Below are 57,671 nucleotides of genomic sequence, written 5' to 3' on the forward strand. Positions count from 1 at the left end.
TGTAGCGAGTACATTAATGTCAATGGGTATGATGATGTTGCCACCGGTAATGATTTCTTTACCGTTTAAAATTTTACTATTTGTATTAGTTGATGGTTGGTATTTAGTGATGAAGTCAATATTACAAAGTTTTTAGGGGATGAAGTGTTATGACTGGAGAAATGGTAATATCGGTTGCAGAACGTGCAATTACAGTCGTACTTATTACGAGTGGGCCGTTATTGATGATTGCATTAATTACAGGGTTAGCTGTAAGTATATTTCAGGCTACGACTTCAATTCAAGAGCAAACGTTAGCCTTCGTACCTAAAATTGTAGCGGTATTAGTAGGTATGGTGTTTTTTGGACCTTGGATGCTCTCACAAGTGACGGAGTACGCTAAAGATATATTTGAAAACTTAGTGCGCTATATCGGGTGAGTAAATGAATGAGTTGCTACCTAACTTCACTGTTCTTTTACTTATGATGGTTCGTGTTACCGCTTTTTTTGTTACCGTTCCATTTCTATCCTACCGTACAATACCTCAACAAGTAAGAATAGCATTAGCGGTCGTCTTGGCTTTTCTTATGTATTTTACGATGACCGATGTTGCACCTTTTGTAGTAGATGGTACATATATTTTATTAATTCTTAAAGAAGCTGTAGTAGGCTTATTTATTGGCTTACTGGGCTTCATCATTATGTCGGCTATACAAATTGCAGGTAGCTTTATTGATTTCCAAATGGGTTTTGCGATTGCTAATATTATTGACCCTCAAACAGGGGCACAAAGTCCTTTAGTAGGGCAATTTTTTAATTCATTAGCTTTATTATTATTGCTAGCGGTCAATGGACACCATTTAATTATGGACGGTATTTTTTATAGTTATCAATTTTTACCTATGGATCAGCTATGGCCTACCTTCGGGGACGAACGTTTAATAAGCTTTATCATTACGACATTTACCGCCGTATTTGCTATAGCGTTTCAAATGGCAGCGCCCGTTGTAGCCACATTATTTTTAGTGGACTTAGCGTTAGGGATTACTGCTAGAACTGTGCCGCAACTCAATATTTTCGTGGTAGGTTTCCCTATTAAAATTACCGTGAGCTTTATTGTTCTCGTGATTATGATACCTGTAATGATGGAAGTTATATCAAAGTTAATTTCGATTATGATTGTAGCGATGCGTGATTTAATGACTATTTTAGGTGGTGGCTAATATTTTACTACGTTTAGATTTGCAATTCTTCGCCGGTGAAAAAACAGAAAAAGCAACCCCTAAAAAACGTCAAGATGCCCGTAAGAAAGGTCAAGTTGTAAAGAGTCAAGATATTACGAGTGCTATTGTAATGCTAGCTGTCTTTATTTTTTTAGTCGCCTTTGCCGGATCATTTGTGTCAAACATCCAATCTTTTTTTAAACAGACATTTATTAGTAATATGCATATTCAAGCTTTGACAATAGAAGAAACGATGCAACTATTTAAAAGTATGCTACTTGAGTTAGCGATTATTATATTACCGATTATGGGTGTAGCGATGGTTGCTGCACTACTAGGTAACTACATACAATTTGGGTTTTTATTTACGACGGAGTCAATGAAGTTTGATTTGAAAAAAATGGACCCTATTAAAGGACTTAAGCGTATTTTTTCTGTAAAAGCGATTATTGAGTTACTGAAATCAGTACTGAAAATCGCGTTTATCGGCAGTGTAACGACTATCATTGTTTGGACGAACATTAAAGCTGTGCTTGCCTTATCTTTCAAAAGTCCAGAAGAGACACTCGTCACAGTAGCTACTTTAGTAGGTACGATGGGTATCGCTGCTTCACTCGTATTATTATGCTTGTCAGTACTTGACTGGTCATACCAAAAGTATGATTATGAAAAGAATTTAAAGATGTCAAAGCAAGATATTAAAGACGAGTATAAAAATAGTGAAGGTGACCCATTAATTAAATCAAAAATAAAGCAAAGACAACGTGAAATGGCGATGCGCCGAATGATGTCAGAAATACCAACAGCTGACGTAGTTATCACTAACCCGACGCACTACGCACTCGTTTTAAAATACGATGAAGATAATATGGATGCGCCTAAAGTTGTAGCAAAAGGTACCGATTTCGTTGCACAAAAAATAAAGTTAATTGCTAAAGAGCATGATGTGGTAATGGTTGAAAATCGGCCTTTAGCTAGAGCTATGTATGATCAAGTGGAAATAGGCGACACTGTACCAGATGAGTTTTTTAAAGCAGTAGCAGAAATATTAGCTTATGTTTATCGTATTAAGCGCAAAATTTAGAGGATTAAGCAGGAGGGGAAAAAATGAAGGTTCGTGATATAGGGGTATTAGCTGCGGTTATTATGATTATAGCAATGCTCATTATTCCTCTACCTCCTTGGATGTTAAGTTTTCTTATTGTAATTAACATATCTTTAGGTTTGATGGTTTTATTAACAGCTATGAATATGAAAGAAGCGCTAGATTTTTCTATTTTTCCATCTGTAATTTTATTGTTAACCTTATTTCGCTTAGGGCTTAGTGTATCAACTACACGAGCTATTTTAGCGGATGGTGATGCCGGTCAAGTTGTCGATACGTTTGGTGACTTCGTAGTAGGCGGTAATATTTTAGTTGGTCTAGTCGTATTCTTAATTTTAGTGTTAATTCAATTTATTGTAATCACTAAAGGTTCGGAACGTGTAGCAGAGGTAGCAGCACGTTTTACATTAGATGCGATGCCAGGTAAGCAGATGAGTATTGATGCGGATTTAAATGCTGGTGTGATTTCAGAGCGCGAAGCACGCGAACGCCGCGAAAAAGTTTCAGGAGAAGCGGATTTTTACGGTGCGATGGATGGTGCCACAAAATTCGTAAAAGGTGATGCTATCGCCTCAATGGTAATGGTTATTATCAACTTATTATTCGGTTTAATTATCGGTGTTGTGCAAATGGATTTGGAGTTTGCAGAAGCGGCTACAAAATTTTCTAAATTAACTGTAGGTGATGGTATTGTAGCCCAAATTCCGGCCCTTTTAATTTCTACAGCGACAGGTATTGTTGTAACGCGTGCATCTTCTAAAGGTAGCCTTGGCGGCGATATTATGGATCAGTTATTCGCGCAAGCTAAATTGATGTATATCGCAGGGGGGACGATTATTTTACTAGGTGTTTTCACCCCAATTCCAATGCTAATTACTATTCCTGTTGGCGGCTCATTAATTTTGGGTGCTTATATGATGAATCGTAAAAAGCCAGAAGATGAGGAAGAGCTGCTTGAAATTGAAGAAGAAGAAGCTACAGACGTTATGAAGAGTCCAGAGAATGTCGTTAACTTACTAACAGTAGATCCGATTGAATTTGAATTTGGTTATGGGCTTATCCCATTAGTGGACGCTTCTCAAGGTGGCGACTTACTTGACCGTGTAGTTATGATTCGTAGACAATTAGCGTTAGAGTTAGGCATTGTTATTCCAGTAGTGCGCATTCGAGATAATATTCAATTACAGCCGAATGAGTATCGCATTAAAATAAAAGGTAATGAAATGGCTAAAGGCGAGTTATTACTCGATCACTATTTAGCGATGAGCCCTGGTGATGACGATACAATTGAAGGTATTGATACCGTTGAGCCTTCCTTTGGTTTGCCAGCTAAGTGGATTACCGAACAAGAAAAAGAAAATGCCGAGATGTTTGGCTACACTGTAGTCGATCCACCGAGTGTTGTCTCTACACATTTAACAGAAGTCATACGTGCAAATGCACACGAATTATTAGGTCGACAAGAAACGAAACAACTTGTAGATCATTTACATGAAACATATCCAATATTAGTGGACGAGCTTACGCCAACACCGCTATCTATTGGCGAAATACAAAAAGTGTTGCAGCGATTATTACGCGAAAACGTGTCTGTACGTAACTTACCGATTATCTTTGAAACATTAGCAGACTATGCTAAATTAACGAGTGATACGGACGTATTAACAGAGTATGTGCGACAGGCATTGGCGAGACAAATTACGGCCCAATATGTTGGAGAACAAGAGGCATTAAAAGTTATTACGGTATCAGGCACAGTGGAGAAAAAATTAGCCGATAGCATTCAGCAGACAGAGCATGGTAATTATTTAGCGATGGACCCTACAGACTCTCAAAATATATTAGAAGCTGTAGCTGCAGAAGTAGAGCGTGTATCCTTTATGGAACAAAACGCCATTATTATTTGTTCGCCAGCGATACGTATGTATATGCGACAATTAACAGAGCGATATTTCCCACAAGTACCTATTTTATCTTATAATGAATTAGATGCAGCGATTGAAATCCAAAGTGTTGGAGTGGTGAATGTAAATTGAAGATGAAAAAATACATTGTATCTTCTATGCCAGAGGCGATGAAAAAAATTCGCGAAGATTTGGGAGAAGACGCAGTAATTTTAAATACAAAAGTTATTACTAAACGCAAATTATTCGGTTTAGTTAAACAAAAAAGTTTTGAAGTAGTAGCAGGTATTGATGAGTTAACCCAACCAGCAATACACAAAGTAACACCTCCTGCAGCCGTTTCAGCCCCTGTGCAGGAACGCGTACAAGAGGATATTTCACAACAATTACAACGAGAAATTGAAGATTTAAAGCGTTTAATGCAAACGGTTCAACAACAAACGAAGCAACCGGACATAACACCTGAAGCGTTACAACCTTTTTTGAGCTATTTACACCGTCAAGAGCTAGGAGAAGAGCTCATCACAGCAATACGTGATGAGCTTTTTGTGCATCTTGAAAATGAAGGTAGTATTACGGTTAAAGATTTTGAGGAAATCAGTGGCACTGTAATTAAAAAAGCGTTGCAACATTTGCCAATGGGTGGAATTTCCTTTACGAAAAAACAAGTGCATGTTTTAGGACCTACAGGTGTAGGTAAAACAACGACCATTGCAAAGATGGCAGCAAGAGCAGTGTTACAGGAGAAAAAGAAGATTGGCTTCATTACGACCGATACATATCGGATTGCGGCTATCGAACAATTAAAAACGTATGCAGGCTTATTACAAGCACCAGTCGAAATTGCCTATAATCTTGAAGATTATAACAATGCGCTCACAAAATTGTCACATCTTGATGTAATATTCGTAGATACAGCAGGAAGAAATTATAAAGAGAGTAAATATGTTGAGGATTTACGAGCATTAATTGATTTTAATGAAGATGCAGAGTCATTTTTAGTATTGACAACAACAGCAAAAGAAAGCGATATGGTAGCAGTAATTGATCAATTTATTGACATTCCTGTGGAAAAATTTATCTTTACAAAAGTAGATGAAACAAATTCTATTGGCACGATTATTAATTTAATGCTTAAATATAATAAAGGTCTTGCTTACTATACAGATGGGCAAGAAGTCCCTGAAGATATTGAAGAAGCAACGATAGATAATTTATTACATTTACTTTTTAAAGGTGAGCCATTATGAGAGATCAAGCTGAGTCACTTCGTATGAAGTTGTTGGAAGAGCAAGGTGGTTTAGGGAAGGCAATTGCCATCGTAAGTGGTAAGGGCGGGGTTGGTAAAAGTAATTTTTGTATGAACTTTGCGCTACAGCTTACTAAGCAAGATAAAAAAGTTGTGATTTTAGATATGGATATAGGTATGGGTAATATCCATATCTTGATAGGTGAAAGTGCGACTTATAATCTAGGTGATTATTTATCAGGTGAGCAACCGTTACAAAATGTAATTTTTGAAGCACCGTATGGTATGGATTATATTTCAGGTGGTTCTGGCATGACGTCGGTATTGCAATGGGATGAAAGCATGTTTTCTCGTCTAATTGAAGCATTTGATGAATTGTTAAAAAACTATGACTATATTTTATTTGACATGGGCGCTGGTGCAACAAATTGGTCTTTAGACTTATTAATGTCGATTGATGATGTTATAGTAATAACAACAGCAGAACCAACGGCTATTACTGATGCTTATTCCATGATGAAATATATCCATTTAAAAGATAGTAGTAAATCGTATTACCTAATTTGTAACCGTGCATTGTCTAAACAAGAAGGTGAAGAAACAACGGCTCGATTAAAATTAGCCATGACACGTTTTTTGGAAAAAGATATACAAATATTAGGTACGTTGCCTGAAGATTTAGCTGTAAGACAAGCCGTTCGTGAACAAGTACCCTTTGTTATTAGTCATCCGAATGCGCCTGTTACGAAGGCGTTGCGCTTGCTCGTTTTACGCTTTTTAGAACAACCTGTAGAAGAGCAGCAAATACGTCAACAGCCAACTACTTTTTTAAGTAAATTACGCAGTATTTTTTCGAAAGGACGTGATTAGCTTTGAGTTTCTCAAAGAAAAAAGTGCTAATTGTTGATGATTCAGCATTTATGAGGAAATTAATTAGTGATTTTTTTGCAGGACACCCGACAATCGAAGTAATCGGTACAGCTAGAAATGGTAAAGATGCTATAAAAAAAGTGCAACAGCTAAAACCAGACGTTGTGACCTTAGACGTAGAGATGCCTGAAATGAACGGGCTAGAAGCTTTGAAAGAAATCATGACTACAAATCCGATGCCCGTTGTGATGTTATCGAGTAAAACAAGAGAAGGCACAGAGAGCACGTTGCTCGCAATGGAGTACGGAGCTTTTGATTTTGTAGCTAAACCTAGCGGTACGATTTCACTTGATTTGCATAAAATAAAAGATCAATTAATAGAAACAGTTGAAGAGGCCTTAAAGGTGCCAAAAAGTAAATTTAACTCATCTGTTAAAGTTACGCGTAGCGTTCAGCCTGGCCAGGTTGTGGAAACACCAAAGCGCCCGCAAAATAAGAGGCCTACTTTTTCGGCAGCAAGTAAAAAAATCGTGTTAATCGGTACATCTACTGGTGGACCAAGAGCACTTCAACAAGTTATTACAAAGTTGCCCGCTGACATAAAAGCACCGGTATTAATTGTTCAGCATATGCCAGCAGGTTTTACTAAGTCACTTGCAGAGCGTCTTAATCAATTAAGTAAAATAACAGTAAAAGAAGCTGAACATGGTGATATTTTACAAAATGGACATGCCTACGTAGCACCAGGAGGCTATCATTTGCGTGTCAATAAAGTAGGCACCACTTATGCTATTGCTTTAGATAATAAAGCACCAGCACGTTCAGGGCATCGCCCAGCGGTAGATGTGATGTATGAAGATGTTAGTCGATTTAAAGAGCTCGATAAAGTAGCGGTAATTATGACAGGTATGGGCTCTGACGGTTCAAAAGGTTTAATTGAACTTAAACAAACAGGTAACACGGTGGCGATAGCCGAATCAGCAGAAACTTGTATCGTATATGGTATGCCTAAAGCTGCCGTGGAGACGCAGCTTATAGATGAAGTAGTTTTTGTTGAAGATATTGCACAAACGATAATGAAATATTTGCCTTAAAAGGGGTGCTTAAATATGGATGTCAATCAATATTTAGAGATGTTTATTGAGGAAAGTAAAGAACATTTACAATCGTGTAGTGAGCAATTATTAGCGCTGGAAAAAAACCCTGAAGATTTGACGATTGTAGGAGAAATTTTCCGTTCAGCACATACGTTAAAAGGTATGTCTGCAACGATGGGGTTTGAAGACTTAGCAAATTTAACACATAAGATGGAAAACGTTTTAGATGCGATTCGTAATGAAAAAATTGGGGTAACACCAGAGATTTTAGACGTTGTTTTTGAGTCTGTAGATCATTTAGAAGAAATGGTTATGGATATTGCAGCAGGTGGTGACGGCAAGCGAGATGTGGAATCTACAGTAGCGCTATTAAAGCAAATTGAATCTGGTGAGGAAGCGGTAGTAGCACCAGTTGTCAGTGAGGCACCGGCTGAAACGGGAGCGCCTGCAGATACGACGTTAGCCTATGATGATTACGAAAAAACAATTATTATGCAATCGTTTGAACAAGCGTTTAAAGCTTATGAAATTAGCGTGACATTACGTGATGACTGCCTATTAAAAGCTGCGCGTGTCATTATGGTATTCCAAGTGCTAGAAAAAGAAGGTGAAATCGTTAAAACTTCTCCAACGATTGAAGAGCTAGAGGAAGAAAAGTTTGACAGCACTTTCCACGTTGCATTTTTAACACAGGAAAATGTTGAAGATTTACAAGCGAAAATTATGAAAGTGTCTGAAGTAGCGACCGCAGATATTACGGAGCTTACAGAAGCTTCTTTTGCAACAAAAGAACCAGCACCGCCTGTAGAAGAAAAAGTAGAGCCAGCTAAGGCACAAGCGCCTGCTAAGCAAGAGAGTAAACCTGCGAAAAAAGCACAAAAAGCTTCGGCTATGGTAGGTAGTAAAACAATTCGTGTTAACATTGAACGCTTAGATATTTTAATGAACTTATTTGAAGAGTTAGTCATTGACCGTGGTCGTTTACAATCTATCTCAACAGAGGTTAACCACAATGAGTTAAATGAAACGGTAGAGCGCATGAGCCGTGTAATGGGAGATTTACAAAATATTATTTTAACGATGCGCATGGTTCCTGTAGAAACCGTATTTAATCGTTTCCCTAAAATGATTCGCCAGCTGTCACGAGAGTTAAATAAAAAAATTAACCTTGAAATTATTGGAGCGGAAACAGAGTTAGATCGTACCGTTATTGATGAAATTGGGGATCCGCTAGTCCACTTAATTCGAAATTCAGTCGACCATGGTATTGAAAGTCCGGAAGCGCGTATAGCAAAAGGCAAACCTGCAGAAGGTACAGTCGTATTACGTGCTTATCATAGCGGTAACCATGTGTTTATCGAAATTGAAGACGATGGAGCAGGGATTAATAAAGAAAAAGTACTAGCAAAAGCACTAGCAAAAGGTGTAGTTAGTCAAGAAACAGCAGATGCTATGACTGATAAACAAATTAACGAATTAATTTTAGCATCAGGTTTCTCAACTGCTGATCAAATTTCAGATGTTTCAGGTCGCGGTGTCGGCTTAGACGTAGTGAAAACGACAATTGAATCATTAGGTGGAAATATCTCCATTGATTCGATTCAAGATTCAGGTTCTATCTTCTCGATTCAGTTGCCTTTAACATTATCTATTATTTCTGTAATGTTAGTGGAAATCGAACAAGAAATTTATGCCATCCCACTATCGTCAATTATTGAAACGTCCATTATTAAAAAAGAAGAAATTTTAAGTGCGCACAATCAAAAGGTAATTAATTACCGTGGTACAGTAGTGCCGCTTGTGTTCTTAGAAGAAATCTTTGAAGTACCACGTACAGCACCTGCAAGCGATGAGTTCCATTCAGTTGTAGTCGTGCGCAAAGGTGAGAAGTTAGCTGGTTTAGTCGTTGATTCATTTATTGGTCAACAAGAAATCGTCTTAAAATCACTCGGTGATTATTTAACAAATATCTTTGCGATTTCAGGAGCTACCATTTTAGGCAACGGTAAAGTAGCGTTAATTGTAGATTGCAACGCATTAATTAAATAAGGGAATGAGAGGTGTTATACGATGTCAACAGTTACAGAACAAGAAAGTATGAAAGTAATTGTATTCCAGCTCGAGGATAAGGAATACGCAATTCCGGTATCGCGCGTACAAGGTATTGAGCGTTTAATGCATATTACGCGTGTGCCAAAGACACCGAATTATGTAAAAGGTGTTATCAATTTACGCGGTGTAGTAACGCCAATTATTGATTTACGAGAGCGTTTCTCACTACCTGCTTCAGATAATCAAGATTCAACGCGTATTATTATTGTCTCAATTAAAGATACAGAAGTTGGTTTTATCGTAGATTCAGCAAATGATGTAGTTGATATTAATATGAAATCGATTGAGCCTCAACCTGAAGTGGTAGGGACTGTAGAAGAAGAATTTATTTCAGGCGTAGCTCGTTTGAACAATCGATTATTAATTTTATTACAACTTGAGAAAGTACTCGTTACGTTACAACAATAGGAGGCAGTGGCAGCAACTATGGATAACCAAATTACATCGCTCCATTTAGATGTACTTAAAGAAATCGGTAATATTGGCGCGGCCCATGCTGCCACCTCGTTATCGATGTTGTTAAATAAAAAGATTGATATGCATGTACCAAAAGTCGAGATGGTGTCGTTTAATGATATGATGGAATTAGTCGGTGGACCTGAGAAGGTAGTCGTAGGCATCTATTTACGTATTGAAGGCGATGCTTTAGGCAGTATGTTCTTCATTTTACCTGTAGAACAAGCGAATCGCTTCATTCGACGCTTAATACAAGATGAACAGTTTGATTTTGGTAAAGTGCCTGTAGCTGAAATTGGTATGTCAGCTATGCAAGAAATGGGTAATATTTTATCTGGTTCTTATTTATCAGCGTTTTCAGATTTTACAGGATTAAAAATTTACCCTACTGTACCAGGGTTGAGCGTAGATATGTTTGGTGCGATAATTAGTACAGGATTAATTGAAATATCACATGTTAGCGACCATGTTATTGTTATTAATACATCCATTTTAGAAGAAGGTTTAGAACCGAGTGAATCTGTGAAAGGGCATTTCTTCTTGCTACCTGAACCGTCTTCCTTTTCTGCGATATTTAATGCGCTAGGAGTATCGTAAGCGTGTTTAGCACGAACAAGGTAGTGAAAGTAGGAATTGCACAAATGGATGTGGCAAAAGCGCCCGAAACGATTAGAACGTCAGGGCTTGGGTCGTGTGTGGGCGTCGTATTATATGACGAGCGTAAAAAAATTGCAGGTTTAATTCATATTATGTTACCCGACTCGAAGTTAGGAAAAGTATTACCGGGAAACGTAGCTAAATTTGCTGATACGGGCATTGATGCGATGATTGATACATTAAGCAAGCAAGGGGTACAGAAATTTAGCTTAAAAGCAAAAATCGCAGGTGGTGCACAAATGTTCAAATTTTCTTCCGATCAAGATTCTATGCGAATCGGACCGCGCAATGTAGAGGCAGTGAAACAAGCATTGCGAAAAAATGGTGTGCGTATCGTAGCAGAGGATACTGGTGGAAGCAGTGGTAGAACGATTGAATTCAACCCGGAGACGGCTATGCTGATGGTACGAACGGTGAATCAAGGAGTGAGCGAAATCTAATGTTGTATGGTTCGATTTTATATAATTTTTGGGGAGCTCTTTTGGCCTTCTCTACTTATTTTTTTCTGAATTTTATGGGACCTGGCGCACCACTTGCGATTATTATTAAATCGTTTGTAGCTGCTGTAATCGGTTTTATCGTTACATATGTCATTCGCTTTTTAATCTCTTATGTACTTTATACACCTGAGAAAGAGGAGGAAGTAGAGGAAGAGATAGAAGAAGCTGCAATTCCGTCTTCTGCAACGGCTGAAGAATTTGCAGAAGAAAATCCTGAAGAAGTAGCGAAAGCAGTTAAAACAATGATGAATGACGATCAAATGGCTTCGTAGCAAAAGAGATTGTTTTTGTTTCGCTTGATACAAAAACAGTCTTTTTTTTTCGGAAAAGTTGGTACAGACATGAACTTTAAAAGGAAATTTGCTACAATGAGAAATAAAATGAATTTTTAGAAAGGCGGGGATTACATGACGCAAAAAAATCGCGAAGAGCAAATCCTTTGGCAGCGTTGGACGAAAAGTCGTGATCCTAAAGCAGGTGATTTACTCGTAAAAAAATACATGCCGCTCGTAACGTATCATGTACAGCGCATAAGTGTAGGGCTTCCAAAGAGCGTATCACGCGATGATTTAACAAGCTTAGCGATGCTAGGTTTATTTGATGCGTTAAATAAATTCGATACTGCACGGGATTTAAAATTTGATACGTACGCTTCATTTCGTGTAAGAGGTGCAATCATTGATGGCTTACGTAAAGAAGACTGGCTACCTCGTTCTGCTCGCGATAAAGCAAAAAAACTTGATGCAAGCATTGAACAATTAGAACAACGCTTACAACGTCATGCTACGCCTGAAGAAATCGCTAGAGAAATGAATATGCCAGTAGAAGAAGTATATAAAACCGTACAAGAACACTATTTTGCCAATGTGTTATCTATTAATGAGCAACAAGAGTTAGATGATTTTGAAGGCAAAGCTTTCGTTATTCGTGACGATCATACAAGAACACCAGAACAGCAAATTGTGCATACCGAGTTGTTAGGGGAGCTAGTACGTCATATCGAAAAGCTTAATAAGAATGAGCAATTGGTCGTTAGTTTATTTTACTCTGATGAAATGACATTAACTGAAATCGGTGAAGTACTTGGGTTATCGACTTCACGTATTTCACAAATTCATTCAAAAGCATTGTTTAAACTAAGAGAGTTATTAACGAAGGATGCTATGAAATCATAAGGAGTGATGGCGATGAGTTTAAAGGGTGTAGAACTTCAAATCGCGATACCTAAAACGTTTGATGCGGGTAAGATGTTAGACCAAGCACAGCAACAAAACCAAGTGAACCAAATGAATGCCAACGAGGCATTAAAAAAAGAAATCGAGCGTCAACAAAAAATTGTCAATACGTCTGAGGAGATGGACGGTATTAATGATGAAGAAGGTAAGCAACAACAATACGAGGCAGAGCAACGCAAAAAAGAGCAACAAAAAGAAGCGAAAAAAAACACCCACCATCCTTTTAAAGGAAACTTTGTGGATTTTAGTGGATAGGAGTTTTACGTAATGATTGTTAGTATTGTCGTTCTCTTTATACTACAAATTTTAGCCTTCTTCTTTATCGTACTTTTACAAGTGAAAATAGCGCGCTTCAATCAACTTGAGGAGAAGCAAAACCGCTTAATGCGCGATATGGATACGACAATTAGTGCGTATTTATTGCAAATGCGTGAGGAAAATGACCGCTTTATTGCGCAGCTGACTGCAACGAAGCCGAGTGGACCTGTAGTAGTTAAAGCGGAGAGCAGTGTGGATTTTGTAGAGGCAACTGAAGTACCACTACCTAAAGTAGAAGTAAAGAAGCCGCGTGTAGTAATGCCTAAAAAAACTGTCGCAAAGGCATATCAACAGCAAGAAACACATACGACACCTAAAGTAGAGGAAGCGGTAGTACAAAAAGAACAGGAGAGCTCTTCAGCACCAACGCTTGTACAGCAAGCCATATCATTACAAGAACAAGGGCTAACCATAGAGGAAATTGCAAAGCGTTTGCAAAAAGGCAAAACTGAAATCGAGCTGTTATTAAAGTTTAGAGCGTAAAATAGTTGCCTAAGCTATAGCAACTATGGTATATTATCAAATGGTGTTATCACTACACACGCATTTTGATGTAGTAAGTGGTGCCCTTTGCGGGGTAGCTTGTTGCAATTGATAAATGCGGAGGAAATTAACCAAAACTAGGAGGAAACAAACATGTCAGTAATTTCTATGAAACAATTACTTGAGGCTGGTGTACACTTCGGTCACCAAACTCGCCGTTGGAACCCAAAAATGAAGAAATATATCTTCGTTGAGCGTAACGGTATCTACATCATCGATTTACAAAAAACAGTTAAAAAATTAGAGGAAGCTTATGACTTCATGCGCCAAGTTGGTGCTGATGGTGGTAAAGTTCTTTTCGTTGGTACGAAAAAACAAGCACAAGAAGCTATCAAAGAAGAAGCAGAGCGTTCTGGTAACTACTACATTAACCAACGTTGGTTAGGTGGTACTTTAACTAACTTCGAAACTATCCAAAAACGTGTTGCTCGTATGAAAGCAATCGAAAAAATGGAAGAGGACGGTACATTTGATGTACTACCTAAAAAAGAAGTAGTTCAACTTAAAAAAGAACACGAACGTCTAGTTAAATTCTTAGGCGGTATCCGTGATATGAAAGGTTTACCGGATGTAATGTTCGTAGTAGACCCACGTAAAGAGCGTATTGCAGTAGCAGAAGCTCGCAAATTAAACATTCCATTAGTAGGTATTGTTGATACAAACTGTGACCCAGATGAAATCGACTACGTAATCCCTGCTAACGACGATGCTATCCGCGCAGTTAAATTATTAACTGGTAAAATGGCTGACGCATTAATCGAGTCTAAACAAGGTGAAGAAGAAGCGCCAGCTGAAGAATCAGCTGAGTAATTCTCACGTTTATGTGAAGGTGATAGGTGGCTCAAAACCCTTATCACCTTTTTTTAAAACATAATAGATGCAACACAACTTTGAGGAGGAAATTAACATGGCAATCACTGCACAATTAGTAAAAGAACTACGTGAAAAAACAGGCGCAGGTATGATGGACTGTAAAAAAGCTTTAGTAGAAACTGATGGTAACATCGAAGCTGCTATCGACTTTTTACGTGAAAAAGGTTTATCTTCAGCTTCTAAAAAAGCTGACCGTGTAGCTGCAGAAGGTACAAGCTACATTTTAGTACAAGGTAATGAAGCAATTATTTTAGAAGTAAATGCTGAAACTGACTTTGTTGCGAAAAATGACAAGTTCCAAGCTTTAGTATCAGGTCTTGCTGAGCAAATTCTTGCTGCTAAACCAGCTTCAGTAGAAGAAGCTTTAGAATTAACAAACGCAGAAGGCGTAAAAATTGTTGATCAAATCTCTACAGCTGTTGCAACAATTGGTGAGAAAATCACATTACGTCGTTTCGAAATTAAAACAAAAACAGATGCAGATGCATTCGGTCCTTACTTACACATGGGCGGTAAAATTGGTGTGTTAACAGTAGTTGAAGGCACAACTGACGAGTCAGTAGCTAAAGACGTTGCAATGCACATCGCTGCATTAGATCCAAAATACATCTCACGTGATGAAGTTTCTGCTGACGAAGTAGAGCGCGAGCGCAAAGTATTAACAGAGCAAGCGTTAAACGAAGGCAAACCAGAAAACATCGTTGCAAAAATGGTAGAAGGTCGTCTTGGCAAATACTTTGAAGAAGTATGTGTATTAGACCAATCTTTCGTTAAAAACCCAGATCAAAAAGTTCGTGATTTCGTTAAAGCAGCAGGTGGCGAATTAGTATCATTCGTACGTTACGCTGTTGGTGAAGGTATTGAAAAACGCGAAGATAACTTTGCTGAAGAAGTAATGAGCCAAGTTAAAGGTAACTAATTTAGACTGAAACGATATTTGCGTATCAGTTGAATATCGTTTAGCTAATTTAATACCAACTCATAAAGGGAACACAGTTACTTTCGTGTTCCCTGTTTTTTGGAAAAAAACGAAAGTATGTGCATACATACACGAAATAAAAGTCTGATGGAGGGTTTAAGTAAATGAGTGTGCCACAATATAAACGAGTAGTCATTAAACTAAGCGGTGAGGCGTTAGCAGGTGACGCAGGTTTTGGTTTACTACCAGAAGTAATCAAGTCTGTAGCAAAAGAAGTGAAAGAAGTAGTAGATTTAGGTGTAGAAGTTGCAGTCGTTGTAGGTGGCGGTAATATTTGGCGTGGTAAAATTGGTAGTGAGATGGGCATGGATCGTGCGGCAGCAGACTATATGGGTATGCTAGCTACAGTAATGAACTCACTTGCGCTTCAAGACGCTTTAGAGAAGCTAGGTATCGAAACACGCGTGCAATCGTCAATCGTTATGACGCAAGTAGCGGAACCTTATATTCGTCGTAAAGCGGTGCGTCATTTAGAGAAAAAACGCGTCGTTATTTTCGCGGCAGGTACAGGTAACCCATTCTTCTCAACAGATACTACAGCCGCTTTACGTGCAGCAGAAATTGATGCAGATGCCATTTTAATGGCCAAAAACAATGTTGACGGTGTTTATTCTGCAGATCCTAAAGTAGATACAGCAGCAGTTAAATACGACACACTCTCGTACTTAGACGTAATCCAACAAGGATTGCAAGTAATGGATTCAACAGCATCTACACTATGTATGGACAATGATATCCCACTTATTGTATTCTCTATTACAGAGAGCGGTAATATTAAACGCGCCGTACAAGGTGAAAAAATTGGAACAGTTGTTAGGAGGAATGCATAATGGCAAACGCAATTTTAACAGAAGCGAAAGACAAAATGGAAAAATCAATTAGCTCTTATACACGTGAATTAGCATCAATTCGTGCTGGTCGTGCTAATGCTTCTTTACTAGATCGTATTGAAGTAGAATACTACGGAGCACCAACACCATTAAACCAAATGGCAGGAATTTCGGTACCAGAAGCACGTTTACTAGTAATTCAGCCGTATGATAAAACAGTTTTAGGTGAAATTGAAAAAGCAATTTTACGTTCTGATTTAGGAATTACACCAACGAATGATGGTTCAGTAATTCGTATTATGATTCCAGCTTTAACAGAAGAACGTCGTAAAGAATTAGTAAAACTTGTTGGCAAAGAAGCTGAAAATGCTAAAATTGCTGTGCGTAATGTACGACGTGACGCGAATGATGATTTGAAAAAATCAGAAAAAGCAAGTGACATTACAGAAGATGAGCTACACAGCTTAACGGAAGATGTACAAAAGTTAACAGACTCATATATTGCTAAAATCGATGATATCGCAAAAGAAAAAGAAAAAGAAATTTTAGAAGTATAATTAAACTTTTCCGAATGACAGGCGTCCTATTTTGCAGGACGCTTTTTTTACTGAAATAAACAAAGCAAAAGTACGCTATTTTTGATATGATTATGTAGTAAACGTCCGATTAATTGTAGTGGAGGAATTATCATGTTTAAAAACTTTTTAGGAAACAAAGCGAATACGGCGCTAACTATAGAACAACGTAAATCAGAATGTATGCGCGAGGCAGTTCCTTCTCATATTGCGATTATTATGGACGGCAATGGTCGTTGGGCAAAGAAACGTGCGTTACCCCGTGTAGCAGGTCATCGAGAAGGGATGAAAACCGTTAAAAAGATTACGCGCTGTGCTTCAGAAATTGGTGTTAAAGCACTTACGGTCTATGCGTTTTCTACAGAAAATTGGAAACGCCCAAAAGATGAGGTCGATTTTTTAATGCGTCTACCTGTCGATTTTTTAGATACATTTTTACCAGAGTTAATTGAGCGCAATGTACGCGTAGAAACGATTGGAGACTCGAGTGTCTTACCTTTACATACGCAAAAAGCATTGACAGAAGCAATGGAGACGACAAAGCATAACACAGGGCTCGTGCTAAACTTCGCGTTAAATTATGGTAGCCGTGATGAAATGGTTAAGGCGATGAAGGCCATTATGATGCGTGTAGCTGAAGGGGAGTTAACAGCAGAGCAAGTAGATGAAGATTGCATTACAGCACACTTGATGACAGCTCACTTACCTGAGCCTGATTTACTCATACGAACGAGTGGGGAAGTACGACTCAGCAATTTTATGCTATGGCAACTCGCTTACACGGAATTATGGTTTACGGATATGTTATGGCCCGACTTCAACGAAGCAGCTTTTTTAGATGCTGTGATGAGCTATCAAAAACGCAATCGACGTTATGGTGGTTTGAAAGGAGAAGAAACGAAGTGAAACAACGAATTATAACGGCAGTCATAGCAGCAGCATTATTTATTCCTTTTGTTGTCTATGGAAAATGGCCGTTTGCTGTTTTAGTATTCGCTATGGCAGCAGTTGGTTTTTTTGAAATTTTACGCATGAAAAAGATTGCGATTACGTCGGTGCCAGGTGTATTAGGAGGCATCGCTTTAGCGGGTTTATTATTACCGACCTCTTGGGCACAAACGGTAGAAGATGTGACGACGTTAGGTAAGATGGAAATCATATTTTTTGCTTTCATTTTATTGCTCGTGTATACCGTAGTCATTAAAAATACATTTACTTTTGATGATGTTGGCTTTATTATGGCGAGCGTTTTTTATGTCGGTCTAGGTTTCCATTATTTCATTGAAACGCGCTTTATCGGACTGGAGTTTGTCGTATTTGCCTTACTAATCGTTTGGACGACCGACTCAGGTGCTTATTTTGTAGGACGTAAATTAGGGAAAAATAAGCTATGGCCTGAAATTTCGCCAAATAAAACAATCGAAGGCTTTGTTGGTGGCATTGTCATTGCTGTAATTTTTGCGAGCGTAATGCAATTTTTACACCCTATTACGAGTTCGTGGCTTGCACTTATTGCTGTAACGATTGTAGCGTCTATTTTCGGTCAAATGGGTGACTTAGTAGAGTCTGCAATTAAACGCCATTACGACGTAAAAGATTCAGGCACATTATTACCAGGGCATGGCGGTATTTTAGACCGCTTCGACAGCCTCTTATTCGTCTTACCATTACTGCACTTCCTACAATTTGTAGGCTAAGGAAAGGAAATGTAATATGAAAAAAATTAGTTTACTTGGAGCGACAGGCTCTATCGGTTTACAAACGATTGATATTATTCGCAGCAACCCACAAGCTTTTAAACTTGTAGCACTCGCAGCGGGTAAAAATATCGAAAAAACGACAGAAATTATTAAGGCGCTTGAGCCAGAGCTCGTATCTGTACAACGAGCGAGTGATGCAGCAACGTTACAACGCCTGTTTCCAAAAGTTACTTTTACTTATGGCGCAGAAGGTTTAGTAGAAGTTGCTACCCATCCTCAGACAACCGTATTAGTGAATGCTGTGTTAGGTAGCGTAGGACTTGCTTCGACATTAGCAGCGATTAAAATGGGTAAAACGATTGCCATCGCTAATAAAGAAACGCTAGTAACAGCTGGCCATTTAGTAATGAAAGAAGCTAAAAAATACAACGCGCCCATTTTGCCTGTAGACAGCGAACACTCCGCATTATTCCAAGCGATGAATGGCGAAAACCCTAAAAATATTTCACGTTTAGTCATTACAGCTTCAGGAGGAAGTTTCCGTGATAAAACGCGTGACGAACTTAAAAACGTGACGGTTAAAGATGCACTTAATCACCCAAACTGGTCCATGGGTGCTAAGATTACGATTGATTCGGCAACTATGATGAATAAAGGGCTTGAGGTAATTGAAGCTCATGTACTGTTTGATATGCCTTACGATAATATTGATGTCTTGCTTCACCGTGAGAGTATCATTCACTCGATGGTAGAGTTTGATGATACGAGCGTCATTGCTCAACTAGGCACACCAGATATGCGTGTACCAATCCAATATGCGCTAACGTACCCGGAACGCATCACATTGCAGCAAGGTAAACGCTTAAACTTAGCGGAGATTGGACAGCTTCACTTCGAAGAAATGGATTTTAAGCGCTATAGGGCATTGCAACTTGCTTATGATGCAGGACGTGAAGGTGGTACGATTTTAACAGCGATGAACGCAGCCAATGAAGCGGCTGTTGCTGCATTTTTACGCGGTGAGTTATCGTTTTTAGCAATTGATGAAACGATTGAACGTATCATGCACGAGCATAAGACAATTGTACAGCCAGATCTTGAGACAATTTTAGCGGTAGATAGTGAAACGCGAAAACGAGTAGCAGACATGATAAAATAAGTAGAGACTTATTACTTGAAGGTGGGATAGTATGCAAACAGCAATTGCATTTATCATAATTTTTGGCTCGCTCGTCTTTTTCCATGAGCTTGGCCACTTTTTGCTAGCGAAACGTGCAGGTATATTAGTGCGTGAGTTTGCGATTGGTTTTGGCCCGAAAATTTATGGTAATCAACGTGGTGAAACATTATATACAATTCGTTTGTTACCGCTAGGTGGTTATGTACGATATGCTGGCGCGGATTTAGATACCGTAGAGTTAGTACCAGGTTATCGTGTAGCGCTTGCGTTAAATAAAGAGAATGAAGTTGTTAAAATTATGCTGAACCAAAGCGAAAAACAACTTTCTGATATTGTATTTATGGAAGTAGAGAAAGCTGACCTCGTTCATGAGTTATGGATTGAAGGTTATGATGAGGAAGATACGTTTGTACGCTTCTCTGTTTCAAGAGAAGCAGTTGTAGTAGAAAACGGTCAAGAAAATGTCATTGCACCATTTGACCGACAGTTTGAATCCAAATCTATTTTTGATCGCTTTGCAACGATTTTTGCAGGGCCACTCTTTAACTTTATTTTAGCATTTTTCATTTTTATCGGTGCCGCCTTTATTGGTGGTGTTTCTAAAAATGAACCCGTATTAGGTGAAGTTTTAGCTGATAGCGCCGCAGCAAGTGCAGGGCTCGCAGAGGGTGATATTGTTACCGCGATTGATAACACAAAAATTAACGCATGGGATAAAATGGTTGGTATCATTCAACAAAGCCCGGAGAAAGAAATCACAATGCATATTAATCGTGACGGCGAAGTATTAGCTATTCCGGTAGTAGTAGAAAAACGTGTACTTGAGCAAGGCAAAGAGCGCCTTGAGCAAGGTGCCATTGGTGTTATGTATGGTGGTGGCTTTGAACGTGGTGTTGTAAAGTCGATTCAACAAGGTGGCGAACAAGTTTGGTATTGGTCGACACTTATTTTTACAATGTTAGGTAAGCTCGTAACAGGTCAGTTTAGTATTGATGCGCTGTCAGGACCTGTTGGCATTTATCAAGTGACAGATCAAGTAGCTTCATATGGCATTATTTCATTAATGAACTTTGCCGGCATGTTAAGTATTAACTTAGGGATTATGAACTTACTGCCAATCCCAGCACTTGACGGTGGTCGTTTATTATTTATTGCTATCGAAGCGGTGCGAGGTAAGCCAGTTGACCGCAATAAAGAAGGTATGGTGCACTTTGTAGGCATTATGCTATTACTACTGTTAATGATTGCGGTAACATGGAATGATATTCAACGATTTTTCTTTTAATTGAACATAAAGGATGGAGTAAATAATGAAACAAAGTAAAACGTATATTCCTACGCTGCGTGAAGTACCAGCGGATGCGGAAGTAAAATCACATAAACAATTGTTACGTGCAGGTTATATTCGTCAAAATGCAAGCGGTGTGTATTCGTATTTACCACTTGCAACGCGTGTACTAGCGAAAATTGAAGCTATTGTACGCGAAGAATTAGATAATATTGGTGCAGTAGAAATTTTAATGCCTGCGATGCAATCAGCAGAGTTATGGCAAGAGTCAGGTCGCTGGCAAGCATACGGTCCAGAACTTATGCGTTTTAAAGACCGTCATAACCGTGACTTTGCATTAGGACCGACACATGAAGAAGTTATCACGGACCTTGTGCGTGATGAAATTAAATCGTATAAAAAATTACCGTTAACGATGTATCAAATTCAAACGAAGTTCCGCGATGAAAAGCGCCCACGTTTTGGTTTGTTACGTGGCCGTGAATTTATTATGAAAGATGCGTATTCTTTCCATGCCTCAACAGAAAGCTTAGATGAAACGTATCAAGATATGTATAAAGCATATTCGGCTATTTTTACACGCCTTGGTTTAAACTTCCGTGCAGTCATTGCAGATGCTGGCTCAATTGGTGGTAGCGGCACACATGAATTTATGGTGTTATCAGAAATTGGAGAAGATACGATTGCCTATTCTGATAGCTCAGACTACGCGGCTAATATCGAGATGGCAGAAGTAGTAGCAGTATGTGAGCCTTCTGATGAAGCAGCAAAAGAGTTAGAGAAAATTGCTACACCTGATCAAAAAACCATTGAGGAAGTAAGTGAATTTTTAGCAGTACCGACGAATAAAGTAATTAAATCGTTAGTGTTTAATGTAGATGGCGAGTTAGTGGTCGTATTAACACGTGGTGATCATGAAGTTAATGAAATTAAAGTTAAAAATGCATTGCAAGCGACAGTTGTTGAGATGGCAGACGAAGAAGAAATTCGTGCGGCATTAGGTTGCGGCGTCGGTTCAATTGGACCAATTAAGCTACCTGTTGAGATGAAAGTTATTGCTGATAATGCGATTCGTTCGGTGCGCAATGCAGTAGCAGGTGCTAATGAAGATGGTTTCCATTATATCAATGTAAACCCAGAGCGCGACTTTGCTATTAATGCCTATGAGGATATTCGCTTTATTCAAGAGGGAGACCCATCGCCAGACGGTGAAGGCACAATTAAATTTGCAGAAGGTATTGAGGTTGGTCATATCTTTAAATTAGGTACAACGTATTCTGCAAAGTTAAATGCAACTATTTTAAACGAACAAGGTAAAGCACAGCCAATGATTATGGGCTGTTATGGTATCGGTGTATCACGTATTTTAGCGGCGGTAGCTGAACAGTTCCAAGATGATAATGGCTTTACATGGCCAAAACAATTAACGCCGTACGATGTGCACCTTATTCCAGTTAATATGAAGGATGAGGCACAAGTTGGTCTAGCCGAAGATATGTACGGTTTATTAAAATCATACCGTTATGATGTGTTACTAGATGATCGTAACGAACGCGCAGGCGTTAAGTTTGCTGACTCGGATTTAATCGGTTTACCAGTGCGAGTAACGATCGGTAAAAAAGCAGCAGAAGGTATTGTAGAAGTGAAAATTCGTCAAACAGGCGAAACATTTGAATGGCAAAAAGAAGAGTTAATCGATAATTTAAATGAACTTTTCCGTGCACAATAAAAAAAATGCCGACAAGATTTCTTGTCGGCACTTTTTTATCAGGAGGGTAACGAATGGAACAAGATGCAAAGCAGCGGTTGCTCGTATTATTGCAACAGCTTAAATTAACAGATGATAGCTACCTCCCTTTTTTTGAAGAGGGGGAATTAACGCGTCTAACAATTCATAAAGGCCAGCGTTTATGGCGCTTCGCTATTACTGTCCCTAACATTTTACCGTATTCAGTTTATGAATTAATACAGCTACGTATGCATGAGACATTTTCGCATATTGCCAATATCCACGTAACATTTGAAGCGCGCAATCAAGCGTATACGACCGAATTAATTCATCAGTATTGGCAAACGGTTGTCGCGAATACAGCAGGCATTACATCGTTTTTACAAGAACGATTAGTGATGCATTTACCAAAGGTAGAAGGTAATAAATTAATGATCACCTGTCGTGAAGAGGCAGAATGTGTGATGTTGCAAAAAAAATATGAGCCTCTGCTTAATGATTCGTTTGCGATGTGTGGCTTCCCGCGTATGAAAATTGATTTTATGGTAAGCGATGATACGACAGATATCGAAGCATTAGAACAAGAGCGTCTTGCATTAGAGCAAGAACGTCAAGCGTTAGAGGAAGAGGCATCAGCTCGCATTGCCAAGCATTTAGATGAGCGTAAGCAACATAGCGAAGAAGAGACGTTTACAGGACCGATCCAAATCGGACGCCCTATTAAAGACGAGCCAACACCAATGGACTTAATTATAGAAGATGAAAAGTGGGTGACGATTGAAGGAGCCGTATTTGATATTGAGTTAAGGGAGTTGCGTTCAGGTAAAAAGATTTTACAAATGAAGATGACCGACTACACCAATTCATTTTTAGTGAAGAAGTTCACGAACGGCGCAGAAGAAGATGCGATGCTTGCTAGCATTAAAAAAGGCATGTGGGTAAAAGTAGCAGGTCCTGCTATTACGGATGATTATTCACATGAGCTTGTCATTATGGCAAGGGCTATTATGGAAGTAGCACATGAGCCGCGCCAAGATACGGCACCACATAAACGTGTAGAATTGCATTTACACACGCAAATGAGTCAGATGGATGCTGTAACACCTGTAGGCGATTTAGTAGCACAAGCAGCCAAGTGGGGGCATAATGCGATAGCTGTTACCGATCACGCCGTCGTGCAAGCTTTTCCTGATGCATATGCGGCCGGAAAGAAAAATGGGATTAAAGTGATTTATGGTTTAGAAGCTAACTTAGTCGATGATGGTGTACAAATCGTATATAACGAAACTCACCGTCTCGTAGAAGAAGATACGTATGTTGTGTTTGACGTAGAGACGACAGGGTTATCTTCAACGTATGACACAATTATTGAATTGGCTGCGATTAAAATAAAAGATGGTGAAGAAATCGGGCGTTTTGAGCGTTTTTGTAATCCGCACCATCCTTTAAGCGCCATTACAACCGAGCTAACAGGTATTACGGATGCGATGGTACAAAATGCGCCAGAAGTTGAAGATGTGATTCGCGAGTTTCACACTTTTATCGGCGATGCTGTAACCGTTGCCCATAATGCGTCATTTGATATGGGCTTTTTATATGCGGCCTATCGCAAATATGATATCGCTACAACGAAGCACCCTACGATTGATACGTTAGAGCTGTCACGCATGTTGTACCCAACGTTAAAGAGCCACCGTTTGAATACGCTATGTAAACGATTTAATATCGAACTTACGCAACATCACCGTGCGATTTATGACACGGAAGCAACCGTACAATTGTTTTTACATTTAATCAATGATGCTATGAAAGAAAAGGAGATTCGCTACTTAGATGATTTTAATGAGCATATCGTCAGTAGTGAAGCATACAAACGTGCACGCCCTAGTCACTGTACTATTTTGGCGCAAAATGAAGTAGGGCTAAAAAACTTATTTAAACTCGTTTCTATTGCGCATACAGAAACATTTTACCGAGTGCCACGCTTGCGTCGCTCAACGATTGAGAAATTTCGCGAAGGGCTAATTATCGGCTCGGGCTGTGATAAAGGCGAAGTTTTTGAAGCTGCTATGCAACGCTCTTTAGAAGAAGCGGAAGATGCAGCGAAATTTTATGACTATTTAGAAGTACATCCGCCGGCAGTATATTCACAATTAATTGATGGTGGTATCGTGCACAGTTACGATAACTTGCATGATATTATTCGTAAAATTGTACGCATCGGTAAAAAGCTTGATAAACCTGTTGTCGCAACAGGTAACGTACATTATTTAAATGAAGAGGATGCGAAGTACCGACAAATTTTAGTTGGCTCACAAGGTGGCGCAAATCCGCTTAATCGTCAAAAATTGCCGCAAGTTCATTTCCGTACAACGAACGAGATGCTAGAAGCATTTGACTTTTTAACGCCAACAGACGCTGAAGCAATTGTAGTGACGAATACGCAAAAAATTGCGGATAGCATTGAAGAAGTGAAGCCTATTAAGGATGACTTATATACGCCTAAAATTGAAGGGTCCGACGAGGAAGTAACTAAACTTACGTATGAGATGGCAAGAGCGATTTACGGCGAAATATTACCCGATATTGTAACGGCTCGTATTGAGAAAGAACTTAAATCCATTTTAGGTCACGGCTTTGGTGTAATTTATTTAATTTCAGCAAAGCTTGTAAAAAAATCGTTAGCGGATGGCTATTTAGTAGGGTCACGTGGTTCTGTTGGCTCGTCACTTGTGGCGACCTTTATGGAAATTACCGAAGTTAACCCGCTACCACCGCATTATATTTGTCCAAACTGTCAACACTCTTACTTCTTTACAGATGGTAGCGTAAGCTCAGGATATGATTTACCGAATAAAGACTGTGAGAAGTGTGGTACACCTTACAAAAAAGATGGGCAGGATATTCCATTCGAAACATTCCTTGGCTTTAAAGGGGACAAGGTACCAGATATTGATTTGAGTGCGACACGTTGCTAGTTGAAAAGACTAGCCACCATTATTGGTAGAACTGCTATTTCGAAGTGTGGAATGACGGAGTAACGCCCCGAAACACACTCGCTGAAGCTACGACATGCAAGCGGATGACTGCAAAACAAAAACTTGTATGAAGCTCGTTAAAGTAGGCTGAAGTTCACCCAAACAGTACGGCTGTGGAAAAGGAGACATCCTGTGAATGATAGGTCTGGCGTCTATAAACTTCCTATGGTTAGAATCAGTAGAATGACTGGGACGAACCCTCGATTGACTTTTCGTGAATGTCACGTAGTAGAAATGCTACGGGGTCCAAATTAGGGCTTCTAGGTGTGGATGAGTAAGCGTTTGGTTATGAAAATCCATCTTGTGTTACAGGCACACGCAAGCCTAGCGGAATTTAGAGGGAGCCTAAGGGAAGATGTACAGATAGAAATAGTGGAACGTGTGAAACCGCCGAACGTAAGAGACAGTTGCATGTCAATGATGACGGTGTAAGGAAAGGCTTCTAGCTATAACTTACTTTATCGGGGTGGCAGTAGTGCCGTAGTACTGTTGAAGAAATGCCTGTGATGACTGAATAATCAATAGGTCGGAGGATAAAACATTTCAGAGGGAAGGGCACAAGTCGTTAGTGTTGAAATTAAACCTACAAAAAGTCAGATTCTAGTATGACTAAAGAGAACGAAAGCTCAAGGGAGTGATTAGTTGGCTGACTTAATGATTCAAAAGCAATGGATTGTTAGTCTATCCTATTGAGGCAGTTCGACACGATATACGGAGACAACGCAAACCAGAATTTACGATTTACAACGAGGATGACAGAAAAGCGGTCCATAAAGATTTAAAACAAGTGTCCATAAGAGAAATAGAAATGTTTCGTAAGGGAATTTACAAATCAAAAAGTGTTCTGTATGAAAACAACCGATTGAGTAAATATGTAGCACAAAAAGGCTGCTGTGGCATTACGAGTGAACGGTTAACTCCTCATCAAGCTTTAAGTCATCATATAAAACCAACAGCACAAGGTGGTACAGATGAATACGATAACTTGATAATTATCAATAGAAAGTATCATATGCTCATTCACAACTCAGACCCTTTAAGAAATAAAGAGTATCAAAAGATAGTAAGTAAATTCGAAGTAAAAGCAATTAATAAAGTAAACAGGCTAAGAACGGAAGTAGGAAATCCAAAACTTAGTCTATAAATTCAACAAAACTAACGATGGAGCGCCGTATGACACTGAAAGGGTCACGTACGGTGTGGGACGGGGGAAAAGCTGGTGATAACTTCAAAAGCTTACCTATCGTCATACTTTTCAGGGGAGTATCAACCAGAGGCACATAACTATACAAAGGTGCTATTTGGTGAGGATTATGTATTCCGAGCGGGGACGATTGGTACGGTTGCCGAAAAAACAGCATACGGCTATGTTAAAGGGTATGCGAGTGATCATAATTTACAGTACCGTGCAGCAGAGGTTGATCGTTTAGTACAAGGTTGTACAGGTGTTAAGCGAACAACAGGCCAACACCCAGGCGGTATTATTGTTGTACCTGATTATATGGATATTTATGATTTCTCGCCTGTGCAATTCCCGGCAGATGCGCAAGATTCTGAATGGAAGACAACGCATTTTGACTTCCACTCTATCCATGACAATATTTTAAAGCTTGATATACTTGGGCATGATGACCCGACGGTTATTCGTATGTTACAGGATTTATCAGGTATTGATCCAAAGACCATTCCGACAGATGATCCTGAAGTAATGCGTATTTTTAGTTCCCCAGAAAGTTTAGGGGTAACGGAAGAACAAATTAACTGTAAGACGGGGACACTTGGCATACCAGAGTTTGGTACGCGTTTTGTACGCCAAATGCTTGAAAGTACTAAGCCGTCAACCTTCTCAGAGCTCGTGCAAATTTCGGGGCTATCTCATGGTACAGACGTATGGCTTGGTAATGCACAAACATTAATTGAGGAAGGTACTTGTGTATTAAGCGAAGTAATTGGTTGTCGTGATGATATTATGGTGTATTTAATTTATCAAGGTTTAGAGCCATCACTGGCCTTTAACATTATGGAGTTTGTACGTAAAGGTCGTGGTTTAACACCTGAATTTGAAGAGGAAATGAAAAAGAATAAAGTACCTGCTTGGTATATTGAATCATGTAAAAAGATTAAGTATATGTTCCCTAAGGCTCATGCCGCTGCCTATGTATTAATGGCGGTACGTATCGCATGGTTTAAAGTACATTTCCCGATACTTTATTACGCTGCCTATTTTACAGTGCGTGCAGCTGATTTTGATTTACTCGCTATGGTTCAAGGCCCACAGATGATTCGTGCTAAAATTGATGAAATCGAAAGTAAAGGTCTTGAAGCTTCTACTAAAGAAAAGAACTTATTAACAGTATTAGAGCTAGCACTTGAAATGTGCGAGCGAGGCATGCGTTTCCAAACGGTTGACCTTTATCGCTCTGAGGCAAGTGAATTTATTATTGAAGGCAACACGCTAATTCCGCCATTTGATGCGATTCCTGGTCTCGGTACGAACGTAGCTAAAATGATTGTAGAAGCACGTAAGGACGGCGAGTTTTTATCGAAAGAAGATTTGCAACAACGCGGTCGCGTGTCTAAAACGATCATTGAATATTTAGACCAGCTAGGTAGCTTGGGGGATATGCCAGATTCTAACCAGCTATCATTGTTCTAATGAAATAGCGCCAAGCAACAGAAAGAATAATGCAAAAGAAATAGTAATGATAGGCGCTAATTTGCAATGAGTAGTGAATTATGGTAATGTAAAGGTAATAATTTGTTGATACATTCGCAGCGAAAGAGTGGGGCAATCCCGCTCTTTTGTGTTGTTATGTCCATTATTAAGAATTTGTCAGGAGGGTGACCCATGAGTCAAATCGCAACAATTATAACAGAGCTAGCGCAGCCAATTACAGACGAGTTAAACCTAGAGCTAGTCGATGTTGAGTTCGTCAAAGAAGGAAGTATTTATTTTCTACGCGTATATGTAGATACTCCTGAAGGCGGTATCGATATTGACCAATGTGCGCTCGTAAGTGAACGTTTAAGTGTCGTACTTGATGAAAAAGATCCAATTGAACCGAATTATTATTTAGAGGTATCTTCACCAGGAGCAGAACGCCCCTTAAAAAAACCAAGTGATTTTGAAAATGCTATTGGCAAATACATTTATGTAAAAACATATGAAAAAATTAAAGATATGAAAGAGTTTTACGGATACTTAACAGCGTATGAAGATGGCGTATTAACGCTTAATGTATTAATTAAAACACGCAAATTAACTGTAACGATTGAATCCGAACAAATCGCCCTTGCTCGCCTTGCAATCGACTTTTCGGCATAAGTATATTTAGGAGTGGAAAATAACATGAGTAGTGAATTAATGAAGGCGTTAAAAGCAGTTGTAGACGAAAAAGGAATCTCTGAAGAAGTATTAATGGAAGCGTTAGAAGCAGCTTTAATTACAGCTTATAAACGCAATTTTAATCAAGCGCAAAATGTACGTGTTGATTTTGCGGATGGTTTAGCACGCGTCTTTTCACGCAAGGAAGTTGTAGAAGAAGTATTTGATCCTCGCCTTGAAATTTCTTTAGAAGATGCCCAATTATTAAATGCAGCCTATCAATTAGAAGATATCGTAGAGCAAGAAGTAACGCCTGATGAGTTTGGTCGTGTAGCAGCACAAACAGCTAAGCAAGTCGTAACGCAACGTGTGCGTGAAGCAGAGCGTGGTTTGATTTATGAAGAGTATATTGACCGCGAAGATGATATTGCTACAGGTGTGGTAGCGCGTATGGATGCACGTAACATCTATGTAGAAATTGATAAAGTTGAAGCGGCCTTACCACAAAATGAACAAATGCAAGGCGAAACATACACACCACATGAGCGTGTAAAAGTATATATTACTAAAGTAGAGCGTACGACGCGCGGTCCACAAATTATCGTGTCACGTACGCATCCTGGTTTACTGCGCCGTTTATTTGAACAAGAAGTGCCGGAGATTTATGATGGTATTGTAGAAATTAAATCTATCGCACGTGAAGCCGGCGACCGTTCAAAAATTTCTGTATTTGCTCATGATGATGAAATCGATCCAGTTGGTTCATGTGTAGGTGCGAAAGGTGCACGCGTACAGGCGATTGTCAATGAATTGAATGGTGAAAAAATCGACATCGTAGAATGGTCAGAAGACCCAGTAGTGTTTGTAGCAAACGCTCTTAGTCCTTCACAAGTATTAGACGTACAAGTAAATGAAGAAGAAAAATCAACTACAGTCGTTGTACCTGATTACCAGTTATCATTAGCGATTGGTAAACGTGGTCAAAATGCGCGTTTAGCAGCTAAGTTAACAGGGTGGAAAATTGATATTAAGAGTGAGACAGATGCGCGCGAATTAGGTATTTTCCCATCTGAAACATCACTTGAACAAGCACCAACAACAGAAGATGTAGATGTCGATTTATACGGCGAAGAATAAGTAAATCTACTACCATGAAGGGGGTGATGCTGGTGTCAAAACAACGAAAAGTACCACTGCGCAAATGTGTAGTTACAGGTGAGATGTTACCTAAAAAAGAAATGGTACGTATCGTTCGTTCTAAAGAAGGCGAAGTAAGTGTTGATGCAACAGGTAAAAAGCCAGGGCGTGGCGCTTATATTCGTAAAACAGAAGAAGCGGTACAATTAGCCAAACAAAAAAATACATTGGGGCATCAGCTAGGTAGTAAAATTCCAGATGAAATTTACGATGAAGTCGTATTGCTTATCCGTAGGGAGTCCCTTTTATGAATAAACAAGCCATTTTAAATTTTTTAGGGCTAGCTGCGCGAGCACGTAAAATCATCTCAGGTGAAGAGCTTGTCGTAAAAGAGGTACGTTCTTCTTCTGCAGCACTCGTTTTAATTGCAGAAGATGCCTCAGCGAATACGATGAAAAAAATTACAGATAAATGTAAGTATTACAATGTTGAGTACTATGTTTTTGGCGACCGCTATGAATTAGGGCACGCCACAGGCAAAGAAGCACGTGTAGCATTAGCTATTACAGATAAGGGCTTTGCTAAAAAATTATCGAGTCTACTCAACGAAAAATAATCGGGGGTGAGCAGATGACCAAGATCAGAGTTCATGAATATGCGAAGCAAGTAAATAAATCGAGTAAAGATATTATTGAACAGCTAACAAAATTAAATGAAAATGTTTCGAATCATATGTCAACACTTGAAAAAGAGGTAGTTAATAAGTTGGATAAAGTATTTAAAAAATCAGATTCATCACAGCGCTCGGGTAAACCGGCAACAAATAATCAAGGCGGTCAAAGCCGTTCAAACAAACCAGCAGGTCAAGGCGGCGGTCAAAGCCGTTCGAATAACAAACCAGCAGGTCAAGGCGGTGGACAAAACCGTCCAAATAACAAACCAGCAGCTCAAGGTCAAGGCGGTGGACAAAACCGTCCAAATAACAAACCAGCAGCTCAAGGTCAAGGCACAACAAACAATCGACAAGGTCAAGGTGGCGGTCAAAACCGTCCGAATAATGGCCCAGGTGGTAACCGTCGCGGTGGCTATAACCAGCGTCCACGTCCAGGTATCCATGGTGGTAAACGTCGTCCGCCACGCCAACCAGTAGCACCACAACCACCAAAAGAATTACCAGAAAAAATTACTTTTTATGAGTCACTTTCTGTAGCAGAATTAGCGAAGAAAATTTACCGCGAGCCATCAGAAATCATCAAAAAGTTATTCGGTTTAGGTGTAATGGCAACGATTAACCAAGAGCTTGACAAAGATGCAATTGAGTTAATTTGTGCAGACTACGGCGTTGAAGTCGAAGAAGAAATTCGCATTGACCGTACGGATTTAGAAACGTATTTTGAAGAAGAAAACCAAGAAATCAATGAAGAGGACTATGTAGAGCGTCCGCCAGTTGTAACCATCATGGGTCACGTTGACCACGGTAAAACAACACTTCTTGACTCAATTCGTCAAACAAAAGTTACTGCAGGTGAAGCAGGCGGTATTACACAACATATCGGTGCTTATCAAGTAACAGAAGGCGATAAAAAAATCACATTCCTCGATACACCTGGTCACGCAGCTTTCACAACAATGCGTGCACGTGGTGCGAAGGTAACGGACTTAACAATTTTAGTTGTAGCAGCAGATGATGGCGTTATGCCACAAACGGTTGAAGCAATTAACCATGCTAAAGCAGCAGAGGTGCCAATTATCGTTGCCGTTAACAAAATGGATAAACCAACAGCAAACCCAGACCGTGTGATGCAAGAGTTAACAGAGCATGGTTTAGTGTCAGAAGCTTGGGGCGGGGATACAATTTTCGTACCAATTTCAGCATTAAAAGGTGAGGGTATTGATACATTATTAGAAATGGTATTATTAGTAGCTGAAGTAGGCGAGCTAAAAGCAAACCCGAAACGTTTAGCACTAGGTACTGTAATTGAAGCTCAACTTGATAAAGGTCGAGGTTCAGTAGCTACTTTACTCGTACAAGATGGAACATTAGAAGTAGGTTCGCCTCTAGTTGTAGGTAATGCTTATGGACGTGTACGTGCTATGGTTAATGACTTAGGCCGTCGTGTTAAAACAGCAGGTCCATCAACACCAGTAGAAATTACTGGTTTAAACGAAGTGCCACAAGCAGGCGATCGTTTCGTAGTATTCGAAGACGAAAAAACGGCTCGTGCTGTAGGTGAGTCACGTGCAACAACGGCTATTCAAGAACAACGTTCAGAAAAGCAACGCATAACGCTAGATAATTTATTTGAGCAAATGAGCCAAGGCGAAGTAAAAGAGCTTAACTTAATCGTTAAAGCTGACGTACAAGGTACGGTAGAAGCAATGGCTGCATCACTAATGAAAATCGATGTAGAAGGTGTTAACGTTCGTATTATTCATACGGGCGCCGGCGCAATTACAGAGTCAGATATTTCATTAGCAGCGGCATCAAACGCTATCGTAATCGGCTTTAACGTTCGTCCGGACGTCAATGCGAAACGTGCTGCAGCTGAAGAAGGCGTTGATATTCGTCAACACCGTGTTATTTATAAAGTAATCGAAGAGATTGAATCAGCGATGAAAGGATTACTAGATCCAGAATTTGAGGAAAAAGTAATCGGACAAGCAGAAGTTCGTCAAACCATTAAAGTGTCTAAAGTTGGTACAATTGCAGGTTCGTATGTAACAGAAGGTAAAATTACACGAGAAAGCGGCGTGCGTGTCATCCGTGATAATGTTGTAATTTACGAAGGCCAGCTAGATACATTAAAACGCTTTAAAGATGATGCTAAAGAAGTAGCTAAAGGCTATGAATGTGGTATCACAATTGAAAACTACAATGATATTAAAGAGGGCGACGTGATTGAAGCCTTCATTATGGAAGAAATTAAACGCTAATGATGGTCTATGCAGAATGTGAGTATTTTATTCCTACTGCACAGTCATTGAAAGATAAGCGCGCTATATTACAACGTATGCTTACACGTACGAAACAAAAGTTCAATGTCTCTATAGCTGAAATTGACCATCAAGATACTTGGCAACGTACACGCTTAGCAATTGTGACGGTTGCTTCGGCACGTGAAGCTGCAGACCGTGAAATGATGCGAGCGCTACAATACCTAGCCTCTAATCCTTCATGGGAAGAGTTAAACGTATGGCGTGACTATGTATAGTCAAGAGGTGAGAGTATGACATTACGTTCAAATCGTGTAGCCGAACAAATGAAAAAAGAGCTTGGGGATTTAATTACACGCAAAATTAAAGATCCACGCGTCGGTTTTGTAACGGTAACAGATGTAGAAGTAACAGGCGATTTACAGCAAGCAACTGTTTATATCACCTCATTAGGTAATGAGCGTGAACGTAAAGAAACATTAGAGGCGCTTGTACGTGCATCGGGCTTTATTCGTTCAGAAATTGGTAAACGAATCCGATTACGTCGCACGCCTGAAATTTTCTTTGAGTTTGACAGTTCAGTGGAGTATGGTAATCGTATTGATACATTACTACGTCAATTACATGAAGATAATTAATGCGAAGGGTCTGCAACTGCAGACCCTTTTTTTGAGGAGGAAATGAGATGAATGGTATTTTACCGCTATGGAAAGAACGTGGCATGACTTCTCATGATTGCGTTTTTAAATTGCGTAAAATTTTAGGTACTAAAAAAGTGGGACATACCGGTACACTTGACCCTGCTGTAGAAGGCGTATTGCCGATTTGTGTCGGTACAGCGACACGTATTGCAGAATATATTACAGACAGTGGTAAAACTTACGAGGCTATAATTGCGATTGGTACAGCAACGACCACTGAAGATGCAGAAGGCGAAGTAGTGGCAGAAGATAGCAGTTATAAAACCATTACACGTGAAGCATTACTTGCAGTGCTAGCACAATTAACGGGAGATATTGAACAAACACCACCGATGTTTTCGGCAGTTAAGGTGAATGGTAAGCGTTTGTATGAGTATGCACGTAAAGGTATTGAAGTAGAGCGCCCGACACGCATTGTGAGTATCCATGAGCTAACCTTATTAGACGAAGCTGTGAGTTATGAAGGTGAGGTTGTTACTTTCCCGTTACGTATAAGCTGTGGCAAGGGGACATATATCCGTACACTCGCTGTACAAATTGGCGAAAAATTAGGCTACCCTGCACATATGCAGTCGCTCGTACGTACTTGCTCAGGTACGTTTACGAAAGAGCAGTGCTTTACGTTAGGTGACTTACAACAATTAAAAGAACAAGCCCAATTACAAACAGCGTTACTTCCTGTAGAATGGGCATTGACGGACTATCCATTTATCGAAATGACAGACGAGGAACAACGCGCTAAAATTTTAAATGGACAAGTGCTACCAAAACACGCATTATTAAATAAACATGATAAAATTGTATTTGGAGTAGACGGGTTGGCACGTGCCATTTATTATGCTCATCCAACAAAAGAGGGTTTAATGAAGCCAGACAAAATGTTTCCCGTTGAAGTTTAGGAGGCTTTTAGTTTATGAAGGTAGTACATTTAAAATATCCATATCAATTGCTAACGCAATCACAAGAAGCCTATTCATTAGCACTCGGCTTTTTTGACGGCGTGCATCTTGGGCATCAAGCAGTAATAAAACAAGCGGTCGCAAAAGCGCAGGAAAAAAATCTGACGCCAGCAGTTATGACATTTGACCCGCATCCATCGATTGTGCTCGGTGGACGTAGTGAAGATGTATTTTATATTACATTGTTACCTGAAAAGCTACGTTTATTAGAGGCGCTCGGAGTTGAAACGGTATTTATCGTGCAATTTACTTCGGATTTTGCGAAATTAACACCACAGCAATTCATTCAAACGTTTATTCGTGATATGAATGTGCGTCACGTAACAGCAGGTTTTGATTTTACCTTTGGTTGTAAAGGAGAAGGTACGATGACGCAAATGGCTGATTTAGCGCATAATGATTATGCTGTAAGTGTGGTCGATAAACATACAGTAGCTGAAGATAAAGTAAGTTCGACGCGCATTCGTCGTACACTTGAACAAGGCGATATGGAAGCAGCGCATACATTGTTAGGGCGTGCCTTTAGTGTAGACGGTATCGTCATTCAAGGCGATAAGCGCGGACGCCAAATTGGTTTCCCGACAGCCAATGTACAAACAGCAGAAGGCTCATTTATTCCTGCAACGGGTGTGTATGCTGTGCGTATCTTCGTACAAGAAGTGTGGTATGACGGTGTATGTAATGTAGGTTATGTGCCAACATTTAAAGATAATAATAAAAACTTAACTGTGGAAGTGCATATTTTAGATTTTGATAAAAATATTTATGGTGAAGAAGTGCAGGTTGCATGGTATAAACGTATTCGTAGCGAACAAAAATTTGATGGTATCGCATCACTTAAAGCGCAAATTGAGCGCGATAAGCAAGCGACTATCGCCTATTTTGCAAAGTAAGGTTTCTGCTTGCTGTCCCGTATAATATATGGTAGTATTCATAAGTGCACATAGTGCTTAACCTTAGCTCGGTATTACGAATCTCCAACGGATACTGTGCTAGTGGGGATATTTTACATTAGGAGGCTATTAACAATGGCAATTACACAAGAACGTAAAAACGAAATCATCGCTGAGTTCCGTACTCACGAAAGCGACACTGGTTCACCAGAAGTACAAGTAGCTGTATTAACAGCAGAAATCAACGCATTAAGCGGACACTTACGTACACATAAAAAAGACTTCCACTCTGAGCGTGGTCTTTTCAAAATGGTAGGTCGTCGTCGTCACTTACTACGTTACCTACGTGAAAATGACGTTCAACGTTACCGTGAACTAATCAATCGTTTAGGTTTACGTCGCTAATCGACGAACTGAAAAAAGCGGGAGTAATCCCGCTTTTTCTTTATGGTTTGAAGTATATTTCAGCATAGATGCTTGAATTTTGATAAACTATACATATCTGTAAAAGGTGTGCAGTAAAGAAAGGGGTTCATTGAATGAACGAGAAAAAAGTCTATTCTTACGAATGGGCTGGTCGTCCACTAACTATTGAAGTTGGACAACTAGCGAAGCAAGCGAATGGCGCTGTATTAGTACGTTACGGCGAAACAGCGGTATTAGCAACGGCTACGATGTCAAAATCACCGAAGCCACTAGATTTCTTCCCATTAACAGTAAACTACGAAGAGCGTTTATACGCAGCAGGTAAAATTCCAGGAGGTTTCATTAAGCGTGAAGGTCGTCCTTCAGAACATGCGGTATTAACAAGCCGTTTAATCGACCGTCCAATTCGCCCGATGTTCCCAGATGGTTTCCGTAATGAAGTACAAGTGATTTCTATCGTAATGTCAAACGATCCTGACTGCCCAGCTGACGTAGCAGCAATGCTAGGTTCATCATTAGCGCTTGGTGTGTCTGATATTCCGTTTGAAGCACCAATCGCAGGTGTACAAGTAGGTTATATTAATGACGAGTTTATTATTAATCCGACAACTGAGCAAATTGACGAAAGTACAATTGCTTTAACAGTTGCTGGTAATAAAGATGCAATTAATATGGTTGAAGCAGGCGCGCTTGAAGTACCTGAAGAAACGATGTTAGAAGCTATTATGTTTGGTCATAGTGAAATTCAAAAATTAATCGCGCTTCAAGAAGAAATCATTGCTGAAGTAGGCAAAGAAAAAATCGAAGTAACATTATTCGAGCTTGATGAAGCATTAACAGCACGCATTAAAGAAATGTGCGAGACGGATATGAATGATGCCATTCAAACCGTAGATAAACAAGAGCGTGAACAAAATATTAGCGCAGTCAAAACACGTGTAGTGGAAGCGTTTGAAGCAGAAGAAGCCGACGACGCTACAATGAAACATGTGCATGGCATTTTAGATATGATGGTAAAAGACGAAGTACGTCGCTTAATTACCGAAGATAAAATTCGTCCAGATGGTCGTAGATTAGATGAAATCCGTCCGCTAGCGTCTGAAACGACATTACTAGACCGTACGCACGGTTCAGCATTGTTTACACGTGGTCAAACGCAGGCGTTATCAATTTGTACATTAGGCGCACTAGGCGACGTACAAATTATTGACGGCTTAGGCGTAGAAGAATCAAAACGCTTTATGCACCATTACAACTTCCCACAATTCTCTGTAGGTGAAACAGGTCCGATGCGTGGTCCAGGTCGCCGTGAAATCGGTCACGGTGCGCTAGGTGAACGTGCATTAGTAGCAGTAGTGCCAGATGAAGAAGTTTTCCCGTATACGATTCGCTGTGTATCTGAAGTATTAGAATCAAACGGTTCTTCTTCACAAGCGTCAATTTGTGCGTCAACATTAGCAATGATGGATGCAGGTGTACCACTTAAAGCGCCAGTAGCGGGTATCGCAATGGGGCTTGTAAAACAAGCAGATAATTATTCTATTTTAACAGACATCCAAGGTATGGAAGACCACCTTGGTGATATGGACTTTAAAGTGGCAGGTACAGCTAAAGGTATTACAGCACTGCAAATGGATATTAAAATTGATGGCTTATCACGTAATATTTTAGAAGAAGCGTTAGCTCAAGCTAAAATTGGTCGTATGCATATTTTAGAATCAATGCTTGCAACATTACCTGAGCCACGTGAGAAATTATCAAAATACGCACCGAAAATTATTATTGTTAAAATCAATCCTGATAAAATCCGTGATGTAATTGGACCAGGTGGTAAACAAATTAATAAAATTATCGAAGAAACGGGCGTAAAAATCGATACAGAACAAGATGGTACGATTTATATCGCTTCAGCAGATGAAGAAATGAACGCACGTGCTAAAGAAATTATCGAAAATATCGTGCGTGAAGCTAAAGTAGGCGAGTACTACTTAGCAACAGTTAAACGCATTGAAAAATTCGGCGCATTCTGCGAAATCTTCCCAGGTAAAGATGGGTTACTTCACATTTCTGAAATTCAAGAAGAACGTACGAAAGAAGTAGAAGATGTCTTAAAACTTGGTGATGAGATTATGGTTAAAGTAATCGAAATCGATCGTCAAGGTCGTGTAAACTTATCACGCAAAGTTGTGCTAAAAGAAGAAAAAGAACGAGCAGAACAAAAGTAATTAAACAAGAGGTGTTAGGTCCCGTGCCTAGCGCCTTTTTTATGATGAAAGAAGGATGAGCTTGGTTAACGTATATACATGTAAGAACGGTGTGCGTATTGTAGAAGAACGTATGATGAACACAAGAGCTGTAGCTATCGGCATTTGGGTGCGTGCGGGCTCTCGCTATGAAACACCAGCTGAAAATGGGATTACACACTTTATTGAGCATATGTTATTCAAGGGGACAACAACCCGAAGTGCTAAAGCTATTGCAGAAACGTTTGACATTATTGGCGGTGGTTTAAATGCGTTTACAGCGCGTGATAATACGTGTTATCATGCGACAGTTTTAGATGAACATGCGCAGTTAGCAATCGAAGTTTTAGCGGATATGTTTTTTAATTCCACCTTTGATTCCGAAGCAATTGAGCGTGAAAAACAAGTCATTTATGAAGAAATTGCGATGGATGAAGACACACCAGACGAATTTATGGCAGATCATTTTTGGCGAGCCTTATTTCCAAATCAAGCACTAGGTGCACCTATTTTAGGTACAAAGGAAACGCTGGCTACATTTAATCAGCAAATGATTAAAGCCTATATGGCAGCGCACTATTTACCAGAAAACATCGTTATTTCGATTGCAGGTAATAGTAATGCTGAGTTAATTGCATTAATTGAACAAAAATTTGGTGTATTTGAAGCTACAGCAACACTAGCAAAAAGTACACCACCTGTAATGGCAACGACAAATATTACGCTAACAAAGGAGGTAGAGCAGGCTCAATTGATGATTGCTTATCCTTCGTTAACACGTTCAGCAAAAAATAGTGCTTGTCTTACGGTAGTAGATACGATTATTGGCGGTATTACTTCTTCTCGCTTATTTCAAAAGGTACGAGAAGAGCGAGGGTTAGCTTATACGATATACTCTTATCCGACAACCTATTATGATACGGGTGTATGGACGGTATATTGTGCAACGCAGCCGCATCAGCTTGAACAAGTGCAGCAAGTTATTGAGCAAGTACTAGCAGATATTGCGACACATGGCGTAACGGATGAAGAAGTGACGAGAGCTAAAATGCATTTACAAGGGAGCTTTGTATTAAATCTTGAAAGTGCGGAGGCTCATATGCAACGCAACGGTGAAATCTTTTTAAATCATCTAACGCATTATGATGTAGATGAGGTTTTACTGCGCTTGAAACGGATTACAACAGCTGAAATTAATGAAGTAGCACAAGCGATGCTACAACATACACCATCGATTGCAAGGATGATAAAAGAAGCTTAAAACGACTTTAACGAAAAGAGCAATGGCTGTGTAAATGCCATTGCTCTTTTTATGCTGAATATTGATATTCGTTATAATAAATTTGCTGATTTGCTTTGTGGTAAAAGTAAATGAATTTGACTAAACTACCTAGCAAGAGCGCAATGCTTAACTTCATACTAATAAGCAAGATGAGAGAGTAAGCAATTACTTGTAGTGAAAAGGCAAAAATATCTAAAGTAGTTACCTTTTTAAATGTTGCGTGATAATAGGCCAGACTACTGCGTGCAAAAAGTATGATACTAAAAATCGCCAACAGTTCGTAACGATACGCAACAATATGTGTGATACCAATTATCCAAACAAAAGGAAGCGTGAAAATAATTGTATAAATTAGCTCCTTTATAAAAGCAGTACGTACAATACTTAATTTACTTATAGGCATGGCTTGATAGTAAAAAAAATGTTGAGACCAACCACCAGCATACGTGAGAGCAAGTATAATAACCCATGTAATAAAGCGATCTAGTTCAAAGGGTTGCGATGAAAAATTAGCAAGGCGAGGTATGGCTAACCATAATACTAAAATAATGAGTAGATAGCGAAAGCGCTGGTGATAAAATTCTTCGTATAACAATGCACGCATAACGTCAACTCCTTTTACTGTAATACAAAGAAAATAGTAGTGATATACCATAAATAAGACTGACACCTATAGCACCAATAGATAGGTAAGGCAGCAGGATAGTAGTAATTTGTTCAGCTGTCATATCCCATTTTATGCTTAGTACACCTGCTAGTAATAACGGCACAATAAACAGTATGAAAAATATAACTTGACTTAAGGACGCTTTCGTAAATAAATAAAGAGGTATGATAATACTAAGTATAAAAAATGTTGCGTACCAACTTAAAAGAATGCTTACTAGTAATAATTCTAGACTTTGTCCGGCAAGCCATCTAACAAGTAAAAGGATAGGTAGTAAGATAAGTGTAGCGCCGCTAGCTGCCATAACACTACCAACGTATTTGCTTAAAATATACGGTTTTGCACCAAGTGTGGCATAGACCAGCTCATGATAGCCACAAGCTACATCTTCTTGCAAAATAGCGACAATTTGTATCGTGACAAAGCCAATAAACAAACTTAACGTAAAAATACCTTGTTGGATAAACAGGCTCCATAGAGTAAATAGTGGTATTGCTATGAGCACTGCCTTTTTTTGTGCTTGAAAAAAGAGGAGGTCGCGATAAAAAATAGCTTTCATTTGTCACCTCTTGCATAAAACAACATAATATCTTCAATAGTAGGTGTCTGTAACGCAAATGCTGTATTTACCTGCTCACGCAACACTAATGCTTCCACACCGATGGAAGTTTTACGAGAGCTAATTACAGCTTCCTCTGGTATAGCTAAAAATTCTTCTTCACTACCACTAAAACGCCCATGCTTGTAAAATAAATCATCCTTTGTTGTGGTAAAACGTATGCGTCCTTTATGGATAAAAGTAATCATATCTGCAATTTTATCTAAATCCGTTGTAATATGACTCGAAAATAAAATAGAACGTGTGGCATCTTCGTCCATAAACTGTACAAGTAAATCAAGTATTTCATCGCGCATGATAGGGTCAAGCCCACTTGTCGGTTCATCTAAAATTAATAATTTAGGATGTGATGCAAGAGCGAGTGCAATCGCTAACTTCATACGCATACCACGTGAAAATTTGCTGACCTTTTGTTGGGTGGGTAAATGTAATTGTTTTACTAGCGTGAAAAAATAAGGCTCATCCCAATTGGTATACGTTAATTTATAAAATTGATTGGCATGCCTAGTTGTAAAGTTTGGTGGCAAGTGAAGATCATCAAATACTACGCCAATCCGTTGTTTCAGTGCCGCTTCATTTATATTATGAGGCTCCCCAAATAGTTTGATTTCACCGTGATTAAGGTGATAAAGATTTAACAGGCATTTAATAAGGGAAGTTTTGCCCGCTCCGTTTTCACCGATGAGCCCCATAATAACGCCTTCAGGCAGTGCTAAGTCAACATAGCTAAGTGTGAAGGTATCAAATAAGCGTGTCACTTTATTGCATGCGATTACATTCATGTTGCATCCTCCTCATAAAGCTCGTTAATTAAAGCCATCACATCTTCTTTTGTCATAGCGGTTAGTTTTGCTAAATCAATAGCAGTGAGTAGGTGTTCCTCCATTTGTCGTAAATGCTCCTCCCTAATAAATGTCGTATTACGTGCTGCGACAAAGCTGCCTTTACCAGCAAAAGTTTCGATAAAACCATCACGCTCTAAATCGGCATAAGCACGTTTCGTTGTCATCACGCTAATTTTTAAATCTTTAGCGAGCATACGGATAGAAGGCAGTGCGTCGCCTGGTTTTAGTTCGTTAGCTAAAATAGCTTGTTTAATTTGAATGGTCACTTGTTCATAAATAGGGCGACCGTCTTTATTTGAAAGTTGAATGTTCAACTGTGCATCACTCCTAAAACTGTATATTCTCAGTATATACAGTTAGAAAACAGTTGTCAATTTTATTTTGTTCTTTCTAAAAATACAGCTGTACGCTATAAAAAGAATAATTTAGCGCGCTATTGCAACAAATTTTCAAACAATTCAATAATAACAGCCCGTAAAGCGAGTAAATATGTTACAATAACTCTCATTATGTACTACAGTTTTGAGGAGAGATAATTATGACAAAGCAAGTAGCAGTAGCGATTGTAGGCGCTACAGGAGCAGTTGGCTCAACAATTATGGAGCGTTTAGTATCACGCAATTTCCCAGTAAAATCGATTAAATTTTTAGCGTCAGCGCGTTCAGCGGGTAAACCAATTGAGTTTAATGACGAAACACATACGATTGAAGAAGCAAAACCTGAAGCGTTTGAAGGCGTAGATGTAGCATTCTTTAGTGCAGGTGGCTCAGTATCTGAAGCATTAGCAGAAGAAGCGGCAAAGCGCGGAGCCGTAGTGATTGATAATACGAGCCATTTCCGTATGGCGCCGAATGTACCATTAGTAGTGCCAGAGGTAAACCGTGGTGCATTAAAAGAGCATAATGGTATTATTGCCAACCCAAACTGTTCAACAATTCAAATGGTGGCGGCATTACAGCCACTGCGCGCAGCTTACGGTCTGACATCTGTAATTGTGTCAACGTATCAAGCGGTGTCTGGCTCAGGTATTGCAGCAATTAACGAGCTTAAACAGCAAAGTAGTGAGTGGGAGAAAGGCAAGGATGTTGAGGCAAGCGTATTACCTGTAAAAGGTGATAAAAAGCATTTCCCAATCGCGCGCAACGTTATTCCGCAAATTGATGTGTTTGAAGAAAACGGCTTTACTAAAGAGGAAATGAAAATGATTAATGAAACGAAAAAGATTATGAGCATGCCTGATTTACATGTGGCAGCAACTTGCGTGCGTGTACCTGTTGTGACGGGTCACTCAGAGTCGGTTTATATCGAGCTTGAGCAAGAAGCAACAAAAGAGCAGGTGTTTGAAGCACTACGCACAGCACCAGGCTTAGTACTACAGGATGATATTACAGCGCAAGGTTATCCAATGCCAATCTTTGCAGAAGGCGAGGACCCTGTGTATGTTGGTCGTATCCGTCAAGACTTGTCCAACAAACGTGGTTGGCATTTATGGATTGTGGCAGATAACTTACTTAAAGGTGCTGCGCTTAACTCAATCCAAATTGCCGAGGCAATGCTTGAAGATAATTTACTATAAAAATTAGGGGTGTAGGAGTAATGAATATTGGTCGAATTGCAACAGCGATGATTACGCCATTTACAAATGACGGTGCTGTGAACTATGAAGAGCTAGAGCGCATTATTAATCACTTAATTAACAACGGTACAGATTGTATCGTTGCATGTGGTACAACAGCAGAGAATCCAACGTTAACTACGGAAGAAAAGTTAGAAGTTGTACGCTTTACTGTAGAAAAAGTAGCAGGACGTGTGCCGGTGTTTGCAGGTACAGGCGATAACGAAACAAAGTACTCAATTGATATGACGCATGCAGCTGAGAAAAATGGTGCGGATGGTATTATGCTTGTAGCACCGTATTATAACAAACCGAACCAACTTGGCATTTATAAACACTTTGAAGTAATTGCGAAAGAAACAAAGCTACCCGTTATGCTATACAATATTCCAGGGCGTACAGGTATTAATGTTGAGGCGAAGACAACGATTGCTTTAAGTAAAATTCCGAATATCCAAATCATTAAAGAAGCGAGTGGTAACCTAGATCAAATGGCTGAAATCATCGACCATGTAGCAGATGATTTTTACGTTTACAGTGGTGATGATGGTTTAGCTCTACCACTATGGGCTGTAGGCGGTAACGGTGTAATTTCTGTAGCGGCGCATGTGATTGGTAATGACATGCAAAAAATGTTTACAGCATTTGACGAGGCACGTCATGAGGATGCAGCTTATATTCACCGTGCGATGCTACCATTAATTCGTGCTCTTTTTGCACAGCCTAACCCTTCGCCTGTAAAATATGCTATGACAAAATTAGGCTTTGATACATTAAATGTTCGTCTACCAATGGTTGAGATGACAGATGAAGAAAAAGCGAACTTTGATAATGTTTGGGACACGTACCAAGCGAAAGCGAAAAACTTTAAATAAGTTAGCCACCTCTCTAGCGATAGGGAGGTTTTTTTATGTGGAAAGCGCTAAAAAAACGGAAATAAAAGCCGTGAGTGTAATTTTGTTTGTGCAAACAGCAATGAAAACGTATAATACAAATAAGTGGTTGCTGTACGGGATATTTTTTAGGAGGAAAATTAAGTGACAAAAAAGAAAAATGAAGTGATTCGCGTTATTCCACTCGGTGGTGTAGGCGAAATCGGTAAAGCAATGTACGTAGTAGAAATTGATGACGAAATTTTTGTCTGCGATAGCGGACTAATGTTCCCGCAGGACGAAATGTTAGGCATTGACATCGTCATCCCAGATATTACGTATTTAGTAGAAAATAAAGAGCGTGTAAAAGGAATCTTCCTAACACACGGACATGAATCGGCGATTGGCTCGATTGCTTATGTTATTCAAAAAATTAAAGCCCCTGTTTATGGCTCAAAATTAACGATTGCGCTAGTAAAGGAACGACTAAAAGAATTACCAGCGCCGCACCAGGTGAAATTCTTTGAAGTAACAAATCGTAGCCGTATGAATTTTAATTCAACATACGTAACGTTCTTCCATACGACACATAGTGTGCCGGATTCATTAGCGATTGTGTTCCATACATCTGAGGGTGCAATTGTGTATACAGGCGACTTTAAGTTTGACCAATCGGCTAAGGGCAAGTTCCGACCTGACCTCGGTAAAATGGCACAAGTAGGCGAAGAAGGCGTATTTTTATTAATGTCTGAATCTGTCGAAGCGGATCGACCAGGTCATACAACGTCAGAGCTTGTAATCGAAACACAATTAGCTAAAACATTCCACGGTGCTGAAGGACGCATTTTAATTGCTGTCTATGCTTCAAACTTTAGCCGTATCCAGCAAGTGTTAACACAAGCACAAAAAGCGGGACGCAAAGTAGCACTAGTCGGTAAGAGCCTTGAACGTTCCGTAAACCTTGGTTTACAGCTTGGCTATTTAAAAGCAGATGTAGAAACAATGATTGCCGTTGGCGACATTGCAAAATACGATAACAATGAAATTATTATCTTAGTAACAGGTAACCAAGGTGAACCACTTGATGCACTTGAAAAATTAGTGCGTAAACATCACCGCGATATTAAAATCACTGAAGGCGACACTGTACTATTTACATTCACACCATCTCCAGCGATGGAAGTACAAATGTCTAATACAATGAACCTACTTGCAAAAGCTGGCGCAACAATTATGACAGCAAGTAAAAATGTTCACGTATCAAGTCACGCAAGCCAAGAAGATTTAAAATTAATGCTTAACCTAATGCGTCCGAAATACTTTATGCCTGTGCAAGGTGAGTACCGTATGCTAATTGGCCATACAAAGCTTGCCCATCAAGTTGGCATTCCACAAAACCATATCTTTATTGCGGATAAAGGGGATATTGTGGAGTATAAATCAGGTCGTATGCGTATGAGTGGTCGTGTACCAGCAGGCAATGTTCTTATTGATGGTATTGGTGTAGGCGATGTAGGTAATATCGTCTTACGCGATCGTAAATTATTATCACAAGATGGTATCTTTATCGTCGTTGTAACGTTAAATCGTGCACAAAAAACGATTGCTTCAGGACCAGAGATTTTATCGCGAGGCTTTGTTTATGTTCGCGAGTCTGAAGAGCTAATGGAAGAATCAGCGAAAATCGCGCGCAATGTTATTGATAAATATGTAGGTAAAGAAACATTTGAATGGACGAATATTAAGCAAGAAATTCGTGATTCATTAAATTCATACCTCTTCCAAAAAACGAAGCGCCGCCCAATGATCATTCCGATTATTATGGAATATTAATAAATGAAAAAGGATTTTCTGCCATTTGGCTGAAAGTCCTTTTTTAAATAAAGGAAGTGAAGATGGTGGCACAAATGCGTCGCCCTAAAAAAGTAACAACGAAAAATCCCCCAATTAAACCGAAAGCCAAGCCAAAACCTACACCTAGTAAATGGCAAAGCGTTTGGCAAGTTATTGCTTACGAAATTGCAGGGTTAGTCTGTATTACAGCAGCAATTATTGGCTTTTTTGAACTCGGTGTTGTAGGACGTTTTTTTAAAACAGTTGGTCTGTTTTTATTAGGAAATATGAACTTAATGATTCCTATCGCTTTGCTAGTCATCGCTTTTTTATTGATGGTAAAGCAACAAAGAGTCCAGTGGAAGACGCCTGCTTTATTAGGTATTGCACTCATTACAGCGAGCTTTTTACTATGGAGTCACAGTATTTTTTATAGTCAATTTATTGATGTTCCTAATGCTTTGTCTGATTCAGTTATCCGTGAGACATGGCGTGCACTCATTGATAAGCAAGGTATAGTGTTACGCAGTGGAGCGTTAGGCGGAGGAATGATTGGTGCGATTCTTTTCGGTATTTTGCACGTTTTATTTGATACAGTCGGTGCTAAATTAATTGCCTGGGTACTGTTTATTAGTGGTGTATTAGTTATTACAGGAAAAGCAGTAATACCTATTGTTTTAGAAAAATCTAAAAATATTCGTTTGACTTTACCAAAAAAGGAAAAAGTACAAGAAGGAGAACGTGTCATTGCGCCTCCTAGTAAAAAACGTAGTAGAAAGGTAGTAAAAGAGTCAGCACCTATCCCTGTAGAAGATAATATGCCAGCGACACCTACAAATGCACCGATTATCTCGGATTTCACTAAAAATATAGAGCCCGAGGTAGCCGTTACAGAGGAAATTGTATTGCCTACTATGACAACAGAAAACGAAAATTATGTACTACCTTCTATGCAACTTTTACAAATGCCAACGCAACACGATCAAAGTAGTGATTATGATAGTTTGCAAGAAAATGCGAAAAAGCTAGAGCAAACGCTCGCAAGCTTTGGTGTTTCAGCTACGGTCACTGAAGTGCATTTAGGGCCAGCGGTAACTAAGTATGAAGTGCTCCCTGCAACAGGAGTCAAGGTAAGTAAAATTGTAAGCTTGCAAGATGATTTAGCATTAGCATTAGCTGCAAAGGACATCCGTATGGAAGCACCTATTCCCGGGAAATCTGCGATCGGTATTGAAGTGCCGAATAAAGAAGTAGCGATGGTAACATTACGCGAAGTATTACAAGGTACAGAAACTAACTTAGATAAAAAGTTATTAGTCGCATTAGGGCGTGATATTACAGGAGCGGCGATTACAGCAGAATTAAATAAAATGCCTCACTTACTTGTGGCAGGCTCTACAGGTAGTGGTAAAAGTGTATGTATTAACGGTATTATTACATCCATCTTAATGCGTACCGCTCCGCATGAAGTTAAGATGATGATGATTGACCCTAAAATGGTGGAGTTAAACATTTATAATGGTATCCCTCATTTATTAGCACCTGTTGTCACAGATGCGCGTAAAGCCGCACAAGCCTTAAAAAAGGTAGTGGATGAGATGGAGCGTCGTTATGATTTATTTGCCCATACGAATACGCGCAATATGGAAGGCTATAATAAGTATGTAGATAGTTATGTGCCAGAGGACGACGGCCCCACATTACAACGCATTCCATTTATTGTAGTAATCGTAGATGAGCTTGCGGATTTAATGATGGTTGCCTCTAAAGAAGTTGAGGATGCTATTATGCGCTTAGCACAAATGGCGCGTGCAGCTGGTATCCATTTAATTATTGCTACACAACGTCCATCTGTAGACGTGATTACAGGCGTAATTAAAGCAAATATTCCTTCACGTATTGCCTTTGCTGTATCATCTGCAGTAGATTCACGTACAATTTTAGATGGTGGGGGTGCAGAGCGTCTATTAGGTCGTGGTGATATGTTATTTTTACCATCAGGCGCGTCCAAGCCAACACGTATTCAAGGTGCATTTTTATCTGATCAAGAGGTCGAAAGTATTGTGCATCATGTCATTAGTCAGCAACAAGCACAATACGAAGAAAAAATGATTCCTACAGATGAGGAGGAAGCAGTAGCTGAGGATGTAGATGAGCTGTATGAGCAAGCAGTACAACTCGTGATTGAGTCTAAAAATGCTTCGACTTCCATGTTACAACGCCGATTTAGTATAGGGTATGCACGTGCAGCGCGAATTATGGATCAGTTAGAGGAACATGGGGTAGTAGGGCCACCAAGAGGAAGTCGCGGGCGTGAAGTGTTAATACAATGAGAAGCGTAGATATTTTTTCGTTGTATGTGTAGCTCATCACAAACTAAGAATGTGAATCGATTTGATTATATGCACTGTCCTAGCTGTAAGATAACTTATGCTATAATAGGATTTTTTAGTAGTTTATTACAATGTTGATATACCTTTATTTCGTCGTGATTTCTGCTCTTCATTTAAAGGGAGGCGGCACTCTGTTTAGATAGTAGAAATAGATGACGCTAAAGACAACTGGTCCTAATGACTGAATTAGCATTTATTTTGAAGTTGTTCAATAATACTCTTCAAATTGTATCGAACTTTATTTTCACTTTTTAAGTATAAATTCATTATATAAGAATAATTTAATGCTATTCATTTAAATTGATGATAACGCTCTTTATTTAACAAATAAAGTAAGTGAAATGCACATTATCGTGACAATAAATCATTTTTTTTGCAAAATCGTTTATTTCACATGTTAAAAATGGTATATTATGAACGATTAGTAGGGATTGTTGTACATCAGATGTCTGACGTTTAAAGGTGGTGAATGTAGTGACAATTCGAACGGATCACCGTCATCTTTATCTGCAAGTGATTGATCGCTTAAAAACAGATATTGATACAGGGGTCTTTAAAGAAAATGAAAAGTTACCTTCTGAATTCGAGCTTTCTAAATCGCTAGGTGTAAGTCGAGCTACGCTTCGAGAAGCACTTCGATTGCTTGAAGAGGACAATGTTATTGTGCGCCGTCATGGTGTGGGTACTTTTGTTAATCCAAAGCCACTCTTTACCTCGGGAATCGAACAATTATCAAGTATTTCTTCGATGATTGAAGCTGTCAATATGTCGCCTGGTACATTGTTACTGCGTGCTGATGAAAGTACCCCGAGTGAAAAAGAGATAGAAAGCTTTGGTTGTACGGAAGAAACAAAAATGCTTACGTTAGAGCGTGTACGTACAGCGGATGGTAACCCGGTTGTTTATTGTATTGATAAACTACCAGCGCATTATGTACCTAAAGATTTTGTGGAAAATAAAGAGACTTCTTTATTTTCAGCGCTAGAGCAGTCAGGAGCTATTCGTGTAGCTTATGCTGTTACGTATATCGACCCTGTAGGCTATCATGAAGAGGCCTCACCGATTTTACGGTGTGGGTCAGAAACAGCTTTATTAGTATTAAAACAACATCATTACGATGAGAATGACAGACTGGTCTTACTTTCTAAAAATTATTTTAGAGCAGACAAATTTAGTTTCCACGTCGTTCGAAAACGTGTGTAAGTATCCTGCTAATTATAAAAAAATAGGGGGTTCATTCCGAGAAGGAAGAGCGAAAAAACAGTGCTCTTCCTTCTTTTTTTGTGCATTCAGATGTATAGTAGAGAGTAGCGCTTTTTATAGAAATGGAGGGTTTCTCAATGTTTGAGAAAATCGAGTTAGCTCAAGGTGTTACATTGTATGTGCGCCCAACTACACAATTTAAAACGATCAGCTTTTCGTTTAAATTTCGTACAGCCTTAACAGCACAAGTTGCTGCAGAAAGAACGGTATTAACTAATGTATTACAGCACAGTAATGCTGCATATCCGACAACAGCAGCTTACCGAAGTGCTTTAGACGATTTGTACGGAGCTGTACTTTACTTTGATACTGCTAAAAAAGGAACGACTCATACGCTGTATATGAATGCAGAAATTGTAAATGATCAATATTTATCGCATGAAGCGGTATTTGAACCGATGATTGAGGTAATGAAATCAGCCTTATTTGCACCTAATTTAGCGAATGGTGAATTTAAACCAGCCATCGTAACGCGAGAAAAGAAAATTGTAGAAGAGCGTATCGAAGCGGTATTTGATGATAAAGCTCGCTTTGCTCAAAAACGATTAATGGAAATTTTGCGACCTAATCACCCTGCATCAATTTCGGCAAATGGTACAGTAGCTGAAGTGAATGCTATTACGCCAACAAGCTTATATGCGGCGTATCAAAACATGTTGCAACACGATAGTGTCGATATTTACGTCGTTGGCGATGTCGATGTAGCAAGTATGGTAGCTACAATGAAGGAAGCGTTTCCATTTACGGCTCGTACGCCGGTTACCGAGCAACGATCTACTACACCTCAATCGGCAGAATTTCGTTATGTGCGTGAACAGCAAACGATGAAGCAAGGTAAATTGCATATTGGTTTTTCGACACCAGTGCGTTTTGGTGATGATGATTTTGCTGCAATGCAAGTATTCAATGGCATCTTCGGAGGTTATGCACACTCTAAGCTCTTCATGAATGTACGTGAAAAAGAAAGTTTAGCTTACTATGCGTCAAGTGCTTATGCTTCACATCACGGCTTAGTATTTGTAACTTCAGGTATTGAAGCGATCAATGAAGAGAAGGCTTTTACGTTAATTAAGCAACAGTTAAACGGTATGGCAAAAGGCGATATTAGCGAGCGCGAAATGACACAAACGAAAGCCATGTTAAAAAATCAATTGCGTGAAGCATTAGATTCAGCACGTGGACAAATTGAAGTATATGACCAATATAAAGATTTAAAAGAGCCATTTACCGTAGAAGCATGGTCACAAAAGTGGCAAAATGTAACGGTACAAGAGGTTGCAAAAATGGCACAACAAATGCAATTAGAAGCAGCCTACTTCTTAAGTGGTAGGGAGGAAGCCTAAATGAAAGAATTATACTTTGAACAGCTAGAAGAACGTTTATACTATGAAAAAATGACAAATGGTTTAGATGTTTATATTTTACCGAAAAAAGGCTTTTCAAAAACGTATGCGACGTTTACAACAAAATATGGTTCAGTAGACCGTATGTTCACGCCCCTCGGCGAAAAAGAGCCAATTACAGTACCGGATGGTATCGCTCATTTTTTAGAGCATAAAATGTTCGAAAAAGAAGATGAAGATGTGTTCCAAAAGTTTAGTGAGCAAGGTGCATCAGCTAATGCCTTTACATCATTCACGCGCACCTCTTATTTGTTTTCAGCGACAGATCAACTTTATCAAAACACAGCTACGTTACTCGATTTTGTGCAGTCTCCTTACTTTACTGAGGAAACAGTAAATAAAGAAAAGGGCATTATCGGTCAAGAAATTACGATGTATGATGACCAACCGAGTTGGCGTCTTTACTTTGGTGCCATTGAAAATATGTACCATAAAAACCCGGTAAAAATTGATATTGCTGGCACAATTGAATCGATTGATAAAATTACAGCGCAACACCTATACACGTGCTACCATACGTTTTACCACCCTTCAAATATGTTGCTTTTCATTATCGGTGCTGTGAACCCACAAGAGATGATGGACTTTGTTCGTCAAAACCAAGCGAGTAAAACGTTTGCGCCTGTCACGCCAATTGAGCGCTTCTTTGAATCTGAACCGACAGATGTGGCAATTAAACATCGTACGCTACAGATGGATGTGCAAAAACCTAAAGTATATGTAGGGCTAAAAGCACGTGAAGTATCCCTGCAAGGTAAAGCTATGTTAAAGCATGAATTAGCGATGGATATAGCGATGGAGTTGTTGTTTGGTCGCACCTCAGCTTTTTATGAGCGACTTTACGACGAAGGGTTAGTAGATGAAACGTATGATGCTGGCTTTATGCTAGAACACGGTTATGGCTTTGCATTAATTGGTACAGATACGCACGAACCTCAGCGTTTTATTGAAGAAGTAAAAAAAGAATTAGCACGCCTGTCGGCAGGGTTAGCACTTAAAGAAAGTGACGTGGCACGTGAAAAACGTAAGCAAATTGGCTCGATGCTACGCCAATTTAACTATATTGAATTTATCGCTAACCAATTTACTCGCTACGCATTTAATGATATGAATTTATTTGATGTTGTGCCGATGTTAGAAGAAATTACGATTGCCGATATTGAAGCAGCTTTTGCCTCAATTGAAGGGGAGTCGCAACAAACTTCTTTCGTTATTGAACCTCTAGGTGATAATGTGTGAAAAAATTTGCATTAGTAGTAGGTGCAACAGGTGCTATTGGTCATGCAATATGTACTCAGTTAGCAGCGGATGGTTGGTCGCTTTATTTGCACTATAATACGAGTGTTGATAAGGCCAACGCGCTTGAAAAACAATTGACAGAGCGCTACCCGCAACAAGAGTTTTTAACGTTGCGCGCTAATTTTTTACAGGCAACAGGTGCAGAAGTGTTAGCAGCGCAACTATTTACGATACAAACTATTGTTTTTGCGAGTGGTCAAGCGCATTATGCTTTATTAGAAGATACAACTTCCGCTGATATGGAGGCACTGTGGCATGTGCATGTACAAAATCCGATGCGATTAGTTGCACTAACCGCGGCTAAACTACGCAAGCATCCTACAAGTTATATTATATTTATCGGTTCGATTTGGGGGGATATCGGGGCAGCAGGAGAAACCTTATATTCAGCAGTAAAAGGAGCCCAACATAGTTTTGTACGCGCTTATGCACAAGAAGTAGCGCCGTCGCATACACGTGTGAATGTAATCGCCCCTGGCATCGTGGACACACCAATGAACGCGCATCTTAATTCTCAGGAAAAGCAAGAAATTATTAATACCATCCCTTTAGGTTATATGGCGAGTTGTGAAGACATCGGTGCCATGGTACGCTTTTATGTGAGTGGACAAGCGGATTATGTTACAGGACAAATTATTCGTGTCAATGGTGGGTGGCATATTTAACACTTTGTAACTTTTCAATAATGGTAAAATCCGCTATTATGGAACTAATACGGAAATTTCACGTTACATCATTAGGAAGGGGCAGAAATTATGAATGAATGGTATTTTGAATATGAAATTCAATTTAATCGCCCTGGTTTATTAGGCGATATCGCGTCTTTACTCGGTATGCTTCGTATTAATATCGTATCGGTAAACGGTGTTGATGAAACACATCGAGGCATGCTAGTTCGCTCTGATGAAACAGCTATTGCTCGTTTCCGTTCGATTGTGGCAGAAATGGAGCATATTAGTTTTACGAAATTTAGGGTACCTAAGTTACGTGATCGTTTAGCTGTGCGACATGGACATTATATTGCGCGCGATAGCGACGAAAAAAACACCTTCCGTTTTGTACGTGATGAGCTCGGTATTTTAGTTGACTTTTTAGCTGAGCTTTTTAAAAGAGAAGGGCATTGTTTAATTGGCGTAAGAGGTATGCCTCGGGTAGGTAAAACAGAATCCGTAGTAGCGGCAAGTGTTTGTGCAAATAAAAAATGGGTGTTTCTATCTTCAACGATGATTAAGCAAACCGTACGCAATCAGTTAATGGGCGATGAATTTAGTCCTAATAACATTTTTATTTTAGATGGTGTAGTAACGGCACGTTCAACTGATGAGCGCCATACACAGCTTGTGCGTGAGATTATGCGTTTGCCAGGCACCAAAGTTGTAGAGCACCCTGACATGTTTGTACAAACGGGTGAATACCAGTTAAGTGATTTTAATTATATTATTGAGCTACGTCATCATGACGGTGAGGAAATTACATTCGAAATGTTGCGCAAAAATGATATGTTTTCGAGTGGTAATGCATTTGACAGTTTTAATTTTTAAGAAAAAAGTAGGTGTTTTTGTTGACGGAAATCGGAACGCGACTCAAAGAAGCGAGAGAAGCAAAAGGTTACACATTAAGTGATTTACAAGAAATCACTAAAATTCAAAAAAGGTATTTAGTAGGGATAGAGAACGGTGACTATGATAGTATCCCTGGGGCATTTTATGTGCGTGCGTTTATCCGACAATATGCAGAAGCGGTTGGCTTAGATCCAGATGAGCTACTAGAAACGTACAAAAATGAAGTGCCAAGCACGCCAAGCATGGAAGCGACGACAGTTATACCAGCACAACGTCAAAAACGTAATCGCATTGGTGGTAGCCCGTCAAGACAAACGATGGAAGCTCTCCCTAAAATTATGGTTGGTTTATTTGTAGTTAGTATTATTGTGATTGCTGTATGGATGTATATGCAAAAATCGAAAACAGATTTACCAAATGCTAGTGAAGATCCTTCACAAGCAGAATATGCAGAGCCAGTGAAGCCAATTGATACAGAAAAAGAGCGTGAAAAAGAAGAAACACGCAAGAAAAATGAAGCAGCAGCTAAAGAAGAGGCAGCTTTAAAAGAGCAAGAAAAAGAACAACAAGCAACTAAAGAAGAAAAGCCTAAAAAAGATAAAGAACAAGATAAAGGTAAGGACAAGGACAAAGATAAAGACAAAGTAACGCAAACTATTACCGAGGATGCAGCGAACTCAGGCGGTAATGTTACGACATTTAATGTAACCGGTCCTGAGCAGTTAAACTTTGACCTATCCTTTACAGGTGACGCATGGATTGAAGTGCGCGATGCAGCGACACGTGCGACATTATTAGATAATGAAGGTAAAGTATACACAGCAGGCGAAGAAATCAAGTTAGAAGATGTCTCAGCGAAATCTGTCTATATCGTTATCGGTAATATTGAAACGACTGACGTCCAATTAAACGGCGAAAAAGTGGAGTATGTACGTCAAGGCTACCCACAAAGTTTAATTTTTAATTTGCAATAAGAGAAGAAATTAGAGCATAACGTGAAGGGAACTTCTCTAGTTGTGCTCTATTTCTATGATATTTTGCAAAAAAAGAGGCGAAAGCTACCGATATAACTGGAAAATCTGTTATTATAACATAGTAAATAAAAAAGCTATCTTGTTTGAAAGATGGCTTTTTCTTGTAGATGAAAAGAAAGGTGCTTTGACATGAATATTCCAAATCGTATTACAATTTCCCGTATTTTACTCATACCGCTTTTTGTTGTGATGATGATGTTTAACTTTGGTATGGGCGACATGCAATTTTTAGGTGTAACATTACCTGTAAACCATTTTATTGGCGGGCTCATTTTTATCTTTGCATCCGCTACAGACTGGGTAGATGGTTACTATGCTCGTAAATATAACTTAGTCACAACTTTTGGTAAGTTTTTAGACCCATTAGCAGATAAACTACTTGTTTCAGCAGCCTTCATTTTGTTAGTAGAAATGCAAATTGCACCTGCGTGGATTGTCATCGTAATTATTAGCCGTGAATTTGCGGTAACAGGTTTACGTCTCGTACTAGCTGGCGGTGGAGAAGTTGTAGCTGCCAATCAGCTCGGAAAAATTAAAACGGTAACACAAATTGTAGCGATTACCTTTGGGTTATTCCATAACGCTATATTTGAAATATGGCATATTCCATTTACGATGATTATGTTATATGTTGCACTAATTTTCACTGTATGGTCAGGCTGGGATTATTTCTATAAAAACCGCCATGCATTATTAGCCTCAAAATAAGGAGTGTTAAGATGAACGCAGAAATTATTGCCGTAGGATCAGAGCTATTACTCGGGCAAATTACAAATACAAATGCCACATATATTTCTAATCAATTATCTGAATTAGGTATTAATGTGTACTATCACACAGTTATTGGAGATAACCCAACCCGTTTAAAGCAAGCGATTGAAATTGCAGAGAGACGTGCAGACTTACTTATTTTCTCCGGTGGTTTAGGACCAACGAAAGATGATTTGACAAAAGAAACGATTGCGCAGCATTTACAAGCACCGCTCGTTTTTGATGAAGCTGCTCTCACACACATCGAAAATTATTTTGCAAAACGCAATATGACAATGACAAAAAACAATCGTAAACAAGCGCTCATCATTGAAGGTAGTGAGGTGCTAGCTAATCATCACGGTATGGCACCAGGTATGTTAATAGCGAAAGGGCGCCATACGTACATTTTATTACCAGGCCCACCCAAAGAGTTGCACCCCATGTTTCAATATGAAGCTAAGCCTAAACTTGCGGCTAAATTAAATGAGAATGGTATTATTACTTCTCATGTGATGCGCTTTTATGGCATCGGTGAAGCGGCGCTAGAAGACCAGTTAGCAGATATTTTAGAAGCACAAACGAATCCGACAATTGCACCTTTAGCAACAGACGGTGAAGTGACGTTACGCATTACGGCAAAGGCGCAAACACAACAGCAAGCAGACGTATTAATTCGTGCAGAAGTTGCGAAAATTCAATCGCGTGTTGGTCAATACCAATACGGCATCAATGATGACTCATTAGCTTCAAAGCTCGTAGAAGTACTCTGTGCGAATGCATTGACTATCAGTGCAGCAGAAAGTTTAACTGCAGGGCTATTTCAATCAGAGTTAGCCGAAATTCCAGGCGTAGGCGACGCATTAATGGGTGGTTTTGTTACTTATACAGAGCGTGCTAAAATTGAGCAACTAGGTATCGATGAAAAACTTATTGAACAGTATGGCGTAGTGAGTAAAGAGTGCGCTGTAGCAATGGCTAAAGCAGTAAAAGCTAAATTAGGTACTACAATCGGCGTAGGTTTAACAGGAGCTGCTGGTCCCACAGCACACGCAGGTCAACCTGTAGGAACGATTTGGATTGCTTTTGTAATCGGTGAACAACTTTATACCCATCAATTACAACTGTCGGGTATGCGCAATACAAACCGCATACGCACAGTAAAATTTGCGTATCATTACATTTTACAAGCATTACGCGAATTAGGTTACAATATAAACAAAGCGTAAAATGAAAATTTGAGTAGTGAAAAACTGCTCAAATTTTTATTTTCCCCTAAAAACGAATAAACGTTCGCTTTTTTCTTGCGTAATGATTCAAAAAGAAGTATAGTGAAAACAGATAAGAAAGAGATTCATGAGGAGGAATTAATTTGGACGAAAGACAAGCTGCCTTAGATATGGCGTTAAAACAAATTGAAAAACAATTCGGTAAAGGCTCTATTATGAAGCTCGGCGAAAAGACCGATTTAGAAATCGCAACATCTTCAAGTGGCTCATTAGCATTGGATGCAGCACTAGGTGTTGGTGGCTATCCACGTGGCCGTATTATCGAAATTTATGGCCCAGAATCATCAGGTAAAACGACAGTTGCGCTTCATGCAATTGCGGAAGTGCAAGCGAGCGGTGGGCGCGCAGCGTTTATTGATGCGGAGCACGCACTTGATCCTGTTTATGCTCGTGCATTAGGCGTAGATATTGACCAATTATTATTATCTCAACCTGATACAGGTGAACAAGCGCTAGAAATTGCTGAAGCATTAGTACGTAGTGGGGCTATTGATATTTTAGTAGTTGACTCAGTTGCTGCATTAGTGCCTAAAGCAGAAATTGAAGGTGAAATGGGCGACTCACATGTTGGTTTACAAGCACGTTTAATGTCTCAAGCTTTACGTAAATTATCAGGCTCAATTAATAAATCGAAAACGATTGCAATTTTCATTAACCAAATTCGTGAAAAAATTGGTGTTATGTTCGGTAATCCTGAAACAACGCCAGGTGGTCGAGCGTTAAAATTCTATAGCTCGGTGCGCCTAGAAGTGCGTCGTGCAGAAACAATTAAGCAAGGTACGGATATGGTAGGTAACCGTACTAAAGTTAAAGTTGTGAAAAATAAAGTAGCGCCACCATTCCGTACAGCAGAAGTCGATATTATGTATGGTGAAGGTATTTCAAA

General features: G+C 39.4%; 55 protein-coding genes and 2 pseudogenes (2 of these 57 only partly in view). 53 read left to right on the forward strand and 4 right to left on the reverse strand.

The window, feature by feature from the left end; genetic code table 11:
• The 40 genes and pseudogenes from fliP to DDE80_RS01100 all read left to right on the forward strand — a co-directional run.
• Positions 1 to 136 carry the final stretch of a flagellar type III secretion system pore protein FliP gene (gene fliP / locus DDE80_RS00905; RefSeq protein WP_201261473.1) on the forward strand. 536 nt of this gene lie to the left of the window's left edge, so the window shows 136 of its 672 coding nt (coding positions 537-672); its start codon lies beyond the left edge, outside the window; the stop codon is at positions 134 to 136.
• Between the two features lie 13 nt (positions 137 to 149).
• A complete protein-coding gene (fliQ, locus tag DDE80_RS00910) occupies positions 150 to 419 on the forward strand; it encodes a flagellar biosynthesis protein FliQ (protein WP_108305810.1) in 270 nt (89 codons plus the stop codon).
• Between the two features lie 4 nt (positions 420 to 423).
• The gene (gene fliR, locus DDE80_RS00915) at positions 424 to 1,203 is read left to right on the forward strand and encodes a flagellar biosynthetic protein FliR (protein ID WP_108305811.1); all 780 of its coding nucleotides are present in this window, start codon (positions 424 to 426) and stop codon (positions 1,201 to 1,203) included.
• The gene (flhB, locus tag DDE80_RS00920; RefSeq protein WP_108305884.1) at positions 1,196 to 2,287 is read left to right on the forward strand and encodes a flagellar biosynthesis protein FlhB; all 1,092 of its coding nucleotides are present in this window, start codon (positions 1,196 to 1,198) and stop codon (positions 2,285 to 2,287) included. The genes fliR and flhB overlap by 8 nt, the downstream gene beginning before the upstream one ends.
• Positions 2,288 to 2,310: 23 nt before the next feature.
• Entirely contained in the window at positions 2,311 to 4,344 is a 2,034-nt protein-coding gene (flhA, locus tag DDE80_RS00925; RefSeq protein ID WP_108305812.1) for a flagellar biosynthesis protein FlhA, read from the forward strand.
• Positions 4,341 to 5,462, forward strand: coding sequence for a flagellar biosynthesis GTPase FlhF (gene flhF / locus DDE80_RS00930; protein ID WP_108305813.1), 1,122 nt, complete (start codon positions 4,341 to 4,343; stop codon positions 5,460 to 5,462). Before flhA ends, flhF begins: the two co-directional genes overlap by 4 nt.
• Positions 5,459 to 6,331, forward strand: a complete 873-nt coding sequence (locus tag DDE80_RS00935) for a MinD/ParA family protein (protein WP_108305814.1) — start codon at positions 5,459 to 5,461, stop codon at positions 6,329 to 6,331. Before flhF ends, DDE80_RS00935 begins: the two co-directional genes overlap by 4 nt.
• Positions 6,332 to 6,381: 50 nt before the next feature.
• A complete protein-coding gene (locus tag DDE80_RS00940) occupies positions 6,382 to 7,425 on the forward strand; it encodes a protein-glutamate methylesterase/protein-glutamine glutaminase (protein ID WP_235612244.1) in 1,044 nt (347 codons plus the stop codon).
• 15 nt (positions 7,426 to 7,440) lie between these two features.
• A complete protein-coding gene (locus DDE80_RS00945) occupies positions 7,441 to 9,477 on the forward strand; it encodes a chemotaxis protein CheA (protein WP_108305816.1) in 2,037 nt (678 codons plus the stop codon).
• A 21-nt stretch (positions 9,478 to 9,498) separates the two neighbouring features.
• The gene (locus DDE80_RS00950) at positions 9,499 to 9,948 is read left to right on the forward strand and encodes a chemotaxis protein CheW (protein ID WP_108305817.1); all 450 of its coding nucleotides are present in this window, start codon (positions 9,499 to 9,501) and stop codon (positions 9,946 to 9,948) included.
• Positions 9,949 to 9,966: 18 nt separating this feature from the next.
• Complete coding sequence (locus DDE80_RS00955; protein ID WP_108305818.1) at positions 9,967 to 10,593, forward strand: chemotaxis protein CheC; 627 nt, start codon at positions 9,967 to 9,969, stop codon at positions 10,591 to 10,593.
• 44 nt (positions 10,594 to 10,637) lie between these two features.
• Positions 10,638 to 11,093 carry a chemotaxis protein CheD gene (locus DDE80_RS00960; RefSeq protein WP_108305885.1) on the forward strand — a complete coding sequence of 152 codons (456 nt, stop codon included), beginning with the start codon at positions 10,638 to 10,640 and terminating at the stop codon, positions 11,091 to 11,093.
• The gene (locus DDE80_RS00965; RefSeq protein ID WP_235612235.1) at positions 11,093 to 11,425 is read left to right on the forward strand and encodes a hypothetical protein; all 333 of its coding nucleotides are present in this window, start codon (positions 11,093 to 11,095) and stop codon (positions 11,423 to 11,425) included. Before DDE80_RS00960 ends, DDE80_RS00965 begins: the two co-directional genes overlap by 1 nt.
• 135 nt (positions 11,426 to 11,560) lie before the next feature.
• A complete protein-coding gene (locus DDE80_RS00970) occupies positions 11,561 to 12,328 on the forward strand; it encodes a FliA/WhiG family RNA polymerase sigma factor (protein WP_108305819.1) in 768 nt (255 codons plus the stop codon).
• 12 nt (positions 12,329 to 12,340) lie between these two features.
• Positions 12,341 to 12,643, forward strand: coding sequence for an RNA polymerase subunit sigma (locus DDE80_RS00975; RefSeq protein WP_108305820.1), 303 nt, complete (start codon positions 12,341 to 12,343; stop codon positions 12,641 to 12,643).
• A 12-nt stretch (positions 12,644 to 12,655) separates the two neighbouring features.
• A complete protein-coding gene (locus tag DDE80_RS00980; RefSeq protein WP_108305821.1) occupies positions 12,656 to 13,189 on the forward strand; it encodes a DUF6115 domain-containing protein in 534 nt (177 codons plus the stop codon).
• Positions 13,190 to 13,342: 153 nt separating this feature from the next.
• Positions 13,343 to 14,059, forward strand: coding sequence for a 30S ribosomal protein S2 (gene rpsB / locus DDE80_RS00985; RefSeq protein WP_108305822.1), 717 nt, complete (start codon positions 13,343 to 13,345; stop codon positions 14,057 to 14,059).
• Between the two features lie 97 nt (positions 14,060 to 14,156).
• A complete protein-coding gene (gene tsf / locus DDE80_RS00990; RefSeq protein WP_108305823.1) occupies positions 14,157 to 15,041 on the forward strand; it encodes a translation elongation factor Ts in 885 nt (294 codons plus the stop codon).
• A 164-nt stretch (positions 15,042 to 15,205) separates the two neighbouring features.
• Positions 15,206 to 15,931, forward strand: coding sequence for a UMP kinase (gene pyrH, locus DDE80_RS00995; RefSeq protein ID WP_108305824.1), 726 nt, complete (start codon positions 15,206 to 15,208; stop codon positions 15,929 to 15,931).
• Positions 15,931 to 16,488, forward strand: coding sequence for a ribosome recycling factor (gene frr, locus DDE80_RS01000; protein WP_108305825.1), 558 nt, complete (start codon positions 15,931 to 15,933; stop codon positions 16,486 to 16,488). Before pyrH ends, frr begins: the two co-directional genes overlap by 1 nt.
• Positions 16,489 to 16,620: 132 nt before the next feature.
• Positions 16,621 to 17,412: an undecaprenyl pyrophosphate synthase gene (uppS, locus tag DDE80_RS01005; protein ID WP_108305826.1), complete on the forward strand. Its 792-nt coding sequence runs from the start codon at positions 16,621 to 16,623 to the stop codon at positions 17,410 to 17,412.
• Positions 17,409 to 18,203: a phosphatidate cytidylyltransferase gene (locus DDE80_RS01010; protein WP_108305827.1), complete on the forward strand. Its 795-nt coding sequence runs from the start codon at positions 17,409 to 17,411 to the stop codon at positions 18,201 to 18,203. The genes uppS and DDE80_RS01010 overlap by 4 nt, the downstream gene beginning before the upstream one ends.
• 16 nt (positions 18,204 to 18,219) lie before the next feature.
• Entirely contained in the window at positions 18,220 to 19,365 is a 1,146-nt protein-coding gene (locus tag DDE80_RS01015) for a 1-deoxy-D-xylulose-5-phosphate reductoisomerase (RefSeq protein WP_108305828.1), read from the forward strand.
• A gap of 31 nt (positions 19,366 to 19,396) precedes the next feature.
• On the forward strand, positions 19,397 to 20,671 hold the full coding sequence (rseP, locus tag DDE80_RS01020) for an RIP metalloprotease RseP (protein WP_108305829.1): 1,275 nt from the start codon (positions 19,397 to 19,399) through the stop codon (positions 20,669 to 20,671).
• A gap of 25 nt (positions 20,672 to 20,696) precedes the next feature.
• Entirely contained in the window at positions 20,697 to 22,403 is a 1,707-nt protein-coding gene (locus tag DDE80_RS01025; RefSeq protein ID WP_108305830.1) for a proline--tRNA ligase, read from the forward strand.
• A 53-nt stretch (positions 22,404 to 22,456) separates the two neighbouring features.
• Positions 22,457 to 25,366 (forward strand): annotated as a pseudogene (locus DDE80_RS01030) (PolC-type DNA polymerase III); the annotation flags it as partial.
• Between the two features lie 883 nt (positions 25,367 to 26,249).
• Entirely contained in the window at positions 26,250 to 26,585 is a 336-nt protein-coding gene (locus DDE80_RS01035; protein WP_235612236.1) for an HNH endonuclease signature motif containing protein, read from the forward strand.
• Positions 26,586 to 26,693: 108 nt separating this feature from the next.
• A pseudogene (locus tag DDE80_RS01040) lies at positions 26,694 to 28,097 on the forward strand (PolC-type DNA polymerase III); the annotation flags it as partial.
• 192 nt (positions 28,098 to 28,289) lie between these two features.
• Positions 28,290 to 28,766 carry a ribosome maturation factor RimP gene (gene rimP / locus DDE80_RS01045; RefSeq protein WP_108305833.1) on the forward strand — a complete coding sequence of 159 codons (477 nt, stop codon included), beginning with the start codon at positions 28,290 to 28,292 and terminating at the stop codon, positions 28,764 to 28,766.
• Positions 28,767 to 28,790: 24 nt separating this feature from the next.
• Positions 28,791 to 29,903: a transcription termination factor NusA gene (nusA, locus tag DDE80_RS01050; protein ID WP_108305834.1), complete on the forward strand. Its 1,113-nt coding sequence runs from the start codon at positions 28,791 to 28,793 to the stop codon at positions 29,901 to 29,903.
• A gap of 26 nt (positions 29,904 to 29,929) precedes the next feature.
• A complete protein-coding gene (gene rnpM / locus DDE80_RS01055) occupies positions 29,930 to 30,214 on the forward strand; it encodes an RNase P modulator RnpM (RefSeq protein WP_427901784.1) in 285 nt (94 codons plus the stop codon).
• Entirely contained in the window at positions 30,211 to 30,519 is a 309-nt protein-coding gene (locus tag DDE80_RS01060; protein WP_108305836.1) for a YlxQ family RNA-binding protein, read from the forward strand. Before rnpM ends, DDE80_RS01060 begins: the two co-directional genes overlap by 4 nt.
• 14 nt (positions 30,520 to 30,533) lie before the next feature.
• Positions 30,534 to 32,837, forward strand: coding sequence for a translation initiation factor IF-2 (infB, locus tag DDE80_RS01065; RefSeq protein ID WP_108305837.1), 2,304 nt, complete (start codon positions 30,534 to 30,536; stop codon positions 32,835 to 32,837).
• Positions 32,837 to 33,115 carry a DUF503 domain-containing protein gene (locus DDE80_RS01070; RefSeq protein ID WP_108305838.1) on the forward strand — a complete coding sequence of 93 codons (279 nt, stop codon included), beginning with the start codon at positions 32,837 to 32,839 and terminating at the stop codon, positions 33,113 to 33,115. Before infB ends, DDE80_RS01070 begins: the two co-directional genes overlap by 1 nt.
• 15 nt (positions 33,116 to 33,130) lie before the next feature.
• Entirely contained in the window at positions 33,131 to 33,475 is a 345-nt protein-coding gene (rbfA, locus tag DDE80_RS01075; protein ID WP_108305839.1) for a 30S ribosome-binding factor RbfA, read from the forward strand.
• A 47-nt stretch (positions 33,476 to 33,522) separates the two neighbouring features.
• A complete protein-coding gene (gene truB, locus DDE80_RS01080) occupies positions 33,523 to 34,437 on the forward strand; it encodes a tRNA pseudouridine(55) synthase TruB (RefSeq protein ID WP_108305840.1) in 915 nt (304 codons plus the stop codon).
• A 14-nt stretch (positions 34,438 to 34,451) separates the two neighbouring features.
• Positions 34,452 to 35,390, forward strand: coding sequence for a bifunctional riboflavin kinase/FAD synthetase (locus tag DDE80_RS01085; RefSeq protein ID WP_108305841.1), 939 nt, complete (start codon positions 34,452 to 34,454; stop codon positions 35,388 to 35,390).
• Positions 35,391 to 35,525: 135 nt separating this feature from the next.
• On the forward strand, positions 35,526 to 35,795 hold the full coding sequence (gene rpsO / locus DDE80_RS01090; protein ID WP_036141513.1) for a 30S ribosomal protein S15: 270 nt from the start codon (positions 35,526 to 35,528) through the stop codon (positions 35,793 to 35,795).
• A gap of 134 nt (positions 35,796 to 35,929) precedes the next feature.
• Positions 35,930 to 38,041, forward strand: a complete 2,112-nt coding sequence (gene pnp, locus DDE80_RS01095) for a polyribonucleotide nucleotidyltransferase (protein ID WP_108305842.1) — start codon at positions 35,930 to 35,932, stop codon at positions 38,039 to 38,041.
• Between the two features lie 61 nt (positions 38,042 to 38,102).
• Entirely contained in the window at positions 38,103 to 39,320 is a 1,218-nt protein-coding gene (locus DDE80_RS01100; protein WP_108305843.1) for a M16 family metallopeptidase, read from the forward strand.
• A gap of 49 nt (positions 39,321 to 39,369) precedes the next feature.
• Here DDE80_RS01100 and DDE80_RS01105 read toward each other — a convergent pair whose 3' ends face one another.
• Genes DDE80_RS01105 through DDE80_RS01120 form a run of 4 tightly spaced genes read right to left on the reverse strand, consistent with a single transcriptional unit; the run spans position 39,370 to position 41,786 of the window.
• Positions 39,370 to 39,945: a hypothetical protein gene (locus DDE80_RS01105; protein WP_108305844.1), complete on the reverse strand. Its 576-nt coding sequence runs from the start codon at positions 39,943 to 39,945 to the stop codon at positions 39,370 to 39,372.
• 4 nt (positions 39,946 to 39,949) lie between these two features.
• Positions 39,950 to 40,567, reverse strand: coding sequence for an ABC-2 transporter permease (locus DDE80_RS01110; RefSeq protein WP_108305845.1), 618 nt, complete (start codon positions 40,565 to 40,567; stop codon positions 39,950 to 39,952).
• The gene (locus DDE80_RS01115; protein ID WP_108305846.1) at positions 40,564 to 41,409 is read right to left on the reverse strand and encodes an ABC transporter ATP-binding protein; all 846 of its coding nucleotides are present in this window, start codon (positions 41,407 to 41,409) and stop codon (positions 40,564 to 40,566) included. The genes DDE80_RS01110 and DDE80_RS01115 overlap by 4 nt, the downstream gene beginning before the upstream one ends.
• Entirely contained in the window at positions 41,406 to 41,786 is a 381-nt protein-coding gene (locus DDE80_RS01120; RefSeq protein ID WP_108305847.1) for a GntR family transcriptional regulator, read from the reverse strand. The genes DDE80_RS01115 and DDE80_RS01120 overlap by 4 nt, the downstream gene beginning before the upstream one ends.
• A gap of 224 nt (positions 41,787 to 42,010) precedes the next feature.
• Between DDE80_RS01120 and DDE80_RS01125 the strand changes: the two genes are divergently transcribed.
• The 13 genes from DDE80_RS01125 to recA all read left to right on the forward strand — a co-directional run.
• Entirely contained in the window at positions 42,011 to 43,048 is a 1,038-nt protein-coding gene (locus tag DDE80_RS01125; RefSeq protein ID WP_108305848.1) for an aspartate-semialdehyde dehydrogenase, read from the forward strand.
• Between the two features lie 20 nt (positions 43,049 to 43,068).
• Entirely contained in the window at positions 43,069 to 43,962 is an 894-nt protein-coding gene (gene dapA / locus DDE80_RS01130; protein ID WP_108305849.1) for a 4-hydroxy-tetrahydrodipicolinate synthase, read from the forward strand.
• Between the two features lie 162 nt (positions 43,963 to 44,124).
• On the forward strand, positions 44,125 to 45,792 hold the full coding sequence (locus DDE80_RS01135; protein WP_108305850.1) for a ribonuclease J: 1,668 nt from the start codon (positions 44,125 to 44,127) through the stop codon (positions 45,790 to 45,792).
• Positions 45,793 to 45,854: 62 nt separating this feature from the next.
• Positions 45,855 to 48,125, forward strand: coding sequence for an FtsK/SpoIIIE family DNA translocase (locus DDE80_RS01140; protein WP_235612237.1), 2,271 nt, complete (start codon positions 45,855 to 45,857; stop codon positions 48,123 to 48,125).
• Between the two features lie 534 nt (positions 48,126 to 48,659).
• On the forward strand, positions 48,660 to 49,388 hold the full coding sequence (locus tag DDE80_RS01145) for a GntR family transcriptional regulator (RefSeq protein ID WP_108305851.1): 729 nt from the start codon (positions 48,660 to 48,662) through the stop codon (positions 49,386 to 49,388).
• A 137-nt stretch (positions 49,389 to 49,525) separates the two neighbouring features.
• The gene (gene yfmF, locus DDE80_RS01150; protein ID WP_108305852.1) at positions 49,526 to 50,791 is read left to right on the forward strand and encodes an EF-P 5-aminopentanol modification-associated protein YfmF; all 1,266 of its coding nucleotides are present in this window, start codon (positions 49,526 to 49,528) and stop codon (positions 50,789 to 50,791) included.
• Positions 50,792 to 52,090 (forward strand): EF-P 5-aminopentanol modification-associated protein YfmH, encoded by a 1,299-nt coding sequence (gene yfmH, locus DDE80_RS01155; RefSeq protein WP_108305853.1) that lies wholly within the window; start codon positions 50,792 to 50,794, stop codon positions 52,088 to 52,090.
• Positions 52,087 to 52,815, forward strand: a complete 729-nt coding sequence (gene ymfI, locus DDE80_RS01160) for an elongation factor P 5-aminopentanone reductase (protein ID WP_108305854.1) — start codon at positions 52,087 to 52,089, stop codon at positions 52,813 to 52,815. Before yfmH ends, ymfI begins: the two co-directional genes overlap by 4 nt.
• A 90-nt stretch (positions 52,816 to 52,905) precedes the next feature.
• Positions 52,906 to 53,691 carry a DUF3388 domain-containing protein gene (locus tag DDE80_RS01165; RefSeq protein ID WP_108305855.1) on the forward strand — a complete coding sequence of 262 codons (786 nt, stop codon included), beginning with the start codon at positions 52,906 to 52,908 and terminating at the stop codon, positions 53,689 to 53,691.
• Between the two features lie 20 nt (positions 53,692 to 53,711).
• Entirely contained in the window at positions 53,712 to 54,686 is a 975-nt protein-coding gene (locus DDE80_RS01170) for a helix-turn-helix domain-containing protein (RefSeq protein WP_108305856.1), read from the forward strand.
• 189 nt (positions 54,687 to 54,875) lie between these two features.
• Positions 54,876 to 55,454 carry a CDP-diacylglycerol--glycerol-3-phosphate 3-phosphatidyltransferase gene (pgsA, locus tag DDE80_RS01175; protein ID WP_108305857.1) on the forward strand — a complete coding sequence of 193 codons (579 nt, stop codon included), beginning with the start codon at positions 54,876 to 54,878 and terminating at the stop codon, positions 55,452 to 55,454.
• 11 nt (positions 55,455 to 55,465) lie between these two features.
• A complete protein-coding gene (locus tag DDE80_RS01180) occupies positions 55,466 to 56,725 on the forward strand; it encodes a competence/damage-inducible protein A (RefSeq protein WP_108305858.1) in 1,260 nt (419 codons plus the stop codon).
• A gap of 143 nt (positions 56,726 to 56,868) precedes the next feature.
• Positions 56,869 to 57,671 carry the 5' portion of a recombinase RecA gene (gene recA / locus DDE80_RS01185; protein WP_108305859.1) on the forward strand. 244 nt of this gene lie beyond the right edge of the window, so the window shows 803 of its 1,047 coding nt (coding positions 1-803); the start codon lies at positions 56,869 to 56,871; its stop codon lies beyond the right edge, outside the window.

The sequence above is a fragment of the Metalysinibacillus jejuensis genome (assembly GCF_003057615.1).
GTDB classification, from domain to species: domain Bacteria; phylum Bacillota; class Bacilli; order Bacillales_A; family Planococcaceae; genus Metalysinibacillus; species Metalysinibacillus jejuensis.

Bases quoted from the DNA above. Each gene is read 5' to 3' on its own strand.
- dapA (WP_108305849.1), top strand. From the start codon at position 43,069: ATGAATATTGGTCGAATTGCAACAGCGATGATTACGCCATTTACAAAT.
- rnpM (WP_427901784.1), top strand. From the start codon at position 29,930: ATGCTGGTGTCAAAACAACGAAAAGTACCACTGCGCAAATGTGTAGTT.
- rpsB (WP_108305822.1), top strand. From the start codon at position 13,343: ATGTCAGTAATTTCTATGAAACAATTACTTGAGGCTGGTGTACACTTC.
- DDE80_RS00945 (WP_108305816.1), top strand. From the start codon at position 7,441: ATGGATGTCAATCAATATTTAGAGATGTTTATTGAGGAAAGTAAAGAA.
- DDE80_RS01015 (WP_108305828.1), top strand. From the start codon at position 18,220: ATGAAAAAAATTAGTTTACTTGGAGCGACAGGCTCTATCGGTTTACAA.
- rimP (WP_108305833.1), top strand. From the start codon at position 28,290: ATGAGTCAAATCGCAACAATTATAACAGAGCTAGCGCAGCCAATTACA.
- DDE80_RS00965 (WP_235612235.1), top strand. From the start codon at position 11,093: ATGTTGTATGGTTCGATTTTATATAATTTTTGGGGAGCTCTTTTGGCC.
- fliQ (WP_108305810.1), top strand. From the start codon at position 150: ATGACTGGAGAAATGGTAATATCGGTTGCAGAACGTGCAATTACAGTC.
- DDE80_RS01035 (WP_235612236.1), top strand. From the start codon at position 26,250: ATGTTTCGTAAGGGAATTTACAAATCAAAAAGTGTTCTGTATGAAAAC.
- flhA (WP_108305812.1), top strand. From the start codon at position 2,311: ATGAAGGTTCGTGATATAGGGGTATTAGCTGCGGTTATTATGATTATA.
- DDE80_RS00940 (WP_235612244.1), top strand. From the start codon at position 6,382: ATGAGGAAATTAATTAGTGATTTTTTTGCAGGACACCCGACAATCGAA.
- DDE80_RS00960 (WP_108305885.1), top strand. From the start codon at position 10,638: ATGGATGTGGCAAAAGCGCCCGAAACGATTAGAACGTCAGGGCTTGGG.
- DDE80_RS00975 (WP_108305820.1), top strand. From the start codon at position 12,341: ATGAGTTTAAAGGGTGTAGAACTTCAAATCGCGATACCTAAAACGTTT.
- pyrH (WP_108305824.1), top strand. From the start codon at position 15,206: ATGAGTGTGCCACAATATAAACGAGTAGTCATTAAACTAAGCGGTGAG.
- infB (WP_108305837.1), top strand. From the start codon at position 30,534: ATGACCAAGATCAGAGTTCATGAATATGCGAAGCAAGTAAATAAATCG.
- DDE80_RS01105 (WP_108305844.1), bottom strand. From the start codon at position 39,945: ATGCGTGCATTGTTATACGAAGAATTTTATCACCAGCGCTTTCGCTAT.
- rpsO (WP_036141513.1), top strand. From the start codon at position 35,526: ATGGCAATTACACAAGAACGTAAAAACGAAATCATCGCTGAGTTCCGT.
- DDE80_RS01070 (WP_108305838.1), top strand. From the start codon at position 32,837: ATGATGGTCTATGCAGAATGTGAGTATTTTATTCCTACTGCACAGTCA.
- yfmH (WP_108305853.1), top strand. From the start codon at position 50,792: ATGAAAGAATTATACTTTGAACAGCTAGAAGAACGTTTATACTATGAA.
- pgsA (WP_108305857.1), top strand. From the start codon at position 54,876: ATGAATATTCCAAATCGTATTACAATTTCCCGTATTTTACTCATACCG.
- DDE80_RS01025 (WP_108305830.1), top strand. From the start codon at position 20,697: ATGAAACAAAGTAAAACGTATATTCCTACGCTGCGTGAAGTACCAGCG.
- DDE80_RS00935 (WP_108305814.1), top strand. From the start codon at position 5,459: ATGAGAGATCAAGCTGAGTCACTTCGTATGAAGTTGTTGGAAGAGCAA.
- DDE80_RS01140 (WP_235612237.1), top strand. From the start codon at position 45,855: ATGGTGGCACAAATGCGTCGCCCTAAAAAAGTAACAACGAAAAATCCC.
- DDE80_RS01110 (WP_108305845.1), bottom strand. From the start codon at position 40,567: ATGAAAGCTATTTTTTATCGCGACCTCCTCTTTTTTCAAGCACAAAAA.
- DDE80_RS01115 (WP_108305846.1), bottom strand. From the start codon at position 41,409: ATGAATGTAATCGCATGCAATAAAGTGACACGCTTATTTGATACCTTC.
- yfmF (WP_108305852.1), top strand. From the start codon at position 49,526: ATGTTTGAGAAAATCGAGTTAGCTCAAGGTGTTACATTGTATGTGCGC.
- pnp (WP_108305842.1), top strand. From the start codon at position 35,930: ATGAACGAGAAAAAAGTCTATTCTTACGAATGGGCTGGTCGTCCACTA.
- nusA (WP_108305834.1), top strand. From the start codon at position 28,791: ATGAGTAGTGAATTAATGAAGGCGTTAAAAGCAGTTGTAGACGAAAAA.
- tsf (WP_108305823.1), top strand. From the start codon at position 14,157: ATGGCAATCACTGCACAATTAGTAAAAGAACTACGTGAAAAAACAGGC.
- DDE80_RS00970 (WP_108305819.1), top strand. From the start codon at position 11,561: ATGACGCAAAAAAATCGCGAAGAGCAAATCCTTTGGCAGCGTTGGACG.
- frr (WP_108305825.1), top strand. From the start codon at position 15,931: ATGGCAAACGCAATTTTAACAGAAGCGAAAGACAAAATGGAAAAATCA.
- DDE80_RS00950 (WP_108305817.1), top strand. From the start codon at position 9,499: ATGTCAACAGTTACAGAACAAGAAAGTATGAAAGTAATTGTATTCCAG.
- DDE80_RS00955 (WP_108305818.1), top strand. From the start codon at position 9,967: ATGGATAACCAAATTACATCGCTCCATTTAGATGTACTTAAAGAAATC.
- DDE80_RS01165 (WP_108305855.1), top strand. From the start codon at position 52,906: ATGAATGAATGGTATTTTGAATATGAAATTCAATTTAATCGCCCTGGT.
- fliR (WP_108305811.1), top strand. From the start codon at position 424: ATGAATGAGTTGCTACCTAACTTCACTGTTCTTTTACTTATGATGGTT.
- DDE80_RS01085 (WP_108305841.1), top strand. From the start codon at position 34,452: ATGAAGGTAGTACATTTAAAATATCCATATCAATTGCTAACGCAATCA.
- DDE80_RS00980 (WP_108305821.1), top strand. From the start codon at position 12,656: ATGATTGTTAGTATTGTCGTTCTCTTTATACTACAAATTTTAGCCTTC.
- DDE80_RS01125 (WP_108305848.1), top strand. From the start codon at position 42,011: ATGACAAAGCAAGTAGCAGTAGCGATTGTAGGCGCTACAGGAGCAGTT.
- uppS (WP_108305826.1), top strand. From the start codon at position 16,621: ATGTTTAAAAACTTTTTAGGAAACAAAGCGAATACGGCGCTAACTATA.
- DDE80_RS01180 (WP_108305858.1), top strand. From the start codon at position 55,466: ATGAACGCAGAAATTATTGCCGTAGGATCAGAGCTATTACTCGGGCAA.
- truB (WP_108305840.1), top strand. From the start codon at position 33,523: ATGAATGGTATTTTACCGCTATGGAAAGAACGTGGCATGACTTCTCAT.
- rseP (WP_108305829.1), top strand. From the start codon at position 19,397: ATGCAAACAGCAATTGCATTTATCATAATTTTTGGCTCGCTCGTCTTT.
- DDE80_RS01060 (WP_108305836.1), top strand. From the start codon at position 30,211: ATGAATAAACAAGCCATTTTAAATTTTTTAGGGCTAGCTGCGCGAGCA.
- rbfA (WP_108305839.1), top strand. From the start codon at position 33,131: ATGACATTACGTTCAAATCGTGTAGCCGAACAAATGAAAAAAGAGCTT.